Annotated in this window: 50 protein-coding genes, 1 tRNA gene and 1 pseudogene (2 of these 52 running past the window's edge); 23 read left to right on the forward strand and 29 right to left on the reverse strand. The window is 60.0% G+C overall.

The features are described from left to right. Positions 1-487 carry the end of an acyl-CoA dehydrogenase C-terminal domain-containing protein gene (locus tag AOA62_RS29235; protein ID WP_099550409.1) on the forward strand. Its footprint begins 1,292 nt before the window's first position, so the window shows 487 of its 1,779 coding nt (coding positions 1,293-1,779); its start codon lies beyond the left edge, outside the window; the stop codon is at positions 485-487. A 226-nt stretch (positions 488-713) separates the two neighbouring features. Here the strand turns inward: AOA62_RS29235 and AOA62_RS29240 are convergent, their stop codons facing one another. Beyond that, the gene (locus tag AOA62_RS29240; protein WP_099550410.1) at positions 714-1,613 is read right to left on the reverse strand and encodes a LysR family transcriptional regulator; all 900 of its coding nucleotides are present in this window, start codon (positions 1,611-1,613) and stop codon (positions 714-716) included. A 209-nt stretch (positions 1,614-1,822) separates the two neighbouring features. Between AOA62_RS29240 and AOA62_RS29245 the strand changes: the two genes are divergently transcribed. The 3 genes from AOA62_RS29245 to AOA62_RS29255 all read left to right on the forward strand — a co-directional run bounded on the left by AOA62_RS29245 (position 1,823) and on the right by AOA62_RS29255 (position 3,900). Next, on the forward strand, positions 1,823-3,082 hold the full coding sequence (locus tag AOA62_RS29245) for an aspartate aminotransferase family protein (protein ID WP_017138038.1): 1,260 nt from the start codon (positions 1,823-1,825) through the stop codon (positions 3,080-3,082). Positions 3,083-3,326: 244 nt separating this feature from the next. Then, entirely contained in the window at positions 3,327-3,647 is a 321-nt protein-coding gene (locus tag AOA62_RS29250; RefSeq protein WP_099550411.1) for a DNA-binding transcriptional regulator, read from the forward strand. Between the two features lie 94 nt (positions 3,648-3,741). Beyond that, a complete protein-coding gene (locus tag AOA62_RS29255) occupies positions 3,742-3,900 on the forward strand; it encodes a YqaE/Pmp3 family membrane protein (protein WP_003194776.1) in 159 nt (52 codons plus the stop codon). Between the two features lie 5 nt (positions 3,901-3,905). Here AOA62_RS29255 and pqqE read toward each other — a convergent pair whose 3' ends face one another. From pqqE to AOA62_RS29300, 9 genes are all read right to left on the reverse strand, one after another. Further along, a complete protein-coding gene (pqqE, locus tag AOA62_RS29260) occupies positions 3,906-5,057 on the reverse strand; it encodes a pyrroloquinoline quinone biosynthesis protein PqqE (protein WP_026013776.1) in 1,152 nt (383 codons plus the stop codon). After that, positions 5,029-5,304, reverse strand: coding sequence for a pyrroloquinoline quinone biosynthesis peptide chaperone PqqD (gene pqqD, locus AOA62_RS29265; RefSeq protein WP_099550412.1), 276 nt, complete (start codon positions 5,302-5,304; stop codon positions 5,029-5,031). The genes pqqE and pqqD overlap by 29 nt, the downstream gene beginning before the upstream one ends. After that, complete coding sequence (gene pqqC, locus AOA62_RS29270) at positions 5,301-6,053, reverse strand: pyrroloquinoline-quinone synthase PqqC (RefSeq protein ID WP_017138042.1); 753 nt, start codon at positions 6,051-6,053, stop codon at positions 5,301-5,303. The genes pqqD and pqqC overlap by 4 nt, the downstream gene beginning before the upstream one ends. An 11-nt stretch (positions 6,054-6,064) precedes the next feature. Then, a complete protein-coding gene (gene pqqB / locus AOA62_RS29275) occupies positions 6,065-6,976 on the reverse strand; it encodes a pyrroloquinoline quinone biosynthesis protein PqqB (protein ID WP_010207003.1) in 912 nt (303 codons plus the stop codon). Between the two features lie 71 nt (positions 6,977-7,047). Next, positions 7,048-7,122, reverse strand: coding sequence for a pyrroloquinoline quinone precursor peptide PqqA (gene pqqA, locus AOA62_RS29280; RefSeq protein ID WP_003194766.1), 75 nt, complete (start codon positions 7,120-7,122; stop codon positions 7,048-7,050). A 158-nt stretch (positions 7,123-7,280) separates the two neighbouring features. Then, positions 7,281-9,638: a pyrroloquinoline quinone biosynthesis protein PqqF gene (gene pqqF / locus AOA62_RS29285; RefSeq protein WP_099550413.1), complete on the reverse strand. Its 2,358-nt coding sequence runs from the start codon at positions 9,636-9,638 to the stop codon at positions 7,281-7,283. A 48-nt stretch (positions 9,639-9,686) separates the two neighbouring features. Next, positions 9,687-10,481 carry a carbon-nitrogen hydrolase family protein gene (locus tag AOA62_RS29290; RefSeq protein WP_017138045.1) on the reverse strand — a complete coding sequence of 265 codons (795 nt, stop codon included), beginning with the start codon at positions 10,479-10,481 and terminating at the stop codon, positions 9,687-9,689. A 10-nt stretch (positions 10,482-10,491) separates the two neighbouring features. Next, positions 10,492-12,174, reverse strand: coding sequence for an NAD(P)/FAD-dependent oxidoreductase (locus AOA62_RS29295; RefSeq protein ID WP_065929487.1), 1,683 nt, complete (start codon positions 12,172-12,174; stop codon positions 10,492-10,494). A gap of 167 nt (positions 12,175-12,341) precedes the next feature. Continuing rightward, entirely contained in the window at positions 12,342-12,788 is a 447-nt protein-coding gene (locus tag AOA62_RS29300) for an Lrp/AsnC family transcriptional regulator (RefSeq protein WP_058420501.1), read from the reverse strand. Between the two features lie 213 nt (positions 12,789-13,001). On the opposite strand from AOA62_RS29300, the pseudogene AOA62_RS29305 reads away from it, so the two are divergent. Further along, positions 13,002-13,115 (forward strand): annotated as a pseudogene (locus AOA62_RS29305) (type II toxin-antitoxin system HicA family toxin); the annotation flags it as partial. 46 nt (positions 13,116-13,161) lie between these two features. Beyond that, positions 13,162-13,563: a type II toxin-antitoxin system HicB family antitoxin gene (locus AOA62_RS29310; protein WP_099550415.1), complete on the forward strand. Its 402-nt coding sequence runs from the start codon at positions 13,162-13,164 to the stop codon at positions 13,561-13,563. A 48-nt stretch (positions 13,564-13,611) separates the two neighbouring features. Here AOA62_RS29310 and AOA62_RS29315 read toward each other — a convergent pair. The 5 genes from AOA62_RS29315 to rpsU form a co-directional block, all read right to left on the reverse strand. After that, positions 13,612-13,688, reverse strand: a tRNA-Ile gene (locus tag AOA62_RS29315). Positions 13,689-13,703: 15 nt separating this feature from the next. Further along, positions 13,704-17,447, reverse strand: coding sequence for an EAL domain-containing protein (locus AOA62_RS29320; protein WP_099550416.1), 3,744 nt, complete (start codon positions 17,445-17,447; stop codon positions 13,704-13,706). Positions 17,448-17,584: 137 nt separating this feature from the next. Further along, a complete protein-coding gene (gene rpoD / locus AOA62_RS29325; protein ID WP_017138049.1) occupies positions 17,585-19,435 on the reverse strand; it encodes an RNA polymerase sigma factor RpoD in 1,851 nt (616 codons plus the stop codon). A gap of 67 nt (positions 19,436-19,502) precedes the next feature. Further along, positions 19,503-21,473: a DNA primase gene (gene dnaG / locus AOA62_RS29330; protein ID WP_017138050.1), complete on the reverse strand. Its 1,971-nt coding sequence runs from the start codon at positions 21,471-21,473 to the stop codon at positions 19,503-19,505. A gap of 452 nt (positions 21,474-21,925) precedes the next feature. Beyond that, positions 21,926-22,141, reverse strand: coding sequence for a 30S ribosomal protein S21 (rpsU, locus tag AOA62_RS29335; protein WP_002551877.1), 216 nt, complete (start codon positions 22,139-22,141; stop codon positions 21,926-21,928). A gap of 203 nt (positions 22,142-22,344) precedes the next feature. Here rpsU and tsaD point away from each other — a divergent pair, with 203 nt between their 5' ends. Next, positions 22,345-23,370: a tRNA (adenosine(37)-N6)-threonylcarbamoyltransferase complex transferase subunit TsaD gene (gene tsaD, locus AOA62_RS29340; protein WP_017138051.1), complete on the forward strand. Its 1,026-nt coding sequence runs from the start codon at positions 22,345-22,347 to the stop codon at positions 23,368-23,370. 34 nt (positions 23,371-23,404) lie between these two features. Here tsaD and plsY read toward each other — a convergent pair whose 3' ends face one another. Then, positions 23,405-23,974, reverse strand: coding sequence for a glycerol-3-phosphate 1-O-acyltransferase PlsY (gene plsY / locus AOA62_RS29345; RefSeq protein WP_056857845.1), 570 nt, complete (start codon positions 23,972-23,974; stop codon positions 23,405-23,407). A 73-nt stretch (positions 23,975-24,047) separates the two neighbouring features. Here plsY and folB point away from each other — a divergent pair, with 73 nt between their 5' ends. Next, positions 24,048-24,401, forward strand: a complete 354-nt coding sequence (gene folB, locus AOA62_RS29350; RefSeq protein ID WP_017138053.1) for a dihydroneopterin aldolase — start codon at positions 24,048-24,050, stop codon at positions 24,399-24,401. Further along, positions 24,392-24,910, forward strand: a complete 519-nt coding sequence (gene folK, locus AOA62_RS29355; RefSeq protein WP_099550417.1) for a 2-amino-4-hydroxy-6-hydroxymethyldihydropteridine diphosphokinase — start codon at positions 24,392-24,394, stop codon at positions 24,908-24,910. The genes folB and folK overlap by 10 nt, the downstream gene beginning before the upstream one ends. A gap of 180 nt (positions 24,911-25,090) precedes the next feature. On the opposite strand, the gene AOA62_RS29360 is transcribed toward folK, so the two are convergent. From AOA62_RS29360 to AOA62_RS29410, 11 genes are all read right to left on the reverse strand, one after another. Further along, a complete protein-coding gene (locus AOA62_RS29360; RefSeq protein ID WP_099550418.1) occupies positions 25,091-26,320 on the reverse strand; it encodes a multifunctional CCA addition/repair protein in 1,230 nt (409 codons plus the stop codon). A 63-nt stretch (positions 26,321-26,383) separates the two neighbouring features. After that, entirely contained in the window at positions 26,384-27,949 is a 1,566-nt protein-coding gene (locus AOA62_RS29365) for a SpoVR family protein (RefSeq protein WP_017138056.1), read from the reverse strand. Next, positions 27,946-29,217, reverse strand: a complete 1,272-nt coding sequence (locus tag AOA62_RS29370; protein WP_017138057.1) for a YeaH/YhbH family protein — start codon at positions 29,215-29,217, stop codon at positions 27,946-27,948. The genes AOA62_RS29365 and AOA62_RS29370 overlap by 4 nt, the downstream gene beginning before the upstream one ends. Positions 29,218-29,330: 113 nt before the next feature. Beyond that, positions 29,331-31,253, reverse strand: a complete 1,923-nt coding sequence (locus AOA62_RS29375; RefSeq protein WP_026013778.1) for a PrkA family serine protein kinase — start codon at positions 31,251-31,253, stop codon at positions 29,331-29,333. Between the two features lie 285 nt (positions 31,254-31,538). Further along, positions 31,539-31,868: a thiosulfate sulfurtransferase GlpE gene (glpE, locus tag AOA62_RS29380; protein WP_017138059.1), complete on the reverse strand. Its 330-nt coding sequence runs from the start codon at positions 31,866-31,868 to the stop codon at positions 31,539-31,541. Positions 31,869-31,877: 9 nt separating this feature from the next. Then, positions 31,878-32,726 carry a symmetrical bis(5'-nucleosyl)-tetraphosphatase gene (locus AOA62_RS29385; protein ID WP_099550419.1) on the reverse strand — a complete coding sequence of 283 codons (849 nt, stop codon included), beginning with the start codon at positions 32,724-32,726 and terminating at the stop codon, positions 31,878-31,880. Then, positions 32,726-33,106, reverse strand: a complete 381-nt coding sequence (apaG, locus tag AOA62_RS29390) for a Co2+/Mg2+ efflux protein ApaG (protein WP_017138061.1) — start codon at positions 33,104-33,106, stop codon at positions 32,726-32,728. Before apaG ends, AOA62_RS29385 begins: the two co-directional genes overlap by 1 nt. A 231-nt stretch (positions 33,107-33,337) precedes the next feature. Beyond that, on the reverse strand, positions 33,338-34,150 hold the full coding sequence (gene rsmA / locus AOA62_RS29395) for a 16S rRNA (adenine(1518)-N(6)/adenine(1519)-N(6))-dimethyltransferase RsmA (RefSeq protein ID WP_056857851.1): 813 nt from the start codon (positions 34,148-34,150) through the stop codon (positions 33,338-33,340). Beyond that, positions 34,147-35,136 (reverse strand): 4-hydroxythreonine-4-phosphate dehydrogenase PdxA, encoded by a 990-nt coding sequence (gene pdxA, locus AOA62_RS29400; protein ID WP_099550420.1) that lies wholly within the window; start codon positions 35,134-35,136, stop codon positions 34,147-34,149. Before pdxA ends, rsmA begins: the two co-directional genes overlap by 4 nt. Next, positions 35,133-36,473 (reverse strand): peptidylprolyl isomerase, encoded by a 1,341-nt coding sequence (locus AOA62_RS29405; RefSeq protein ID WP_017138064.1) that lies wholly within the window; start codon positions 36,471-36,473, stop codon positions 35,133-35,135. Before AOA62_RS29405 ends, pdxA begins: the two co-directional genes overlap by 4 nt. After that, positions 36,448-39,258: an LPS-assembly protein LptD gene (locus AOA62_RS29410; RefSeq protein WP_099550421.1), complete on the reverse strand. Its 2,811-nt coding sequence runs from the start codon at positions 39,256-39,258 to the stop codon at positions 36,448-36,450. Before AOA62_RS29410 ends, AOA62_RS29405 begins: the two co-directional genes overlap by 26 nt. A gap of 130 nt (positions 39,259-39,388) precedes the next feature. On the opposite strand from AOA62_RS29410, the gene AOA62_RS29415 reads away from it, so the two are divergent. The 3 genes from AOA62_RS29415 to AOA62_RS29425 are packed head-to-tail and all read left to right on the forward strand — an operon-like array spanning position 39,389 to position 41,854. After that, positions 39,389-40,414, forward strand: coding sequence for an aminoglycoside phosphotransferase family protein (locus AOA62_RS29415; protein WP_099550422.1), 1,026 nt, complete (start codon positions 39,389-39,391; stop codon positions 40,412-40,414). Next, positions 40,411-41,085, forward strand: coding sequence for an N-acetylmuramate alpha-1-phosphate uridylyltransferase MurU (gene murU / locus AOA62_RS29420; protein ID WP_099550423.1), 675 nt, complete (start codon positions 40,411-40,413; stop codon positions 41,083-41,085). The genes AOA62_RS29415 and murU overlap by 4 nt, the downstream gene beginning before the upstream one ends. Before the next feature lies 1 nt (position 41,086). After that, the gene (locus tag AOA62_RS29425) at positions 41,087-41,854 is read left to right on the forward strand and encodes a TerB family tellurite resistance protein (RefSeq protein WP_017138068.1); all 768 of its coding nucleotides are present in this window, start codon (positions 41,087-41,089) and stop codon (positions 41,852-41,854) included. A gap of 143 nt (positions 41,855-41,997) precedes the next feature. Here AOA62_RS29425 and AOA62_RS29430 read toward each other — a convergent pair whose 3' ends face one another. Continuing rightward, positions 41,998-42,972: an alpha/beta hydrolase family protein gene (locus AOA62_RS29430; RefSeq protein ID WP_099550424.1), complete on the reverse strand. Its 975-nt coding sequence runs from the start codon at positions 42,970-42,972 to the stop codon at positions 41,998-42,000. Positions 42,973-43,049: 77 nt separating this feature from the next. On the opposite strand from AOA62_RS29430, the gene AOA62_RS29435 reads away from it, so the two are divergent. From AOA62_RS29435 to trpE, 10 genes are all read left to right on the forward strand, one after another. Continuing rightward, positions 43,050-45,044 (forward strand): transporter substrate-binding domain-containing protein, encoded by a 1,995-nt coding sequence (locus tag AOA62_RS29435; protein ID WP_099550425.1) that lies wholly within the window; start codon positions 43,050-43,052, stop codon positions 45,042-45,044. Between the two features lie 18 nt (positions 45,045-45,062). After that, positions 45,063-45,692, forward strand: coding sequence for a response regulator transcription factor (locus tag AOA62_RS29440; protein WP_017138071.1), 630 nt, complete (start codon positions 45,063-45,065; stop codon positions 45,690-45,692). Positions 45,693-46,029: 337 nt separating this feature from the next. Further along, on the forward strand, positions 46,030-47,142 hold the full coding sequence (locus AOA62_RS29445) for an ABC transporter ATP-binding protein (protein ID WP_017138072.1): 1,113 nt from the start codon (positions 46,030-46,032) through the stop codon (positions 47,140-47,142). A gap of 43 nt (positions 47,143-47,185) precedes the next feature. Further along, positions 47,186-48,226 (forward strand): ABC transporter substrate-binding protein, encoded by a 1,041-nt coding sequence (locus AOA62_RS29450; RefSeq protein ID WP_099550426.1) that lies wholly within the window; start codon positions 47,186-47,188, stop codon positions 48,224-48,226. 166 nt (positions 48,227-48,392) lie between these two features. Further along, positions 48,393-49,625 (forward strand): ABC transporter permease, encoded by a 1,233-nt coding sequence (locus AOA62_RS29460; RefSeq protein ID WP_017138074.1) that lies wholly within the window; start codon positions 48,393-48,395, stop codon positions 49,623-49,625. Positions 49,626-49,637: 12 nt separating this feature from the next. Then, positions 49,638-50,462, forward strand: a complete 825-nt coding sequence (locus tag AOA62_RS29465) for an ABC transporter permease (RefSeq protein WP_017138075.1) — start codon at positions 49,638-49,640, stop codon at positions 50,460-50,462. A gap of 196 nt (positions 50,463-50,658) precedes the next feature. Further along, positions 50,659-51,807, forward strand: coding sequence for an iron-containing alcohol dehydrogenase (locus tag AOA62_RS29470; RefSeq protein ID WP_017138076.1), 1,149 nt, complete (start codon positions 50,659-50,661; stop codon positions 51,805-51,807). 83 nt (positions 51,808-51,890) lie between these two features. After that, entirely contained in the window at positions 51,891-52,565 is a 675-nt protein-coding gene (gene rpe, locus AOA62_RS29475) for a ribulose-phosphate 3-epimerase (RefSeq protein WP_017138077.1), read from the forward strand. Beyond that, the gene (locus AOA62_RS29480) at positions 52,562-53,380 is read left to right on the forward strand and encodes a phosphoglycolate phosphatase (RefSeq protein ID WP_017138078.1); all 819 of its coding nucleotides are present in this window, start codon (positions 52,562-52,564) and stop codon (positions 53,378-53,380) included. The genes rpe and AOA62_RS29480 overlap by 4 nt, the downstream gene beginning before the upstream one ends. Before the next feature lie 68 nt (positions 53,381-53,448). Beyond that, positions 53,449-54,930, forward strand: a complete 1,482-nt coding sequence (gene trpE / locus AOA62_RS29485) for an anthranilate synthase component I (RefSeq protein ID WP_017138079.1) — start codon at positions 53,449-53,451, stop codon at positions 54,928-54,930. 134 nt (positions 54,931-55,064) lie between these two features. Here the strand turns inward: trpE and estP are convergent, their stop codons facing one another. Then, complete coding sequence (estP, locus tag AOA62_RS29490) at positions 55,065-56,987, reverse strand: esterase EstP (RefSeq protein ID WP_099550427.1); 1,923 nt, start codon at positions 56,985-56,987, stop codon at positions 55,065-55,067. Between the two features lie 421 nt (positions 56,988-57,408). On the opposite strand from estP, the gene AOA62_RS29495 reads away from it, so the two are divergent. Next, a protein-coding gene (locus tag AOA62_RS29495) for an aminodeoxychorismate/anthranilate synthase component II (protein WP_053258301.1) crosses the window boundary here: on the forward strand, positions 57,409-57,671 show its beginning. 331 nt of this gene lie beyond the right edge of the window; 263 of the gene's 594 nt are visible here — the first part of the coding sequence; it begins with the start codon at positions 57,409-57,411; the stop codon falls past the right edge of the window.

Below are 57,671 nucleotides of genomic sequence, written 5' to 3' on the forward strand. Positions count from 1 at the left end.
GGTGCGGGATGTGCGCATCACGCAGATCTACGAAGGCACCAACGGCATTCAAGCGCTGGACTTGATGGGGCGCAAGATCGTTGGCAGTGGCGGGGCGTTCTACACCTTGTTCGCTGACGAGATCCGCCAGTTCATCGCGGCTTCAGGCGCCGAGTTGAGCGAGTTCACCCAACCGCTCAGCGCTGCCGTGGATAACCTGGATGAGTTGACCGCCTGGGTGCTGGACCGCGCCAAGACCAACCCGAATGAAATCGGCGCGGCTTCGGTTGAGTACCTGCACGCCTTTGGCTACATGGCCTATGCCTATATGTGGGCGCGCATGGCCAAGGCCGCGCAGGGCAAAGAGGCTGAAGAAGACTTCTACGCCAGCAAGCTGGGTACCGCGCGCTTCTACTTTGCCCGCCTGCTGCCGCGCATTCATTCACTGAGTGCGTCGGTAAAAGCCGGTAGTGAATCATTGTTTTTGCTGGATGAAGCACTGTTTTAAGGGCTTGGAGGGCGTGTAAGCATTCTCTTACATGACGTGCTGCTATTCGTCCTCTATCGCCAAATTGGATCCACGGATAATCTACTTCACATGGACGTCGCGCAGGAAGCGCAAAGCAACAACACGGACACGTAGGATTCTGCCAGGATGGCGGAGTGAAATGGATGTCAGGGAAACAGTCTGCAAAGCCCCGCTTCGGCGGGGTTTTCTTTTGCCCGCGAAAAAGTCAGGCGCCTGCCTGTGGGGTATTCATTACGTCTTCGAGCAGGGTGCGCAACAACGCCACCGTCGCTTGTTGGCGCTGCACATCGCGGCACACCAACCCCACTTTCAGCGGCACCCTGGGTTCACTCAAGGGCTTCCACAGCAGTGCCTTGCTGTTGTGTTCATCCTGGGAGCGCCCCGGCAATACGGTGGCGAGCTGGGTATGAGGCAGGCTGTCGAGAATCCCTGCCATCGTATTCAACTCCGCCTGCACTTGTGGCCGTCGTCCTAAATTGGATAACTGGCCTTGCCAGATCTGGCGCACCTGAAACTCTTCCCCCAACAGCAGCATCGGCAACTCCGCCGCCTGTTTCAGCGAGACTTTCTTGAATTCCCGCAATGGATGGTCTTCGGGGATGACGACCTTCAGTTCATCTTCGTACAGCAACACGCCGGTTAACCCCGGCTGACGGGGAGGCAAGTAGCTGATGCCGATATCCAGCGAACCGTTGAGCAAACGCCGCTCAATTTCAATCCCGGTCAACTCATAGATCTGCACCACCAGATGCGGTTGGGCTTTGCGCACGCGCTCGAGCATCTGCGGGACCAGGCTGGTGTGCACGGTTTGCAGCACGCCAATGGCCAAGGTGCGCATCGCTTGGCCCTTGAAGTTGCGCAAGGCCTCGACGGCTTGCTGCATGCCGTCGATCAGCGGCAAGGCGTGGTTGTACAAGGTGTGTGCCGCCAGTGTCGGCAACAGGCGCTTGCTGCTGCGCTCGAACAGGCTGACATCCAGGTTCTGCTCCAGCTGGCGAATCTGTTGCGACAAGGCCGGTTGCGAGATCGACAAACGCTCGGCGGCACGGCCCACGTGGCCTTCCTCATACACCGCGACGAAATAACGCAGTTGCTTGAAATCCATAAGACTTACTTATCGAAAAAGCTGGAAAATCGAAATGGCCGATGGCCCCTCGGACGCCTAGTCTAGCGCCTATTCGCAGGGCTTACAGGGCCGGATCGGGCAATGAACAGCGTTTATGTTGATAGCATTTACATAGGCAAGGCAAAAAACCTCAAGGGTGTGTTTGTACGGGGCGTCGACCAAGGCCCGGTTGCTATTGGGGGTGAGCTGTGAATCTGTTTCGTCGCCCTGCGCCGAGCCTGGACGATTTGATCGTGAACGCGCGCCATGACGGCTTCAGTAAATCCCTGATGCCGACTGTGGCAAGGCCCGCGCAGGTGTTTGTGCGTGGCCAGGGCTCCTGGCTCTGGGACAGCGACGAGCGCGCCTATCTGGATTTCAGCCAGGGCAGCGCCGCCAACAGCCTCGGTCATAGCCCGCAGGTATTGATCAAAGCCCTGGCCGATCAGACTCATATGCTGATCAACCCTGGCAACGGCCTGCACAACCGCGCCCAACTGAACCTCGTCGATCGGCTGTGCGATCACACCGGCAGCGACCAGGGTTACCTGCTCAACAGCGGCTCGGAAGCCTGTGAAGCCGCGATCAAACTGGCGCGTAAATGGGGTCAGCTGCATCGCGGTGGTGCCTATCACATCATCAGCGCCAGCAGCGGTTGTCATGGTCGAAGCTTTGCGGCATTGGCAGCCTCGGCTAATGCTGGCGGCAACCGTTTTGAGCCGCAACTATCGGGCTTCAGCCATGTGCCCTTCAACGATTTGCCGGCGCTGCATGCAGCCGTCGATGCCCAAACAGTTGCCATCATGTTGGAGCCGATCCAGGGTGAAGCTGGCGTCATTCCCGCTACCGAGCACTATTTGAAGGGCGTCGAGCGCCTGTGCCGCGAACTGGGGATCCTGCTGATCCTCGATGAAGTGCAAACCGGCATTGGCCGTTGCGGCAGCCTGCTGGCTGAACAACAGTACGGCGTGCGTGCCGACATCATCACCCTCGGCAAAGGCTTGGGCGGCGGTGTGCCGTTGGCGGCGTTGCTGGCGCGCGGCAAGGCTTGTTGTTTCGAAGCGGGGGAACTGGAGGGTACGCATCACGGCAATGCTTTGATGGCGTCTGCCGGTACAGCCGTACTCGACGTCGTGTTGGAAAGCGGTTTTCTTGAACAGGTACGCGAATCCGGCCTGTACCTGGGAGAAGGCCTTGCCCGGCTGGCCTATCGATACGGCCATGGGCAACTACGCGGCAACGGACTCCTGTGGGGCCTGACGCTGTCAGATGATTCTGCGGATGCGGTGGTAAAGGCTGCATTGCACGAACACTTGCTCCTGACCGCGCCGAAACCCGACTGTTTGCGTTTTACTCCAGCCTTGAACATCAGCAAAAGCCACATCGACGAAATGCTCCTGCGCCTGGCGCGCGCGTTCTCCCGCGTGCGTACCGCCCAACTGCAATGTCGCAAGGGCATCGCCGTTTAACCTCTTATTCCTGAACCGTCTCGCGGCATACGCGGCGCCTCCAGCCTGATTCTTTTGGCTGGGGGCGTTTTTTTGTTCGTGAAATTTTTGGATTGAAAACGTTGATTGAGCATCCGTGAAAACAATGGCTTTATCAGTCAAAAAGATTTGATTCGGTTTCGGGCGATGGCAAAAACTTATGAAAGCTTAAACGACACACAAGTCCAGCAATTACTGGATTTAAGGGAGTTTGTGGAGATTCATCATGATCAAAAAATATGAAAGTGAAGCGCTGGAGTCGATTCATAAATCTGCCGTAGCACTTCATTCAATTGGAGCAATCAGCAAAACCACCCTCCGAGAATATGACGAAGCGTGCTTATCGACCGTCCCTGAACAAATTCCGGCCGAGCAGATCAAGCAGCTGCGTGAAAGCAGTCATGTCAGTCAGCCCGTTTTCGCTCGCTACCTCAACACCAGCGCCTCCACCGTGAAAAAGTGGGAGTCCGGCGAAAAACAACCCAGCGGCATGGCGCTCAAGTTACTGAGCATCGTACAGAAACACGGCCTGGAGATTCTGGCCTGAAGATGGCCCAATGCCAGATCCCACTGAACCCTCACGAACGCCCAAGGTCGATTAGCTACACGGCTCACACGAGCCGATTTTTTGGAGCTTACCCATGGACATCATTCGTATCATCATCGCTATCCTGCTGCCGCCACTGGGTGTGTTCCTGCAAGTGGGTTTCGGCGGGGCGTTCTGGCTGAATATCCTGCTGACCCTGTGCGGTTACTTCCCCGGCATCATCCACGCGGTGTACATCATCGCCAAGCGCTGAGGCCGTCAGCCTTTTGCAATGAGCCGTGAGTTGCGCTCGTTGCGAAAGGCCAACTGCTCGATGGTCTGGGTGGCATGCTCGGCTTCTTCCCGCGCCTTGAGGATGATGCCGTGCTGCTCGGACTTGCTGCACACCGGGTCGGCATTGCTCGCGTCGCCCGTGAGCATGAACGCCTGGCAACGGCAGCCGCCGAAGTCCTTTTCCTTTTCATCGCATGAACGGCACGGCTCGGGCATCCAGTCGTAGCCGCGAAAGCGGTTGAAGCCAAACGAGTCGTACCAGATGTGCTGCATGCTGTGGTCGCGCACATTGGGAAATTGCACCGGCATCTGTCGGGCGCCGTGGCAAGGCAGGGCGGTGCCGTCCGGAGTCACTGTCAGAAAGATGCTGCCCCAGCCGTTCATGCAGGCTTTCGGGCGTTCCTCGTAGTAATCCGGTGTCACGAATATCAGCTTGCACGGGTGGCCTTCGGCTTCGAGCTTGGCGCGGTATTCGTTGGTGATGCGTTCGGCGCGTACCAGTTGTTCCTGGGTCGGCAGCAAGCCCACACGGTTGAGTTGCGCCCAGCCGTAGAACTGGCAAGTGGCGAGTTCGACGAAGTCTGCCTCCAGTGCGATGCATAGTTCGATAATGCGGTCGATCTTGTCGATATTGTGCCGATGGGTAACGAAATTCAGCACCATCGGATAGCCGTGGGCCTTCACCGCGCGGGCCATTTCCAGCTTTTGCGCGAAGGCTTTTTTCGAGCCGGCGAGCAGGTTGTTCACCTGTTCATCGCTGGCCTGGAAGCTGATCTGGATGTGGTCCAGGCCCGCCTTCTTGAAGTCGCTGATCTTCTGCTCGGTGAGACCGATGCCCGAGGTGATCAGGTTAGTGTAGAAACCCAGCTTGCGCGCCTCGGCGATCAGTTCGGCAAGGTCCTGGCGCACCAGCGGTTCACCGCCGGAAAACCCCAGTTGCGCGGCGCCCATTTCCCGCGCTTCGCGAAACACCTTGATCCACTGCTCAGTGCTCAGCTCTTTACCCTGCTCGGCAAAATCCAGCGGGTTGGAGCAATACGGGCACTGCAACGGGCAGCGATAAGTCAGCTCGGCGAGCAGCCACAGTGGCAGGCCGATCGGTGGCTTTTCAGGCAAGTTCGATCCAGTGCTCAGCACGGGCGACCTCCATGAAATCCTCAATGTCTTTACCGAGTTCAGGCACGCCGGGGAATTGTTTATCCAGCTCGGCGATGATGGCGGCCACGTCGCGCTCGCCGTCGATCAGCCCGCCGATCAAGGCGGCGCTGTCGTTGAGCTTGATCATGCCTTCGGGGTAGAGCAACACGTGGCCTTTTTGCGCGGGCTCGTACTGGAAACGATAGCCCTGGCGCCAGGTTGGTGTTTTGCTGCGATCAAAGCTCATAGGGTGATCCCTTTATGCCAGACCCGCTGCTCGGTCACGCTGTGATACGGCGGGCGTTTGAGTTCGTAGGCCATGCTCATGGCATCCAGCATGCTCCACAGAATGTCGAGTTTGAACTGCAGGATTTCCAGCATGCGTTCCTGGCCTTCGCGAGTGGTGTAGTGCTGCAGCGTGATCGCCAAACCATGCTCTACGTCGCGACGGGCCTGGCCGAGGCGGGTGCGGAAATACTCATAACCGGCCGGATCGATCCACGGGTAGTGCTGCGGCCAGCTGTCGAGGCGCGACTGGTGGATCTGCGGCGCAAACAGTTCGGTCAGCGAGCTGCTGGCAGCTTCCTGCCAGCTGGCGCGGCGGGCAAAGTTGACGTAGGCATCCACCGCAAACCGTACGCCGGGCAGTACCAGCTCCTGGGAGCGCAACTGGTCGGGGTCGAGGCCGACGGCCTGGCCCAGGCGCAGCCAGGCTTCAATACCGCCGTCTTCACCGGGCGCGCCGTCGTGGTCGAGCAGACGCTGGATCCACTCACGGCGGATCTCACGGTCGGGGCAGTTGGCCAGGATCGCAGCGTCTTTGAGCGGGATGTTCACCTGATAGTAGAAACGGTTGGCGACCCAGCCCTGAATCTGCTCGCGGGTGGCGCGGCCTTCATACATCGCCACGTGGTACGGGTGATGGATATGGTAGAACGCGCCCTTGGCCCGCAGGGCGGCTTCGAACTCGGCGGTGGTCAACGGTGTGTCAGTCACTTCGTCTGCTCCTACAATTCAATGCTCATGCCGTCGTAAGCCACTTCGACATTGCGCCGCACCAGCTCGGCGCGCTCGGGGGAGTCTTCGTCGAGGATCGGGTTGGTGTTGTTGATGTGGATAAGCACCTTGCGCTGCTTGGGTAGCTGCTCCAGTACTTCGAGCATGCCGCCAGGGCCGTTCTGCGCCAGGTGGCCCATCTCGCGGCCGGTGCGGGTGCCGACGCCGCGGCGCTGCATTTCATCGTCGTCCCACATCGTGCCGTCTACCAGCAGGCAGTCGCTGCCCGCCATGATTTCCAGCAGCGGCGCGTCGACTTTGCCCAGGCCTGGGGCGTAGAACAATTTACCGCCAGTGCGCAGGTCCTCGACGATCAGGCCGATGTTATCGCCTGGGTGCGGGTCAAAGCGGTGTGGCGAGTAGGGCGGCGCGGCGCTGCGCAAGGGCAGCGGGGTGAAGCGCAGATTCGGGCAGGCCGGGATGGTGAAGCTGGCGTCCAGCTCGATACGGTTCCAGGCCAGGCCGCCGTTCCAGTGGGTCAACATGGTGAACAGCGGGAAACCGGTGCTGAGGTCTTCATGGACCATGTCGGTGCACCACACCTGATGCGGGCAACCTTCGCGCAAGCTCAACAGGCCGGTGGTGTGATCGATCTGGCTGTCCATCAGGATGATCGCGCTGATGCCGGTGTCGCGCAGCGCGCGGCCGGGTTGCATCGGCGCAAAGCCTTGCAGTTGCGCACGGATATCCGGCGAAGCATTGCACAGCACCCAGTTCACGCCATCGTCGGAAATCGCGATGGACGACTGGGTACGCGCTTGGGCGCGCAGGCTGCCGTCGCGAAAGCCTGCGCAGTTCACGCAGTTGCAGTTCCACTGCGGGAAGCCACCGCCGGCGGCGGAACCTAGAATCTGGACAAACATGATTGCTCCATCACGCAAAGCTCAAAACAAAAACGCCCCGGGCGAACCGAGGCGTTGTATTACTCAGCCAATCAACGGCTGGCGAAGTACATGGTGACTTCGAAACCGATACGCAGATCAGTGTAAGCGGGTTTGGACCAGGTCATATTCATACTCCTACCAAGGGATGGGACGTTCACTACCAAGTAATACATATAGTCCACCTCCTATTGGAGATGTTCAGATATTGCGTATGAATATTACGCAATTCTTTTCAAGTTAGCGCTGTCTTGACGGAAAAAGCCTGTTGCAGGGTTGGCAATGATCAGCCTGCCGGTTGCCAGGCGTCGTTGATTCGCGGGCCGTTGGCCACGCAACGCCAGCCGCCTGAGGCATCGTTGAGTTGCTGGGCGGCGCGCTGCAGATCCGTGCGTGTGCGGTTTTGTATCAACTGTTGTAGCAGGTCCAGGTAACCCGACGGATGGCCCGCCAAGTAAGCCTGCCACAGCAGTTCGGCGGCTTGGTTGAGCGGCAGTTGCTGGGCATTTAATTGCTGCGCCAGGGTCTGGTTGCCCAGGTCTGGGCTGCTGTCGATTAACGACGGTAATTGCTTCAGAAAGGTCTGCAGGTGATCGACGATCCCGCTCAGTGAAACGCTGGGAGACTGCACACCAAACAGCAGCCCGGTTTGCCCGTTGACCTGTCGGATGCCGCTGAAAACCGCGTAGCCGATTTGCAGATCAACCCGCAGGCGCTGGTAAAACGGCCCGTGCAGCAGATGCCCAAGCAGTCGCCAGGCGGCTTCGTCGGCCAAGGCTGGCGACGGTGCTGGGCAAAACAGCAGTAAAGCGGCTTCATTGGAGTCTGTATTTATCGCGTGCCAGAGCTTCCGGCCGTCGAGGGTTGGCAGTGTGTGTTCAATGCTTGCCGCCTGCCCAGGCAGCCGCGCTGCGGCGATTTTGATCGCGGCTTCACAAGCGGCCGGCAATCCAAAGCCGAGCCCATGCCATCGAGCCGTCGCCCATGAAGCTGGCCCGGAGTGAGTGTCGGTGCAGCAAACGGGCAGCGCCTTGAGCAACGCTCGGATGGCGATCATCGGTGTCGCGGCGGGTGCGGCGTCTTGTGGCAGGCTTAAGCTTTGCGCCAATACGTCCAGAACAGCCGGCATGGGCTGATGAAGACCGACCATTTTCACCAGGAAATCATTGCCGATCGTTTCGAAAGATAACTCCACTCCGGCCTGCCGGGCATTTTCGCGCAATGGCTGTAATGTATTTTCCAACCCCACGGGCGCGGCGTTATCAAACTGCCATTGCAGATACAGCGCGCCTTCATCGGTGTCATCCGCCAATGCCTGGCTGAATGTCAGCGCCGACACCTCCCGACGGCCCCGGGAGCGGTCTTGGGCGAAGGTGCGCAAACCACGATGGGCGCTGGTCTGGCCCCGGATCAGCCCGGCGCGTTGTTCTTTGGTGGGCGGGCGCAGGAATGGGTTGTTCGGCGGCAACTGCCAAGCCTGTCTGGCCGGTTTGAGGTGCAGTGAATCCAGCAGTTTTTTGAGTGCGACGACGCCCTGTTCCGACAGGTCTTCACTTTCGTTTCGCACCCATGCCAAGGCACTTTGGGTCTGTTGCTGGCGAGCGTTCAGCAAGGCGAACTCTTCGCGTAAAGGTGTCCAATCGCTGTGTGCGAAAAAGCTCAGCCAGTCGTGCAGCAACGCTTCGATTTGCGTAGCCGAATCGTCTTGAGTATCGAGGGTAAAGTCGATATCCAATACGGCTTGCCCGGCAAACGCATAAAGCACGGTCGCCTGCATGGCGTTGGCCAGTTTTCGCGCTTTCAGCTCAGCCAGTAAACCACCCGGCGCCGTAGCATTGAGCCAGGTGCAGAGAAATGCCAGCGCTTGGCGAGGCGCGTCACAGGTGATGACGTGATGCAGGTGGTTATCGGCGATGTGTTGAAAGCCTTGGGCGTGGCCGAGCATCAGCGCAGGCGGCGCAGCCTGTGGGTGCTGAGGGCCAGTGGCCAATTCGTCGCTGAAACGCTGGGCCAACGCTTGCAGTTCTTCCAATGGTTGCGGGCCGGCAAGGTGTAACGTCATCTGCCCGCTCTGATAGAACCTGGTATGGAATTCCTTCAATGCCTGCTGAAACGCCTCACGCTCAACCGGCAGGCTATCCCGATTACCGGCATGAAAACCGCGCAGCGGATGGTCCGCCGCCAAGCCTTCCAGCAGCGCAACCTGCTGCTGCGCCTTGGCATCCTGGGACCAGGCCACAAACTCCGCTTGCAGCACTTCGCGCTCACGCAGTTGGTCTTCAATCGTCAGGCGCGGATGGGTGAGCATATCCGCCAGCCGCTCCAGCCCATCGGCAAAGGTTGGCACCGGCAATTCAAAGAAAAAGTCCGTGGTGCGCTCGCGGGTGCTGGCGTTGACCTGCCCACCCTGGTGCTGCACGTAGGCCATCAAGCCTTCGCTTGTGGGAAAACGCGCAGTGCCGAGAAACAGCAAATGCTCAAGAAAATGCGCCAAGCCCGGCCACGCGAGTGGCACGTCATGGCTGCCGGCGGCCACGCGCAACATCGCGGCGCAACGCTTCAAGCGTGGCGCATGGCGCAAGGAAACCCGCAGGCCGTTGGCCAGGGTCAAGTCAAGGTGATGAGGGTGGGCCGGCGCAGGCATGGGCACTTCCGAAACGTAGGATGTGCCTATGCTAACAAACCGTCTGGCTCAGGGCTTGTGCAGCGCGCCGTACAGCTCTGGGCGACGGTCTTGCAGGTAGTGATTGGCAGCGCGGGCATCCAGGATCGACTGGCGATCCAGCGTACCGACGATCAACGATTCATCCAGCCCCGCCTGGGCGATTCGCTGGCCATTGGGCGCAGCAATACTGCTTTGCCCGCAGTACTGAATCTCGCCTTCGTGCCCGCAGTAGTTGGCGTAGGCCACATAGCACTGGTTTTCAAAGGCCCGCGCCCGCACGGTCACGTCGGCAACAAAGTCGAACGGCACCATATTGGCCGTCGGCACCAGGATTACCTCGGCGCCGGCCAGGGCCAGGCGTCGGGTGTTTTCCGGGAACTCCAGGTCGTAGCAGATCAAAAACCCGAGCTTCCAGCCGTTAAGCTCCACCAGCGGGAAATCATCTTCCCCGGCGCTGAACATCGAGTGGTCCAGGTCGCCAAACAGATGAGTCTTGCGGTAGTTGCACAGGCGCTGGCCGTGGGCATCGATCAACTGCACGGCGTTGTAGATCTGCCCGTCCTCAGCCCGCTCCGGGTAACCGTAGAGAATGGCCAGTCCGGCGCTTTTGGCCAACTCGGCAATCGCCTGAGCCGACGGCCCATCCTGGGCTTCGGCCAGCGCGCCCACCGCTTCGGCACCGATGTTGTAGCCGCTGAGGAACATCTCCGGCAGCACCAGCACGTCGGCACCGGTCGCCTCATGCGCCAATTGATGCAGGCGCTTGAGGTTGCCGGCCACATCCAGCGGCAGCGGTGGGCATTGGTACAGGGCGACACGCATGCTTAACTCCTTAATCGGCCAGGGCGATCGGGCCGATTTCGTCAAAGACATCACCTGGGCCCGGGTTTTCGGGGTGAGTGCTGCCGCCGAAGTGGGTCATGATGCCCCATACCGCATTCAGCGAGGTTTGCACCGCGCCCTCGACCCAAGCAGGCGTCCAGGATACGTCGTCACCGGCGATAAAAATCCCACGCTGTTCGGCGGGCATGTCCTTCTGCATAAAGTGCGCATACATGCGCTGGTTGTAGCGATAGTGGCCGGGCAATGCACCTTTGAAGGCGCCGAGGAAATGCGGGTCGGCTTCCCAGGACACGGTGATCGGGTCGCCGATGATGCGCGCCTTGATATCGACTTTCGGGTAGATCTTTTTCAGCGCGTCGAGTGCCAGTTTCACGCGCTTGTCGATGGGTTGCGGGAGCATTTTCAGCGCGTCGCTCATCCACGAGTACGACAGGCAAATCACGCCTGGCTTGTCGTCACCGTTGTCGAACAGATAGGTGCCACGGGTGAGGCGGTCGGTGAGGGTCATGCTCATCAGGTCGCGGCCGGTCTCCGGGTCCTTGTCTTTCCAGAACGGGCGGTCGACCATCACGAAGGTTTTCGACGATTGCATGTAGCGCGTGCGGTCCAGAGCCATCCACATTTTTTGCGAGAACAGGGTTTCGTCGCATTCGATCTGGGTGGTCAGCAGCCAGCTTTGACAGGTGGTCAACACGGCGGCGTATTCGCGGGTGTCACCGTAGTTGTCGGTGACCGCAAAGCGGCCATCGGCAGCGTGGGCAATGCGTTTTACCCCCGCCCGTGGCGCGCCGCGATGCAGCGAGCTGAGGCTGGTGCCGGCGGGCCAATGGGCGCAACGCTCCGGCACATGGCGCCAGATGCCCATGGGCACTTGCGCTACGCCGCCAACCACCAGGTGTTGGTGATCGTCGCAGTTGGTCATCACCACGCGGAAAATTTCCAGCATGGAGTTGGGGAAATCCGAGTCCCAGCCGCCAGTGCCGAAACCCACCTGGCCAAACACTTCACGGTGCGCGAACGACAGTTTGGCGAACGCCTTGGAAGTGGCGACGAAGTCATAGAAGGTGCGGTCGTCCCACAGCGGTACCAGCTTGTTCCACAGCGCCTTGAGGCGCGGCACGTCACGGTCGCGAATGGCTTGCTGGATATCACCGAACTGCGAGCCGGCCTCCAGCGCATCCGCCCAGGCATCGGCAACTTCCTGGAATAGCACCGGCAGGTCCGAGAGTTTTTGTGCGTAGTGGGTCTGGCCTTCGAGGTCGACCACGGTGCTGCCGGAAGCCGGTGTCAGTGGGTTAGGAAAAGGTTTGGTCTCCAGGCCCAGCTTGTCCACATAGTGGTAGAACGCGGTGGACGACACCGGAAAACGCATGCCGCCCAGCTCGGCGATGATGCCTTCGGCGCCTTCAAAGGCCTGGGAGCGCAAACGCCCGCCCATCTTCGAGGCCTCGTATACCACCGGCTTGAGGCCCAGCTTCATCAGCTCGTAAGCCGCCACCAGCCCTGCGATCCCGGCTCCCACAATCGCCACTTCCGCGCCATGGTTGGCCGCGGGAATACTGCCCAGGCCAGCCGGGTGTTCGATCCAGTCATCAAAGGCAAACGGAAAATCCGGGCCAAAGATGGTGATAGGTTTTTTACCGTCGGCGGGATGGCGATTGGTCTTGCTGATGGTGCTGGACGGAATGCTCATGGCTGACCTTACTGACGACTCGGCGGGATTCGGCCCGTTGAGTATAGGAAAAGATGGCAGCCAGTTTAGGGAGCGTAGCGTTCGTTATTAAGACGCAATGTGTCGTCGGATTGAATTGTTTTTAGTCAGAATGACGAAGTGGCTGGTCAAACTGGCTGACCACGGTCCAATTTGTTACTGAGGATGATCGACGTGGTGGTTTTTTCCACGCCCTCGACGCTGCCGATCTGGTCCAGCAACTGGTCCAGCTGTTCCGGCGAATCAGTGCGCAGCCAGGCCACGTAATCAAACTCGCCACTCACCGCACACAATTGCTGCACCTGCGCCATGGCGCTCAACCGGCGCAGCACTTCCTTGCCCGAGCGCGCTTGAACGGTGATGCCGACATACGCCTGCAAACCCCCGTCGACCACACGCTGCCCGAGGCGCACGCCATAACCGGTGATCACCTGGGTTTTCTCCAGGCGCGCCAGGCGCGAGGTCACCGTGGTGCGCGCAATGCCCAACTGCCGGGCAAGCATGGCCACGCTTTCGCGGGCGTTAATCTGCAAGGCGGCGATCAGTTGGCGATCGATTTCGTCGAGGGCGGGCAAGGGTGGGGCTCCGGTGTGTAGGGGCAGTGCGCGGATATATTACAGGCTTGTGTTGGCAAGGAGGTGAACGGTGCTGCGATGAGTGTGATTGGGAGTGGGCACAAAAACTGACAGAAGTTCGCTGGTTAAAAGGGCTAATACGTCGCCATCATCTCATCACACAGGTCTGCTTTAAGGGTGAGAAGACTTTTTTATAGGTGTGTCTTGTGTGTATACAAACACCCTGAGAAGCGAGGACGTGTAACCGTGCCTCATCCCAAGTCAGAGATTGCCAAGGGCACCTTGCACAGTATTTTCAAATCAGCAGGCCTCAACTGTAGAGCTTGACTGAGGAATTGGATGGGCTCGGTGGAGTTCGTTCAGAGGATGACCAATGAAATTCCCAGTGGTAGTACACAAAGACGCCGACTCGGACTACAGCGTGACCGTTCCGGACGTACCAGGCTGCTTCTCGGCAGGCGCTTCGTTTTCCGAGGCGTTGGATAATGTTCGGGAAGCGCTGGCGCTGCATCTCGAAGGGTTGGTCGCCGACGAAGAAAAGCTTCCTCAGGCCCAAGAGGTGGATGTTCATCTGGACAATCCGGATTACGCCGGTGGCGTATGGGCGATTGTCGACTTTGACCTGACTCCGTACTTGGGTAAGTCGGTGCGGTTCAACGCTTCTTTGCCGGAGCAGTTGTTGCACCGCATTGATGAGCGAGTGCAGAAGGATCATCGCTATGCATCGCGGTCAGGGTTTTTGGCGACAGCAGCGCTGCGTGAACTGGCCGTTTGAGTCGAATGCCAGACACGAAAAAGCCGCGCAATGCGCGGCTTTCTTGTTTGGTGGGCCCAGTAGGACTCGAACCTACGACCAAGGGATTATGAGTCCCCTGCTCTAACCAACTGAGCTATAGGCCCTCAGTAGGACGCGGATTATAGCGACGGTTTCCGTGCTGTGCCATCCGAAAAGTCTGAAACCCGCATATGAAGAAAAGTCTCGGCAAAAAGCTCCGGCGGCAGCGGCAGGCTGACGATGTAGCCTTGCATCTGTTCGCAGCCTTCGGCGGCCAGGAAGGCTTGTTGTGCGGGGTTTTCCACGCCTTCGGCAATGATGGTGAATTGCATGCTGTGGCCCAGGGCGATGATGGCGCGCACGATGGCGGCGTCGTGGGGGTCGTCGGGCAGGCCGCGCACGAAAGACTGGTCGATCTTGAGGAAGTCCAGTGGCAGGCGCTTGAGGTAACTGAGTGAAGAATAGCCGGTGCCGAAGTCATCGATGGCCAGTTGCACGCCCAGGTGCTTGAGTTGGTGCAGCACTTCGAGGGCTTCTTCGGCCTGGCTCATGATGAAGTTTTCGGTGATCTCCAGTTGCAGGCAACCGGGCTCCAGGTGGTAGTCGTGCAACAGTTGTTCGATGCGCGCGAGCAGGTTGGGGTGACGCAGTTGTGCGCCGGCGAGGTTGACTGACAGTGAGCCGAAATCGTTGAAGGCGCGTTTCCACGTGTGCATCTGACGGCAGGCCTGTTCCAGTACCCAGTCGCCAATCTGCAGGATCGTGCCGTTCTCCTCGGCCAGGGCGATGAAGTGTTCCGGCGGCACGTCGCCAAAGGTCGGGTGGTGCCAGCGAATCAATGCTTCGGCGCCGATCAGTTCCTGGGTGACCAGGCTGAGCTTCGGTTGGTAGTACAGAAACAGCTCTTCACGCTCGATGGCACGGCGCAGTTCGTGCTCGAGGGCCACGCGTTCGTTGGCCTGGGCGGTGAGGTCGCGAGTGTAGCTCTCGACACGGTTGCGGCCTTTGGCCTTGGAGCGGTACATCGCGGCATCGGCGTTTTTGACCAGGGTAGCGACGTCGGTACCGTCCTGTGGATAGAGGCTGGTACCGATGCTGGCGCTGATAAAGAACTCATGCTCGCCGGCCTGGAACGGCGGGGTGAAGCAGGCGAGCAGTTTATTGGCCAGGTGTTCGGCATCGCTGGCTTGTTGCAGACCGGGCAGCAGGATGATGAATTCGTCGCCGCCCAGGCGTGCCACGGTGTCGATGTCGCGCAGTTGCTCCTTGAGGCGCACGGCGATGTCCTTGAGCAGCAGGTCGCCGACGGGGTGGCCGAGGCTGTCGTTGATATGCTTGAACCGGTCCAGGTCGAGGAACAGCACGGCGCCTTGGTGACCGGTTTCTTCCTGGCTGGTGAGGGCGGCTTGCAGTCTGCTTTCAAACAGGGTGCGGTTGGGCAGGCCGGTCAGTGGGTCGTGGTGTGCCTGATAATCGAGGCGAGCCTGGGCGTGCTTGAGACTGGAGATGTCGGCAAACACGGCAACAAAGTGTGTGATCAACTGGTCGCGGTTACGCACGGCGCTGATGGTCAGCCAGCTGGGGTATAGCTCGCCGTTTTTGCGGCGGTTGGAAATCTCGCCCTGCCAGTGGCCGTGGGCGGTCAATTGATGCCACATCGCCGCATAGAACGCGCTGTCATGCAGGCCGGAAGCGAGCAGGCGCGGCGTGCTGCCAAGGGCTTCGGCTTCGCTGTAGCCGGTGATTTCGCTGAAAGCACGGTTGACGGCGCTGATGTTCTGCCGGGTGTCGGTGATCAATACTCCTTCGGCCGTGCTCTCGAACACCGTGGCGGCCTGTTGCAGTTTTTCCTGCATCACTTGGCGCTCGGTGATGTCACGGGCGATGGTCAGCATGCAGTCATCCTCGCCGATGGGCAGCGGCCGGCTGGACACTTCGCACAGGCGAATCAAGCCGTCGGCGCGGCGGATATGGCAGACGAAGTCACGCACAAAACCGTCGCGTTGCATCAGTTCCAGCATGTGCTTGCGTTCGTTGAGGTCGACCCAGATGCCCAGGTCCAGGGTCGACTGGTCGAGCGAGTTCGCACTGCTAAAGCCCGTCAGGCGGGTGAAGCCTTCGTTCACTTCAATCAAAAGCCCATCGCGTTGGCGGCTGAGCAGCAAACCGTCGGGTGAGGCGTGGAAGGCCTTGGCGAATTTCTCTTCGGAGGTTTGCAGCAGTTGCTGGGTTTCCTTGAGTTGGGTGATGTCACGCACCACCACCACCAGGGCTTCTGTGGTGTCGAGTTGGAAAGGCTCGGCGGAAATCAATCCGGTAAACGCCTGGCCATTGCTGCGCAGAAATGGCATTTCCAGGTTGCGGATGCTGGTGGTCTGCACACGTTGCAGCAGGTCGGGGCCGACGCCTTGAATGCCCCAGATGTTCAGTTCGGTGGCGGTTTTGCCCACGACTTGTTCGGCGCTCAGCCCAATCTGGTCCTCGAATGCCTTGTTCACCTCCAGCAGGCAGCCATCAGAGAGGCGGGCGATGACCAGGATGTCCGGGCATTGCTGAAACACCGAGGCAAACTTCTCTTCGGAAAGCTGCAAAGCCTCCTCTGTGCGCTTGGCTTCGCTGATATCGATCATCAAACCGCGCAACACCGGCTCATGGCCGTGCTCGATCAGGCTGACGATATCGCGCACCCACAAGCAACGGCCGTCGGCGGTAATCACTCGATAATCGAGGCTGTGATCGCGGTTGGCGCGGGTTTCCTGGAAGCAGAATGCCTCCGCTCGGGTCAGGTCGGCAGGGTGGATGATGTTGCGCCAGAAGCCTGGAATCAGCCAATGGGCGCGGGGATAGCCCAGCAGGTCTTCGGCGTGGGGCGAAACGTAGCTGTAGGTGAAGTCGGTGATGCTGGCTTCCCAGGCAATCGCGGACAGGCTCTCGACCAGGCCGCGATAGTGGTATTCGCTGCTGCGCAACTCTTGCTCAAGGGCGACTCGCCTGGCAATTTCCGAGCTGAGCCGACGGTTGATGCGAATCACGATGGCCAACACGGTGCTCAGCAGCAGCACCGCCGGCAGGCCGTACATCAGCAAGTCGGCCCAGAAGGTGCGGTGATCGGTGAAGCTGCCGACCCAGTGTTGCTGGATCGCGTCGGTTTCGTCGGAGCTGAGGTCAGCGAGGACTTTGTCCAGGATGCCCACCAGTATTTTCTGGTCGCGCGGCACGCCCATCGCCAACTGGTACCGATAGGGCGTTTCGCCGCTGACGTATAAACCATCCAGCTTGAGCTGGCGCAGGCTCCAGACGCTGGAGGCGAGGTCGCCGACAACCGCATCCACTTCATCGGTGGCCAGGGCTTGCAGCGTCGAGCTGACGTTCGGCATGGCCACCAGGTTGAGGTCGGGATGGTGGGTGCGCAGTAATTCGTGCGGCGCGTAGTTTTCCACCACGGCGATCTTCAGGCCGTACAGGTCTTTAAGGTTGCGCGGTTTCGCGCCGCCCTCATGGGCGAGGATGACGATCGGGAAATCCAGGTACGGACGTGTAAAGGCCAGGTAATTCTGGCGTTCGGGCGTCGACATGATGCCGGGCAACAGGTCGAGCTGGTTGTTTTTCGCCTGTTCGAGCACGGCGGTCCAGTTTTCCGGCTCGATGAGCTTGATCCGCACGCCCAGGCGGTCCTGGATCAGGCGTACATAGTCGGCTGCGAGGCCTTGATAACGGCCATTTTCATCACGGTATTCGAAGGGCGGCCAAGAAGCGTCCACCCCCAGGCGCAGCTCCTGATGGTCCGCCAGCCAGCCACGCTCATCATCAGTAAGAGTCAACGCGCCAGCCGTTGCGGTCCAGGCGAGCAGCGACAGCAGTATCACGGTCGGCAGTCTGGGCATAACGGTCTCGTTATGGCACGGGGAATGTTTCGAGTGTAGACGGGCATTGCGGGGGAGGGGGTGTTGCGGGGGAAGTTAATCCATAGAAAGTAATCTATGGAAAACAAAACCCCCGGCCTGGGCCGGGGGTTCTGGTATCACTCGTCGAGGAAGGAGCGCAGATGCTCGCTTCGCGTCGGGTGGCGCAACTTGCGCAGCGCCTTGGCTTCGATCTGACGGATCCGCTCGCGGGTCACGTCAAACTGCTTACCGACTTCCTCAAGGGTGTGGTCGGTATTCATGTCGATGCCGAAACGCATGCGCAGTACCTTGGCTTCACGGGCAGTGAGGCCGGACAGTACGTCGCGAGTCGCTTCTTTAAGGCTCTCAACAGTGGCGACATCGATTGGCGACTGCATGGTCGAGTCTTCGATGAAGTCACCCAGGTGGGAGTCTTCGTCATCACCAATCGGCGTTTCCATGGAGATCGGCTCTTTAGCGATCTTCAATACCTTGCGGATTTTATCCTCAGGCATTTCCATGCGTTCGCCCAGCTCTTCCGGGGTCGGTTCGCGACCCATTTCCTGCAACATCTGCCGGGAAATACGGTTGAGCTTGTTGATCGTCTCGATCATGTGCACCGGAATACGGATGGTGCGAGCCTGGTCGGCGATCGAGCGAGTGATCGCCTGACGGATCCACCAGGTGGCATAAGTCGAGAACTTGTAGCCGCGACGGTATTCGAACTTGTCCACCGCCTTCATCAAGCCGATGTTGCCTTCCTGGATCAGATCGAGGAATTGCAGACCACGGTTGGTGTACTTCTTGGCGATCGAGATCACCAGACGCAAGTTCGCTTCAACCATCTCTTTCTTCGCGCGGCGGGCCTTGGCCTCACCGATCGACATGCGACGGTTGATGTCTTTGATTTCAGCAATCGTCAGACCGGTTTCGGTCTCAAGCGCGGTCAGCTTCTGCTGGCAACGGATGATGTCCGGCTGCAGGCGACCAATGGCTTCGGCGTATTTCGCCTTACCTTTGGCCAGTGCGTCGGTCCAGCTTTCGTCTACTTCGTTGCCCGGGAACTGGCGCAGGAAGTCAGCCCGCGGCATACGTGCATCACGTACACACAGCTGCATGATTGCGCGTTCTTGCGCACGCAGACGTTCAAGGGCACTGCGAACACGCTCAACCAAGCCTTCGAATTGCTTCGGTACCAGCTTGATCGGCATGAACAGCTCAGCCAGGGCCACCAGCTCGGCAATCGCCAGCTTGTTGGAGCGACCGTGCTTTTTCAGGGCCTTGCGGGTGATTTCCATTTGATCGGAAACCGCACCGAAACGCTGGGCTGCGATGATCGGGTCCGGGCCGCTTTCAACTTCATCTTCGTCGTCGCTGCTGGCTTCAGCATCGTCGTCTTCGGTGTCGTCGTCAGCCTTCGCGGCTTTCGCATCGACGGGCGGCGGTACTTCGGCGGCAGGCGGCGCAATGCCGTCGTCCGGGTCGATGTAGCCGCTCAGAACGTCAGACAGGCGGCCACCTTCGGTGGTGACGCGAGTGTACTCGGAGAGAATGTGGTCAACCGTGCCAGGGAAGTGCGCGATTGCGCCCATCACTTCACGGATACCCTCTTCAATACGTTTGGCGATTTCGATTTCGCCTTCACGTGTCAGCAGCTCGACGGTACCCATTTCACGCATATACATGCGCACAGGGTCAGTCGTACGACCGATGTCGGTCTCCACCGCTGCCAGCGCAGCAGCCGCTTCTTCAGCAGCTGCCTCGTCGGTATCGGAGTCGGCCAACATAAGGGCGTCCGCATCCGGAGCACTCTCGTGTACGGGGATCCCCATGTCATTAATCATGCGGATGATGTCTTCCACCTGCTCAGGATCTGAAATATCCTCAGGCAGGTGATCGTTGACCTCTGCGTAAGTCAGATATTTCTGCTCACGACCAAGGGTGATCAACTCTTTAATACGAGACTGTTGTTGCGCTTTTCCGGACATAACACCCTATCCACTGAAGGTCTTGGCGGGCAAAAAACAAGCCGAGGATTATACCCGAGCTATGACCTCACACGCCAGCTGAGGTCGGGTTAGATGTACAAACATTCTGTTTTAAGAGGTCGCGCATCTGTTTTGCTATCTGAATTTGCTCTTCAGCCGACAATCCCGGCTGCCTTGCACGCTTGATCAGCTCATCCAGGGTCTGCGTGTGCTGACCTGCGGATAACCTAGTAATGGTGTCTAAAAACTGTTGTTCAAGGTTGTCGCCGTCAATTAGCCACTCCTTTTCCGCCAGTGCTTTAAGCAAGCGTCCTTGTTCGGTGCCGTGCCAACGAGCCATCAATTGAATTGAGTTTAGCTTAGGATTTTTCTGTACCGCCTCAATCAAGGCGATCAGTACCTGAGCATACGTGTTGCTCTCGTTGGCAAAGTGATCGGCGCTCTCAACTTTTTTTGCCAATTGCGGGTGGTGAATAAGTGTTCGCAGCGCAATGAGCGTTGGAGCTTCGACGGCGACAGGAGTTCGCGGCGCGTATGCCTCGTCGCGGTCACCGCGTTTGCCGTTCTTGTTCCAGGGTTTCTTGTCCCATTTTTTACCGCCGGCGCCGGGTTTCTTCGGTGTCCACTCCTGCTGGGGCGCATAGGCCTCCTGCGGTTGGTGGAAGTCGGAATAGTCCGGCATGGCGTCGTAATCCATGCCTGGGTCGTAGGCCGGTGGCGCTTCCTGCGGTGCGCTATGCACCAGCTGGCTGACGGCCTCGCCACTCAGGCCGGTGATTTCCAGCAGGCGCATGCGCATCAGTGACTTCAGGTTGGCGCCTGGCACTTTGTCGATCAGCGGCGCTGCGAGGGTGGCCATGTGGGCCTTGCCTTCGAGGGAGCGCGGGTCGGCTTCTTCGGTTAACTGCTGGAAGAAATAGTCCGCCAGCGGCTGTGCGTGTTGATTGATGCGGGCGCGGAAGGCGTCGGTGCCTTCGGAGCGCACCAGGGTGTCCGGGTCTTCGCCTTCGGGCAGGAACAGAAAGCGCGCGCGGCGCCCGTCCTGCAGGCTCGACAGCGTGGCTTCGAGCGCACGCCAGGCGGCGTTACGGCCGGCCTGGTCGCCGTCAAAACAGAACAGCACGCTGGGCACCACGCGAAAGAGACGCTTCATGTGTTCTTCGCTGGTGGCGGTGCCCAGGGTAGCGACGGCATTGCGCAGGCCTTGCTGCGCCAGGGCAATGACGTCCATGTAGCCTTCCACCACGATGATTTCATCGAGGTTGCGATTGTTTTTGCGCGCTTCAAACAGGCCGTAGAGTTCCTGGCCCTTGTGAAATACCGGCGTTTCCGGGGAGTTCAGGTATTTAGGCTTGTCGTCCCCGAGCACGCGGCCACCAAAAGCGATGATGCGGCCACGGCTGTCGCGGATCGGAAACATCACGCGGTCGCGGAAGCGGTCATAGCGCTTGCCGGTCTCGGCGTTTTCCACGAGTAGACCGGCATCGATCATGGCCTTCTGCTGCAGCGTATCGCTGCTCAGATGCTTGTACAGGTTGTCCCAGCCCGGCGGGGCGAAGCCCAGGCCAAAATCCCGGGCGATCTCACCGGTGAGGCCGCGACCCTTGAGGTACTCGACGGCGGCCTTGCGCTGCGGATGGCTTTTAAGCGCCTGACGGTAGAAGTCGGCAGCGGCCGTCAGCAGCGGGTACAGCGGCGAATCAGTGGGTTGACGCGGTTTGTGCGAGCGGCCACTTTCTTCGCGGGGGATTTCCATGCCGGCGGCTTTGGCCAGTTCCTCGACAGCCTGGGGGAAGTCCAGGTTGTCGTGGTCCATGATAAAGCCGAGGGCATTGCCGCCCGCGCCGCAACCGAAGCAGTAGTAGAACTGCTTGTCGGGGCTGACGCTGAATGACGGGGTTTTTTCTTTGTGGAACGGGCAGCAGGCGGTGTAGTTCTTGCCGGCCTTCTTCATTTGCACGCGCGAGCTGACAACATCGACGATGTCGGTGCGGTTAAGAAGGTCGTCAATAAAACTCTGGGGAATCAGCCCGGCCATGGCGTTCTCGTCATCACTGCGTGTAAATGAGGGCCCGTGAAGTGATCAAGCGCACGTATCGAGTGCTCGAACATCTATCGTTTGCATGGGGAGTGTATCTGCCGAGCATTCACTGACGTTAGTTTGTATCAGTCTTCGGCTTGGAAATGTTGCCCTGGCGTCCGGTGTTGGCCAATAGCAGCCTCGGAAAAGCCTTGATGGGCACAGCCGACACAGTTGATCGTCTGTTTGTAGAATCTGTGTTGCAAGAAAAAGGGGTGTGCTCGTCAGTAGCCTTGTTAGGCTCGTCAGAAGAGACGCGCACCGCTGGCAGAAGAGCCAGTCCTGACGTGTGAAGCAGTGTCTCGGTCGCGTGTGCGGCGTCGACGGTGAAGCATCAAGCGATATCCGCAAATGCCAACAGCCCGGCTGAGGGCCGGGCTTGGCAGAAGCTTGCTACGTAAGTCTGTGTATTAGTACAGACGAACGGCGCGGCGCTGTTCGCGCTGAACTTTCTTGGCGTGACGCTTAACAGCGGCTGCTGCTTTACGCTTACGCTCAGAAGTTGGCTTCTCATAAAATTCGCGGCTACGAACTTCAGCCAGAACACCGGCTTTTTCGCAGGAGCGCTTGAAACGACGCAGAGCTACGTCGAAGGGTTCGTTCTCTTTTACTTTGACGGCTGGCATCCAGAGCTACCTTCTTTCATTACCGGGAATCAACGTTCTCGTCGCAAAAAATTCGCGGCTGAGGTCGTCGGTTTTTAAGGGTTGCGGATGTTAACCCCTCATTGACCGGAATGCAAAGCCTCTGATCGAAAACCGCTAGTCGGGAGGGGGAGTGGCGACTATTATGCGCGCCTTCGAATTCAGCCTCTACAAGGCGCAAACCCATGCTAGTACTGGGACTTGAAACCTCCTGCGACGAAACCGGTGTCGCACTTTACGACAGTGAACGCGGGCTTTTGGCCGATGCACTGTTCAGTCAGATCGACCTGCACCGCGCCTATGGCGGGGTGGTGCCGGAGCTGGCCAGCCGAGATCACGTCAAGCGCATGCTGCCCTTGATTCGCCAGGTATTGGACGAGGCCGGCTGCGTGCCGACCGAGATCGACGCGATCGCCTATACCGCAGGCCCCGGATTGGTTGGAGCCCTTCTGGTTGGGGCCTCTTGCGCCCAGGCGCTGGCATTTGCCTGGGGTATTCCAGCCCTCGGCGTGCACCATATGGAAGGCCATTTACTGGCACCGATGCTGGAAAAAACACCGCCGCAGTTCCCGTTCGTCGCTTTGTTGGTTTCCGGTGGTCACACGCAGTTGGTTCAGGTGGATGGAATCGGCCAATACACGCTTTTGGGTGAGTCGCTGGACGACGCCGCCGGCGAAGCTTTCGACAAAACCGCGAAGATGATGGGCCTCAATTATCCCGGTGGCCCGGAAATCGCGCGGCTGGCCGAAAAAGGTGTGCCGGGCCGCTACACCTTCCCGCGCCCGATGTGCGACCGCCCAGGCCTGATGTTCAGTTTCAGCGGCTTGAAAACCTCCGCACTGAACACCTGGCAGCAAAGCGTCAGCGCCGGGGACGACAGTGAACAAGCCCGTTGCGACATCGCGCTGGCGTTCCAGCAGGCCGTGGTGGAGACTTTGACCATCAAGTGCAAGCGCGCCCTGAAACAGGCGGGCATGCAGCGTCTGGTGATCGCAGGCGGCGTCAGCGCCAACAAGGCGCTGCGTACCTCGCTGGAAAAAATGCTCGGCGACATGAAGGGTGACGTGTTCTACGCGCGCCCTGAGTTTTGCACCGACAACGGCGCAATGATTGCCTACGCCGGTTGCCAGCGCTTGCAGGCCGGGCAGCACGAAAGCCTGGCGATCAGCGTGCAGGCACGCTGGCCGATGGAGCAGCTTTCACCGCTTTAAGTGGCTTGGCTTGCGCGGGGCTCATCAACGGTATTTAAAAATGCCGTTCGCGCCCGGCAAACAGGTCGCGTAAATTGCCGCGGTGGCGCCACACGATCAGCAGTGTCAGTACGCTCATCGGCAGCAACGCCGCCGGTGCCTGCCAGGCGAGCAGCGGCAGGGTGAGTGGCGTGGCGATCAGTGCGGCCAGCGAGCTGGTGCGGGTCAGGTAGAACGTCAGCAGCCAGGCCAGCACGGCCAGCAGCGCTGCCGGAGGGTAAACCCCCAGCAGCATGCCGGCCGCGGTCGCGACGCCTTTGCCGCCGCGAAAACGGAAGTACAGCGGAAACAGATGGCCCAGGACGGCGCACACGCCCACCCAGGCCTGCTGTTGCAAGGTAAGACCGGCGAAGCTGGCGATCAGTACGGGCAACAAGCCCTTGCAGAGGTCGCCCAGCAGCGTCAGTACGGCGAGTTTCTTGCCGGCCAGGCGCAACATATTGGTGGCGCCGGCATTGCCTGAGCCACTCATTCGCGGGTCGGGATTTCCCGTCAGGCGGCTGAGCAAAATGGCGAAGGACAGCGAGCCGAGCAGGTAGGCGAGAATCGCCAGTAACCAAAACATGCTAACTATTCCGGGCGAGGACGCCCTGATTCTAACCGGGGCAATGCGCCCTTGTCGTGCTGCGGAGAAGAGCTTGGACAGAGTGTTTATCGAAGGCCTGGAAGTCGACACCGTAATCGGGGCCTACGACTGGGAGCGCGGCATCAAGCAATGCCTGCGCCTGGACCTTAGCTTCGCCTGGGACAATCGCCCGGCGGCCGCCGGTGACGACCTGACCCTGGCGCTGGATTACGCCAGTGTGTCCACGCGTATCCAGGCCTTTGCCGAGCAATCCCAATACCAGTTGGTGGAAACCTTTGCCGAGCGGTTGGCCGAAGTGCTGATGAACGAATTCCAGATTCCCTGGCTGCACCTCAAATTGACCAAGCCCGGCGCCGTACCGGCTGCCAAAGGCGTGGGCGTGGAGATCGAGCGCGGATGTCGCTAACTCAGGTTTACCTTGGCCTTGGCAGCAATATCGAGCGCGAGCCGCACCTGTGTGCCGGCTTGGACGCGTTGGCGAGTTTCTTGACCGATGTACGCTGCTCCGCGGTGTTTGAAAGCCAGCCGGTGGGCATCAAGAGCGGGCCATTCTTCAACCTTGTTGTGTCGGCGTATACCGACCTGCCGTTGATGGAGCTGGATCGTCGGTTGAAATTCATCGAGGCTGACAATGGTCGTTATGCCCCGGACCGCAAAGGGCTGCCGTTGGATATCGACGTGCTGCTGTACGGTGACCTGGTGGGGAATTTCGATGGCTTGATCCTGCCCCGCGCAGAGATCCTGAAGAATGCTTTTGTGTTGTGGCCGTTGTCGTTGATGGCGCCGGATCGCGTGCACCCTGAAGTCGACAAGACCATGGCCGAGTTATGGCGCGATACGCAGATCGACCAGGTGCTGGCGCCAGTTGCGTTTGAATGGAGGGGCCAGCAGTTGACCCCGGCGGATCTACTGTAGCCGCCGATGCGCCTGGCTTGACCGGATTCAACTGTGGGAGCGGGCTTGCCCGCGAAAGCGGTGGTTCAGTCAGCATCAATGTTTACTGTGCCGACGTCTTCGCGGGCAAGCCCGCTCCCACACGTTTTGCGCTTAACTGAACGGCATTGATGCAAGCCCGTCTGCCACAAAGAGTAACGACTACAGGTTGTATTGCTCTTTGTAGGCTTTGAGCACCTTGAGTCGCTCACGCTTGAGCGCCTCGCCCAGCTCCGGGCCTTTGAAACCTTTCTCCAGCAAGGGCGCCACCGGTACTTCGCGAGCGGCCTTGGCTGCGCCGCGTAAATAATCCGCCTGTGGATAACTTCTCTGCTCCAGGCCCTTGCGGCCCCGGGCGTCCATTTCGCAACTCACTACAAACTCTTCAAAGCGCTGCGGCCGGCGATACACGTCAAAACTTTGCAGCAACTCCAGCAGCGTCGAGGCTTTCAGCTCCAGCGCACGGTGGCCGTGGGTGTGGTATTGGCCGACCAGCAGGGCCAGTTCCTGGCAATCCTTCGGCACCTTGAAGCGTTCATTGACCGCCTTGATCAGCTTCAAGCCCGTGTGTTCGTGGGCAATATGCTGCGGCAACTTATCCACAGGCGTCAGGCCTTTGCCCAGGTCGTGCAGCAGGCAGGCCCAGCGCACGGTCAGCGGCTGCTGATGCAAGGCGGCTTGCTCGAGCACGCTAAGGGTATGGATGCCGGTGTCGATTTCCGGGTGATGAGCCTCGGGTTGTGGCACGCCAAACAGTGCATTCACTTCGGGCATCAGGGTTTTCAGCGCGTTGCAGTCGCGCAGTACCTGAATAAACACCTGCGGCTGATCCTCCATCAGCGCCCTGGAAATTTCTTTCCAGCTGCGCTCCGGGGTCAAGGCTTGCAGTTCGCCGGACTCGCTGAGTTGGCGCATCAGTTCCAGGGTTTGCGGGGCGACGGTAAAACTCAAGTGAGCGTAACGCGCAGCAAAGCGTGCAACACGCAGCACTCGCAGGGGATCTTCGGCGAACGCGGGAGAAACGTGACGCAGAATCCGTGCTTCTAGGTCGCTCTGGCCGCCATAGGGATCGGTCAGGTTGCCGTCATCATCCTCGGCCATGGCGTTGATGGTCAGGTCACGGCGAATCAGGTCTTCTTCCAGCGTGACCTCGGGGCTTGCGTGAAACACAAAGCCGCCATAACCCCGGCCACTCTTGCGTTCGGTGCGGGCGAGGGCGTATTCGTCGCCGTTCTTTGGGTCCAGGAATACCGGGAAGTCAGCACCGACTGGCTTGTAGCCTTTAGCGAGCATTTCTTCAGTGGTCGCACCGACCACGACGCGGTCGATATCGGTGACCTTGAGGCCGAGCAGGCGATCACGCACCGCACCGCCGACTGTGTAGATTTTCATGAAAAAGCCTCCATTAGCGGCACAGGATACCGCCTGAGCCGGACCAATGGAGGCTTTGCTGTTTCAGAGATGTACGACGGCCAGGTCCAGGCGGCCGTAGTCGTTATCGTTGTGGTCGGTGCGTGGCGGCACGTGGTGGGTTTTCATCACCTGATCGCCCTGCAGGGTTTCCAGGTGAATGTCGAAGCCCCACAGCCGGTGCAGGTGTTTGAGCACTTCCTCGGTGGACTCGCCCAAAGGTTTGCGGTCGTGCTGCTGGTGACGCAAGGTCAGCGAACGGTCGCCGCGCACATCAATGCTGTAGATCTGCACGTTTGGCTCACGGTTGCCCAGGTTGTACTGCGCTGCCAGGGTTTCACGGATGGTGCGGTAGCCGGGCTCATCGTGGATGGCAGGCACCACCAGATCATCCTTGAGGTCGTCATCGAGAATGCTGAACAGCTTGAGGTCGCGAATCACCTGGGGTGACAGGTACTGCAGGATGAAACTCTCATCCTTGAAGCTGCTCATGGCGAACTTGATGGTCGACAACCAGTCGCTGCCGGCGATTTCCGGGAACCAGCGGCGGTCTTCTTCGGTGGGGTGTTCACACATGCGCCGGATGTCCCGGTACATGGCAAAGCCCAGCGCGTAGGGGTTGATGCCGCTGTAATACGGGCTGTCAAAACCGGGCTGGAACACCACGCTGGTATGGGAGGTGAGGAACTCCATCATGAAACCGTCGGTGACCAGGCCTTCGTCGTACAGGTCATTCATCAAGGTGTAGTGCCAGAACGTTGCCCAGCCTTCGTTCATCACCTGAGTTTGGCGCTGTGGATAAAAATACTGGGCGATCTTGCGCACAATGCGCACGATTTCTCGCTGCCACGGCTCCAGCAACGGCGCGTGTTTTTCCAGGAAGTACAAGATGTTTTCCTGAGGTTCGGCGGGGAAGCGTGCATTGTCCTTGTCGCTGTTTTTGCCGGCCTTTTTAGGAATCGTGCGCCACAGGTCGTTGATCTGCTTTTGCAGGTGCTCCTCACGCTCCTTCTGGCGCAGGCGTTCTTCCTCGGCGGAAATCGGATACGGGCGTTTGTAACGGTCGACGCCGTAGTTCATCAGCGCGTGGCAAGAGTCGAGCAAGTCCTCTACCGCATCGATGCCATGGCGTTCCTCGCATTGCATGATGTACTGCTTGGCGAACACCAGGTAATCGATGATCGAGCTGGCATCGGTCCAGGTGCGGAACAGGTAGTTGCCCTTGAAAAAACTGTTATGCCCGTAGCACGCGTGGGCCACCACCAGTGCCTGCATGCAGATGGTGTTTTCTTCCATCAGGTAGGCGATACACGGGTCGGAGTTGATCACGATCTCGTAGGCCAGGCCCATCTGCCCACGGGTGTAGGACTTCTCGGTGCTGAGGAAGTGTTTGCCATAGGACCAATGGTGGTAGCCCAAGGGCATGCCGACCGAGGCGTAGGCATCCATCATCTGCTCGGCGGTGATCACTTCGATCTGGTTGGGGTAGGTGTCCAGGGCATAACCCGCCGCGATGCGGCTGATTTCCCGGTCATAGGCCTGGATCAGTTCAAAGGTCCACTCGGAGCCGGTGGAAATGGGTTGGCGCTTATGCTCTTTTTTGGCGGTCATGTCACTAACCTGCGCTGGAAGAGTTCACGGAAGACCGGGTAGATATCGCCGGCCGAGACCAGTTGCTGCTGGGCGAACGTATCGGCAAAGGCTTCGCCGATGCGCTCGTATTCGAACCACAGTGCCTGGTGCTCACGAGGGGTAATTTCAACGTAGGTGTAGTACTGCACGAACGGCATGATCTGGTTGATCAGGATATCGCGGCAGATCGGCGAGTCATCGTTCCAGTTATCGCCGTCGGAGGCTTGCGCGGCGTAGATGTTCCACTCATTGGCAGGGTAGCGCTCGGCCATGATCTCCTGCATCAGCTTCAAGGCGCTGGACACGATGGTGCCGCCGGTTTCCCGCGAGTAGAAGAACTCTTCTTCGTCCACTTCCCGGGCGCTGGTGTGATGGCGGATGAACACCACGTCGATCTTGTCGTAGTTACGCTTCAGGAACAGGTACAGCAGGATGAAAAAGCGCTTGGCAATGTCCTTGGTGGCCTGGGTCATGGAGCCGGAAACGTCCATCAGGCAGAACATCACCGCCTTGGAGCTGGGGTTGGGTTGTTTCACCAGCAAGTTGTATTTGAGGTCGAAGGTGTCGAGGAACGGCACGCGGTGAATACGCGCGCTGAGTTTCTCGATTTCGGCCTCTATTTGCTGGATATCACCGAAGTTATCCGGTTCTTCGCGCTTTAAGCGCGCCAGTTCTTCCTTGGCCTCCTTCAGTTTGGCGCGGCTGCTACCGGACAGTGCGATACGGCGTGCATGGGCCGAGCGCAGCGTGCGAATGATATTGATGCGGGACGGGTTGCCCTCGTTACTGATCCCTGCGCGCACGGTCTTGAAGGTGTCGGTGCCGGTCAGGTTGCGTTTGACCAGGTTGGGCAATTCCAGGTCTTCAAACATGAATTCCAGGAATTCTTCCTGGGTGATCTGGAACACGAACTCGTCCATGCCCTCGCCGGAGTTGCCGGCTTTGCCGGGGCCTTTACCGCCACCACCGCCTTGGGGGCGCTGGATATGCTCGCCGGTGGTGAATTCCTTGTTGCCGGGGTGCACGACGGTCTGTTTGCCGCCCCGGCCGTGGTGCAGCACCGGTTCGTCGATGTCGCGTCCGGGAATGCTGATTTGCTCGCCATGCTCCATGTCAGTAATGGAGCGGCGGCTGACGGCCTCTTCAACGGCCTTTTTGATGTGGTCACGGTAACGCCGCAGGAAACGCTGACGGTTTACCGTGCTCTTGTTCTTGCCATTGAGGCGTCGGTCGATCACATAGCTCATGGGGAGCCCTCCGGGCAGCTTCACGTTACAAGCTTCAAGCCGCGAGCTGGAAGCTTAGAGACAAGCGGTCGGCTGCCGGGCCAGAAGCCCGGCAGCACGCGCCTGTCGCTGCCTTACTGTGATTTACGCACCCGCAGGTACCACTCGGAAAGCAGGCGTACCTGTTTGTCGGTGTAGCCGCGTTCGACCATGCGCGTAACAAAGTCGTTGTGTTTTTGCTGGTCCTCCTTGCTGGCCTTGGCGTTGAAGCTGATAACCGGCAGCAGGTCCTCGGTGTTGGAGAACATTTTTTTCTCGATGACCACCCGCAGCTTCTCGTAGCTGAGCCAGGTAGGGTTCTTGCCGTTGTTGTTGGCACGGGCGCGCAGCACGAAGTTGACGATTTCGTTGCGGAAATCCTTCGGATTGCTGATGCCGGCCGGTTTTTCGATCTTCTCCAGTTCCTCGTTGAGGGCCACGCGGTTGAGGATCTCGCCGGTTTCCGGGTCGCGGTATTCCTGGTCCTGAATCCAGAAGTCGGCGTACAGCACGTAGCGGTCAAAGATGTTCTGGCCGTACTCGCTGTAGGACTCCAGGTATGCAGTCTGGATTTCCTTGCCGATGAACTCGATGTAGCGCGGCGCCAGGTATTCCTTGAGGAAGCGCAGGTAGCGTTCGCGGGTTTCGGCCTGGAATTGCTCCTGTTCGATCTGCTGTTCCAGCACATAGAGCAGATGCACCGGGTTGGCGGCGATCTCGTGCGGGTCGAAGTTAAAGACCTTGGAGAGGATCTTGAACGCGAAACGGGTGGAAAGGCCGTTCATGCCCTCATCCACGCCCGCCGTGTCGCGATATTCCTGGATCGACTTGGCTTTGGGGTCGGTGTCCTTGAGGTTTTCGCCGTCGTACACGCGCATTTTCGAGTAGATGTTCGAGTTTTCCGGCTCCTTGAGGCGCGAGAGCACGGTGAATTGCGCAAGCATCTTCAGGGTGTCAGGCGCGCAATGGGCCTTGGCCAGGGAGCTGTTGAACAGCAGCTTGTCGTAAATCTTGATTTCATCACTGACCCGCAGGCAGTACGGCACCTTGACGATGTAGATCCGGTCGATGAAGGCTTCGTTGTTCTTGTTGTTGCGGAAGGTATGCCATTCCGATTCGTTGGAGTGAGCCAGCAGGATCCCGGTGAACGGAATCGCGCCCAGGCCTTCGGTACTGTTGTAGTTGCCTTCCTGGGTGGCGGTAAGCAGTGGGTGCAGCACCTTGATCGGCGCTTTGAACATTTCCACGAACTCCATCAGGCCCTGGTTGGCCCGGCACAGTGCGCCCGAGTAGCTGTAGGCGTCGGCGTCGTTCTGTGGGAATTCCTCGAGTTTGCGGATATCGACCTTGCCCACCAGCGCCGAGATGTCCTGGTTGTTCTCGTCACCTGGCTCGGTCTTGGCCACGCCGATCTGGTTGAGGATCGACGGGTAGAGTTTCACCACGCGGAACTGGCTGATGTCGCCGCCAAACTCCGACAGCCGTTTGGTGGCCCACGGCGACATGATGGTATTGAGGTAGCGGCGTGGGATGCCGAAGTCTTCTTCGAGGATCGCGCCATCTTCCGTGGCGTTGAACAACCCCAAAGGCGACTCGAACACCGGCGAGCCCTTGATGGCGTAGAAGGGCACCTTCTCGATCAGTTGTTTGAGCTTTTCCGCCAGGGACGACTTACCGCCGCCGACCGGGCCGAGCAGGTAGAGGATCTGTTTCTTCTCTTCCAGGCCTTGGGCGGCGTGGCGGAAGTAGGAGACGATCTGGTCGATGCATTCTTCCATGCCGTGGAAGTCTTCAAAGGCCGGGTAGCGGCGGATCACCTTGTTGGAGAATATTCGCGACAGGCGCGAATTGTTCGAGGTGTCTACCAGCTCCGGCTCACCAATCGCCAGCAGCAGGCGTTCGGCGGCAGATGCGTAGGTGCTGCGGTCCTTTTTGCACAGCTCGAGATACTCCTGCAGGGTGAGTTCTTCCTGCTGGGTGGACTCGAAGCGTTGTTGGAAGTGGCTAAAGATACTCATGACGTCGTCACCTCGCTCGATACGTGGAGCCGACGCCGGATCAATCAGTCGATGCTGGCAGCCATTGGCGATCGCCACTGGCTGTTTTCCCCCCAGAACACCCTGAAACGCTACCGATGACCCGCACGCCGGTGTACCGGCTCTCCCCTGATTCGGATGGCCTGCGCTTAAGGATAGTTCGGAATCCGGGAGGTCAAGGCGCGATGCGCAATTAGTTTGGCTGCGCCGTTCGTCAGAAACGGCGCAAGCCCAAGCGTCACGCGGGGTGGCGGGGTGTGAAAAAAATTATTGCGAATTGTCGGAGGCAATTTCTGCAGGATAGGTCGTACGCCACAGCTCGAAGCCACCGTCCAGGCTATAGACGTCGGAGAAGCCCTGGCTGATCAGATAGGCCGCTGCGCTCTGGCTGGAGTTGCCGTGGTAGCAGGCCACGATCACCGGTGCATCGAGGTCGGCGGCACGGATGAAGTCTTGGATGTTGTGGTTGTCCAGATGCTGCGCGCCGCTGATGTGGCCTGCTGCATAGGTCGGCTGGTCGCGGATGTCGACCACCACGGCGCCTTGCTCGCGCAGGGCCTGGGCTTGTTCGGGAGGGATACGTTTGAATTCGCTCATGGCGGGCTCCTAGGGCTTGGCGCCCGGCAGTGTTACAGATGGGGGAGGTTCACACTGGCAGCTCAGGCGCTCGCCGGTGTCGATGTTCATCAGGGTCATGGCGCCGCCCCACACGCAACCGGTGTCGAGGGCGAACACGCCAGGTTCTTCGCATTTGCCTTCCAGGGCCGCCCAGTGACCGAAGATGATCTTCATGTCACGGGTCTTGCGTTCCTTGTGGGCAAACCATGGCTTATAACCGGGCAGCGCAGTGTCGGCGCCTTCCTTGCTCTTGAGGTCCAGCTTGCCTTCGGCGGTGCAGAAGCGCATGCGTGTGAAGTAGTTGGTGATCACGCGCAGGCGGGCCACGCCGGTGAGGTCATTGTCCCACTTGACCGGCTCGTTGCCGTACATGCCGTCGAGGTAGGCGGTGTACAGGTTGTCATCGGCCAGGGCGCTTTCGACTTCGGCGGCGCCCTTGAGGGCTTTCTTCAGCGTCCATTGGGGCGGGATGCCGGCATGCACCAAGGCCATGTTGCGGCCTTCGTCGTAATGCATGAGCTTTTGGCGGCGCAGCCAGTCCAGTAATTCAGTCCTGTCCGGCGCTTCCAGGATCTCGCGCAGGGTGTCGCCTTTTTTCAGGCGTTCGATGTTATTGCCGGCCGCCAGCAGGTGCAGGTCATGGTTGCCCAGCACGCACACCAATGAATCGCGCATCTTATAAAGAAAGCGCAGGGTCTCCAGGGACTCGGGGCCGCGATTGACCAGGTCGCCGACCAGCCACAAGCGGTCGCTCGCCGGGTTGAAGGCTACGCGCTCCAGCAGGCATTTGAGGGGTTCCAGGCAGCCTTGCAGGTCACCGACTGCGTACGTCGTCATCAGTGCAGGGCTCCGGGCACTGCGAGGCGAAACGGCGCGATGATGGCGTCGAACAGTTTTCCGTCGGTGGCTTTCATCTGATACGAGCCCTGCATGGTGCCGACTTTGGAGGTCATCACCGTGCCGCTGCTGTAAGTATGGCTGGCGCCGATGTCGATCAACGGCTGCTGACCAACCACGCCGGCACCACGCACTTCCTCGACCTGGCCGTCGCCATCGGTAATTACCCAGTGGCGCGACAGCAGTTTGGCCGGCACCTGCCCGTTGTTCTTCACCGTGATGGTGTAGGCGAAGGCATAACGGTCGTGTTCAGGTTGCGATTGGTCCGCGAGGAAGCGGGTGACGACGCTGACGTCGATCTGGTAGCGAGGATCGGACATGCAAGAGGCCTTAAGAGCAAAAGCGGAGGACAGCAGATGCGGATCAGTCTAGGCCATGAGCGGGGCACTAGGCCAGACATGTGTCGGGCAGGCGGCAAGCGCTATCGGTATAACGCGGAGCAACTGTGGGGGCGGGCTTACTCGCGAATGCAGTGTGTCAGTCACTGAATGTGTCACTGATGCACTGCATTCGCGGGCAAGCCCGCTCCCACAGTTGTATCGAGTTACAGCTTATTCCACGGTCGGCGCAGGCTGGATCGCAAGCTGATCAGCCAGACGCACAAACGCGGCCAGGTCCAGTTGCTCGGGGCGCAGGCCACCGTCGACACCGGCGGCTTCGATCTCGGCGTTGCTCAGCAGCGCCTTGAGCGTGTTGCGCAGGGTCTTGCGGCGTTGGTTGAACGCTTCGCGTACCACGCGCTCCAGCAACTTGTGGTCCTTGGCCGGATGCGGCAGCACCGCGTGCGGCACCAGGCGCACGATGGCCGAGTCGACCTTCGGCGGCGGGTTGAAGGCGCCAGGGCCGACGTTGAACAGGTGCTCTACGCGGCAATGGTACTGAACCATGATCGACAGACGGCCCCAATCACCACCGCCTGGGCCTGCGGCCAAACGCTCAACCACTTCTTTTTGCAGCATGAAGTGCATGTCGCGGATGATCCCGGCATTGTTCAGCAGGTGAAAAATCAGCGGCGTAGAGATGTTGTACGGCAGGTTGCCGACCACCCGCAGGCTGTTGGGCGCGGCGTTGAGGCTGTTGAAGTCAAACTTCAGCGCATCGCCCTGGTGCAGGTTGAAGTTGGGCATACCGGCGAATTGCTGGTTGAGGATCGGGATCAGGTCCTTGTCCAACTCCACCACGTCCAACTGGCCGCCACTGTTGAGCAGGCCTTGGGTCAATGCGCCCTGGCCCGGGCCGATTTCCAGCAAGCGGTCTTCTGGCTTGGCATGGATGGAACGCAGAATACGGTCGATCACGCCAGCGTCGTGCAGGAAGTTTTGCCCGAAGCGCTTGCGCGCCCGGTGTTGGTAATGCTCAGTCATATACGGGTCTCGGCCATCTGATAGGCGGTTTCCAGGGCCACGTGCAGGCTGCCGGTATCGATCTTGCCGCTGCCCGCCAGGTCCAGGGCAGTGCCATGGTCGACGGAGGTGCGGATGATCGGCAGGCCCAGTGTCACGTTGACTGCGGCGCCGAAGCCTTTGTACTTCAGCACGGGCAGCCCTTGGTCGTGGTACATCGCCAGCACTGCGTCGCAGTGCTCCAGATATTTGGGGGTAAACAGAGTGTCTGCAGGCAATGGGCCGCGCAGGTCCATGCCTTCTTGGCGCAGACGCTCTAATGTCGGTTCAATGATGTCGATTTCTTCATGGCCCAAATGACCGCCTTCACCGGCATGCGGGTTGAGCCCACAAACCAGGATGCGTGGTTGGGCAATGCCGAATTTCTGTTGCAGGTCGGCGTGCAGGATGCGTGTAACGCGCTCCACGCGCTCGGCAGTGATGGCGTCGGCGATATCGCGCAACGGCAAGTGCGTGGTCACCAGCGCTACCCGAAGGCCGCGAGTGGCCAGCATCATCACCACTTGTTCGGTATGGGTCAGTTCGGCGAGGAATTCGGTATGGCCGGAAAAGGCAATGCCGGACTCGTTGATCACGCCCTTGTGCACCGGGGCGGTGATCATACCGGCGAAGTCGCCGTCGATGCAGCCTTGGCCTGCGCGTGTCAGGGTTTCCAGCACAAACGCGGCATTGGCCTTGTTCAGTCGCCCGGCAACCACCTTGGCTGCCAGCGGGGTGTCCCACACATACAGGCTGCCGGCCGGGGCGGGTAGGTCGGGCCAGTTGCCCGGCGCCACGTCCAGCAAGGTGACAGCCACACCCAGCTGCGCGGCCCGCTCAAGGAGCAGGTCGCGACTGGTAATGGCAATCAGGGGGTGTGGCTGAGGGTGCGAGGCGAGCAGCAGGCACAGGTCTGGACCAATGCCGGCCGGCTCGCCGGGTGTTACCGCGAAACGCTGGGGTTTCACTGTGCTGCCTGGTCGGTGCCTGTTTGCTCGGCGCCTGGCAGCTTGTTCTCTACGTAGGCTTCGTCACGGATCTGACGCAACCAGGTTTGCAGCTCTTCGTCGTACTTGCGGTTACGCAGCACGGTCAGGGCTTGTTGCTCGCGGGCCTGGGTGGTGTTGTCGGTGGCGCGGCGGCCAAGGACTTCCAGGACATGCCAGCCATATTGGGTCTTGAACGGCTTGGACAGAACGCCTTGCGGGGTCTTGGCCATGACGTCCTGGAACTCCGGCACCAGCGCTTTCGGGTCGATCCAGTTCAGGTCGCCGCCGTTGAGGGCGGAACCCGGGTCTTCCGAGAAGCTCTTGGCCAGGGTGGCGAAGTCTTCACCGCCTTCGATGCGGTCATAGATCTTCTGGGCCAGCTCCTTGGTTTGCGCCTCGGTACGGATTTCGCTTGGTTTGACCAGGATGTGACGAACATGCACTTCGTCTTTCAGCGAGGTCTCGCCGCCGCGTTTGCCGAGCAACTTGAGGATGATGAAGCCGCCTGGCGTACGCGCTGGCTGGGTGATTTCACCCACATTCATGGCGCTCAGCTCACGGTCGAACGGAGGTGGCAATTGCGCGGCTTTACGCCAGCCCATGTCACCGCCGTCCAGGGCGTTGTCGCTGCCGGACATGGCGATGGCCGTCTGGGCAAAGTCAGCACCGGCTTTCAGGCGATCATAGATAGCCTGGGTTTTCGCCGCAGCGGCATTGAGCTGCTCGGAGCTGGCGCTGTCTGGGGTTGGAACCAGGATATTGGCCAGGTGCAGTTCTTCGGAGAGCTGCATCTTGCCGAGGTCCGAGGCCAGGAAGTTCTTCACTTCCTGCTCAGACACCTGAACGCGCTCCGCTACACGGCGCTGACGCACACGGCTGATGATCATTTCACGCTTGATCTGGTCACGGGCGTCTTCATAAGACAAACCATCGTGGGCCAGGGCAGCCTTGAACTGGTCAATGCTCATGTTATTGCGCTGAGCGATGGTGCCGACGGCCTGGTTCAGTTCTTCGTCCGAAATACGGATGCCGGAGCGCTCGCCGATCTGCAGTTGCAGGTTTTCGACGATCAGGCGCTCAAGTACCTGTGGGTCCAGCACGCTGGTAGGCGGTACGCCGCCGCCACGCTTGGCGATGGTTTGCTGAACTTCCTTGACCCGTTGGTCGAGTTGGCTCTGCATGATCACGTCGTTATCGACGATGGCCACTACCTTGTCCAGCTGTTGAACCGCAGCGTGTGCCGATGCGGCCCCCAGGAACAGCGCGCCCAGCACTAGCGGGCGCAAGCAATCAGAAAGCTTGGTCTTCACGTTCACGATAACCTTCAATGCCTTTGTCGAGGAAGCTCTCTACCTTGGCGCCGGTCAGGCCGCCGAGTCCTTTGAGGACGATCTGGAAGAAGAGCCCGTGGTCACCCTTTTCGTTAAGCGGGGCGATCTGGCTGTATTCGTCGTTGGAAACCCAGTAACGGTTGATGACGCGCAGTTTCCAGCAGCAGTTGTCGTACTCGAAACCACCGAAGGCTTCCAGGGTACGGTTGCGGGCATAGTCATACTGCCAGCGGGTGATCAGGTTCCACTGCGGAATGATCGGCCACATCATCGAGAAGTCGTGTTGCTGGATTTTGTAGTAATCCTTCACGAAACCAGGTTGGCCTTCGGTGCCGAAGTCACCACCGAACTGCCATTTGCCGGTCAGCTGGTTGTAGACCACCTGGTCGTTACGATAGCGGTAGCCGACGTTGATGATCTTGTTCGGGTTATCTTCTGGCTGATAGTGAAGCATCGCGCTGCCGGAACGAGGGCTGTGGCTTTCGGTGTCCCAGTTGTAGTCGGCAGTGGCGCGCCAGTCGCGGTTGTAGCGGTATTCGTATTCAAGGGCGACGGGCGAAACGTTGGATTGTGCATCGGCACGGTCGGACGCAAGAATACCCGGCAATTGAACCTGGCGATCTTTGAAGTACACCGCCTGGCCGACGGAAACGCGCTGACGCTCGAAACCGTTGTCTTCAATCCAGCGGCTGGTTACACCCAGGGACAGCTTGTTCTCATCGCCAATCCGGTCAGTGCCGCTGAAGCGGTTGTCGCGGAACAGCGAGGAGTAGCTGAACGTGTATTCACTGGTGTCGAATACGGGGATATCGCTCTGGTCCTTGTTAGGCACATAGAGATAGTAGGCACGCGGCTCCAGAGTCTGGCGGTAGTCCTTGCCGAACCAGTTAGTATTGCGGTCGAAATACAAACCGCTGTCGATACTGGCGATTGGAATAGCGCGGTCCTGGGAACTCTTGAAGTTGCCACCAGCATAGGGATTAGCTGCAGTCGCTGCCGCCTGTTGCGCGATGATCTGGTTCTTGCCAGTGCTGTCCAGGTCAAGATCGTACTTGGTGTAGACGTACTTGAGCTTCGGCGTAATAAAACCGTAGGTCCAGTTCATCGGGTAATCAACAGCCGGCGCGACGTTCAGGCGAGTACCGTTTGCACGGGTCAGACCCGTAACAAACGTGTCGAGGCGAGGCGAAACCAAGTTGTTCTCATCGGTAAAGGTGCCGTTTTGCAGATTTCGCTCAAACCGAACAGCTTCAGTCTCGTAGGTAAAGTTCACGCCACCCGGATGGTACGGCAGCATCCCGTTGAAGGTGATCTGCGGCAACCGGTCATACGGAGTGATCTGCGAAATCGTCGCCAGTTGATAGGATTGCAGGTTCAATCGTGCCTGGTAGGAGTCGCCGCGATAGGTCACGGAGCCCTGCTGGTTGACGAAATCTCGAGGCTGGATGCCTTCCTGATAAGTTTTCAGATCCTGGAAGAAGTAAGGGTCGCTGATGTTGGTGTAGTCAACCTGAGTTGAAACACGCGAATCCAACCCGCCCTTATGCTGCCAATTGAGCATGTAACGGGTTTTTTCGTAATCAGTCTGATTCTTGCGCTCGTCGCTGTCGTCGTTCAGGTACGCGCCGCCGAACTGACCTTCGCTGGACTTGGTGAGGTAGCGGAATTCGCCTTCCACCATCATGCCGCGCTTGGTCATGTATTGCGGGTACAACGTGGCGTCGTAGTTTGGCGCCAGGTTGAAGTAGTACGGCGTGACCAGTGTGAAGCCGGTTTCGCTGCCGGTGCTGAAGCTTGGCGGCAGGAAGCCGGATTGACGACGGTCGTCGATCGGGAAGTAGATGTACGGGGTGTAGAGGATCGGGATGTTCTTGATCCGCAGCGTCGCGTTGGTGGCCGTACCGAAACCGGTGGCCGGGTTCAACGTGATGTTGTTGCCCTTGAGCTGCCAGGCGTTGCTGTCCGGCTCGCAGGTGGTGTACGTACCGTCCTTGAGACGGATGATCGCGTTTTCGGCACGCTTGGCGTACAGGGCGTTACCGCGAATGCGCGACTTGTGCAGCACGTATTCGGCATTGTCGATCTGGGCCGCGCCGGTATCGAGCTGGACCTCGGCGTGGTCGCCGACGATCAGGGCGCCGTTGTCGCGCAGACGCACATCGCCGTTCAGCTCGCCACGGTTCTCGGCCTGGTACAGGCTGGCTTCCTGAGCCTCCATCTGCATGCTGCCCTGGCGCATGACGACGTCACCGGCCAGGGTCGCAACCTGCTGTTCCTGCTCGTAACGAGACACCTTGGCACCGATGAAGGTCGGCGAATCGCTTTTGTCCGTCTTGTCGTTCATGCCAGGACGGGTCGGCTCGATGTACGCGCCGGAGCAATACGGGCCGGTCTCAGCCAGTTGGGCTGCGGTCAGCTTGTCGCGAGGCACCCAGTCCAGGTGGCTGTAGTCGGCACTGCGCGAACGCAGGCCACGGCCCTTGGACTCGGTGACCAGGGTGGTCTTCGGCTCGGCCGCAGCGGTGCCGCCAGCATCGGCTTGCGCCGTGCTGCCAGCGGCGCTGACGGCTGCACCGTCGTGCACCGGGCGCGGTGGTAACGGGGCTGCGGCGGTTTTTGGCGCGCAATCCCAGGCACCCGAAGCAGAGACTGAGCAGTCATACTGTTCCGCGGCGACCACGAATGAGGTGGCGAAAGGTTGCATGGCCAGCAGACTGCCGGTTACCAGCAACGGAAATTTTCTACGAAACGCGGGGGATTTCAATGCCATCTTATTAGTCCGGGCTTCCTGCGTGCCATCTGCCCGCGGTTTGGGCCGCACGCCTCTCGATGGTCTGAAAAAGATGCGTGATAATAAAGCATGACCCGCTTGACGGCTAGCGCCGTCGGAGACCCTTGTAATGCCCGAGCAAGATCTACGTTTACAACAGCTGAAAGTTTGGCTGGATGAGCAGTTGCCGATCCTTTTCAACGCTCAGGACTGGGGTGTCGTACCTCCGGCCACATTGACCGCGGCCAGCAGCGACGCGAGTTTCAGGCGTTATTTCCGGTGGGAGGGCGGCGGTCGCACGTTCGTCGTCATGGACGCTCCACCGCCCCAGGAAAACTGCAAACCTTTCGTCGATATCGCTGATTTACTCGCGAAATCGGGAATAAATGTGCCAAAAATTTATGCAGAAGATTTGCCGCGCGGGTTTCTTTTGCTCAATGACCTGGGCAGAAAAACCTATCTGGACGTGATTGACGCGCAAAACGCCGATCAATTGTTTGCCGATGCCATCGACGCGTTGCTGGCTTTTCAGCAATTGCCGATGGACGCGCCGCTGCCCAGCTATGACGTGGCCTTGTTGCGCCGTGAGCTGGAATTGTTTCCGGAGTGGTACGTGCGCCGGCATTTGGGTATCGAATTCGACACCCGGCAGCAGGCCTTATGGCAACGCGTCAGCGATCACCTGATCGACAGTGCCCTGGCCCAGCCCAAAGTGCTGGTGCATCGCGACTATATGCCGCGCAACCTGATGATCAGCGCGCCGAACCCCGGCGTGCTGGACTTCCAGGACGCGGTCTACGGCCCGGTCACCTATGACATCACCTGCCTGTTCAAGGATGCGTTTCTCAGCTGGCCCAAGGCGCGTGTGCAGGCGTGGCAACGCGGCTACTGGGAACGTGCTGGCGCTTTGGGCATCCCGGTGCAGGCGGATTTCAACGAGTTCCTGCGGGCCAGTGACCTGATGGGCGTGCAGCGTCACCTCAAGGTCATCGGCATTTTTGCACGCATCTGCCATCGCGATGGCAAGCCACGCTACCTGGCCGATGTGCCGCGTTTCTTTGCTTATATAGAAGCGGTACTGGCCGACCGGCCGGAGCTGGACGAGTTGGGCGAGCTGCTCGCCAGCCTGCGTGAACCAACCGAGGCGCGCGTATGAAGGCGATGATCCTGGCAGCAGGCAAAGGTGAGCGGATGCGCCCGCTCACGTTGCACACGCCCAAACCACTGGTGCAGGCGGGTGGCAAGCGTTTGATCGAGTATCACCTTGAAGCGCTGGCCAAGGCCGGCTTCACCGATATCGTGATCAACCATGCCTGGCTCGGCCAGCAGATTGAAAGCTACCTGGGTGATGGTGCGCAGTTTGGCTTGCGCATTCAGTACTCGCCCGAGGGCGAGCCGCTGGAAACCGGTGGCGGAATTTTCCAGGCGCTGCCGTTGTTGGGCGAGGAGCCTTTTCTGGTGGTCAATGGTGATATCTGGACCGACTACGACTTCAATCTCCTCAAGCAACCGCTCAAGGGCCTGGCTCACCTGGTGATGGTCGATAACCCGGCGCATCACCCTTCTGGCGGCGATTTCTACCTGGACGAAGGTCTGCTTCATGATGCCGCGAGCGGTGCCGATAACCTGACCTTCAGTGGCATTTCAGTACTCGACCCGAAGTTGTTCGCGGGTTGCAGCGCCGGTGCCTTCAAACTGGCGCCGCTGTTGCGGGAGGCCATGGCCAAAGGTCTGGTAACGGGAGAGCACATGACAGGACGCTGGATTGATGTCGGCACGCTGGAGCGTCTGGCGCAGGTTGAAACCTTGCTGACTGCGGGGCAATAAGATGTTGTGGCCAGGGACACTGATCGGTGCCGGGGCTGGCTTTGCCATTGCCAGTATTCCGGGGGCCTTGTTGGGCGCATTGCTGGGGCAGGCACTGGATCGCCGCCTGCAGTTGCACAGCTGGGCGCAATTGCGCGAGCGCCTGGGCGGGCGCCCGGCGTTGCGCAACGACGAATTGCTGTTTGTTTTGTTGGGGCGCCTGGCCAAGAGTAATGGCCGGGTGGTGGAGGGGCATATTCAGCAGGCGCGCCAGGAGATGCGCTCGCTGGACATGAGCGAGCCGGCCCAGCGTCGGGCGATTACCGCGTTCAATCGTGGCAAGTCGGGATCCGACCGAGTGCGCAATTACCTGCGCGTACTCAAAGCCCAACCCCATGCGGCAGAAGGTGTATTGCGTGCATGCTGGCGCATGGCCTGGGCGGACGGCAGGGCCGATGACGCCGAGCGCGACCTGATTGACCTATGGGGTAAGTGGTTGGGGTGGACGCCGCAACAGCTGCAGGCGCTGGCGTCTGATTACGCCCCCGAACGCAAGCCATTGGCCAGTCGTGGCGGGGCGTATCAGGAGGCGTTGCGGATTCTGGGGGTGACGTCCACCAGCGAACCGGCGGCGATCAAACGTGCTTATCGCCGCCTGCTCAGCCGCCATCACCCGGACAAGATCGCCGGCAGTGGCGCGAGCCTGGCGCAAGTGCGTGAGGCCACCGAGCGCACCCGCGAGTTGCACAATGCCTATGCGTTGATTCGTGAGCGGCGGGATTTCAGGTAGCCACCACCATTTGGAAGTGACAACCCAATCAGTGTGGGAGCTGGCTTGCCTGCGATAGCGATGTGTCAGTAACACAGATGTCACTGACAGTCCGCTATCGCAGGCAAGCCAGCTCCCACAGTTGATCGGGTTGCCAGGCTGGATTAGTTGGAGGCCGGCTCCGGGCTCAACCACCCGCGAACCCGTCGATACAGCTGCTCTTGCTCAGCCGCACTGTTGCCCGGCAAGGTCTTGAGTGACACCTGTTTATAGCTGTCATTCTTCGCCCGCTTGGCGGCCTGCATGCGTTCCCGGGCGTTTTTGCGCTCTTGGGCGCCGTCCTGGTAATACACATCCGCCGTCGGCACCTTCAGCGCCGGTGCCAGTTTTTGCAGGTCCGGTTGCCTGGCCGCTGGCGTCTTGCCATCCACCATCACCAACTTCTGCACTTGGGACGGCTGTTTCTCGCTCAGGTAGCGCGCAGCCCACCAGGCGCCGGTGCCGTGGCCGAGCAGTACCACACTGCGGGCGCTCTGGGTTTGGGCAAAGGCAACGGCGGCGTCAATGCGATCAAAGATGCGCTTGGCGTCGGTCTTGTCTTGTTCATCAGCACCAGGCACCACCGCCGGGTCAGTGCCTTCGGCTTCGGCGCTGGCGGCTTGTTCGATCGGTTTGGCGGCCGTGCTGCCGTCTTTGCTGCTGGTGTCGACGGCGGCTTTAGGTGGCTCCATGACCCGTGGCGGCAAGGTGTCGAGGTTCACATCCGGCAGCGACAGACTGAGGGTGCCCCAATTGGCATCGGGCAGCTTGCGCCGTAAGGGCGCGATTGCTTGCGGCCAGTCAGCACTTTCCCCTGCGCCCGGTACGATAATCACCACCCCTTCGGGCTCGGCGCTGTTGGCAGGTTTCCACAGAGCCAGAAATGAGTCGGTGCCGGCCTGCAACTGTTGTTGTTCCTGGCGTGGAAGTTGTCGCTCAAGGGCGTTGGCCTCTTCCTGGCTGCGCTCGGGCAGGGCTTGGCGTTCAACCGGTTTTTCGGCGGTGGGCGCAGGCGCGTCCGCGGCGTGAACAGAAAAGGCGCTGGTAAATAGCAGCGATAGGCACAATGCTGGCAGTGCCGAACGGTGGGTAAAGGGCATCGTTAATTCCCGGCCAGAAGTGATTCCAGCAGCCTAATGGGTTGGTCAGTGTTTGTCAGTGATGTGAGACGTGGATCATGGGTTTTCGCTGTCTGCTGGTTATCGGCTGTGTGTGCTTTGCCTTGATGGCGAATGCCGCGCCTGCGCCTATCGCGCCGCAGGCGCAGCTCAATGCTCAGCAGCGTGAATGGCTGGCGCAGCACCCGCAGTTGCGCGTGGGCCTGGTATTGCAGGCACCGTACGCCCAATACGATCGGCGCCTGCAGCGCTTGTCCGGGGCGAATGTCGAGTTGATGCAATGGCTGGCCAAAGCGCTGAATATCGACCTGACCTGGCGCAATTTCCCCAGCCAGGAGCAATTGGAAGCCGCCGTGCGCGATGGCGAGGTGGATATCGCCCCGGGCCTGCAGCAAACCCCGGCGGGTTTGCGTCTGTGGTTATTCAGCGACCCTTACATGCGCGTGCCTCAGCATATCGTCGGCATTCGCGAGGGCGGCGGCGCGGTGGAGCTGGAAAAGCTTGACGAGCTGTCCCGCGTCGCCGTGCGCATGCCCAGCGCTGTCGCCGATTACCTGCGTAGCAATTATCCCAACCTCAACCTGCAAGGCGTCCCTTTGGAGCGTCAGGCCTTGCAATTGTTGGTGAGCCAGCAGGCGCGTTATGCCGTGGTGGATGAGACGCAATTGAGCCGATTGTCCGGCGAGGCGGAGTTTGCCGGGCTGGCGGTGGTTGGCGATATCGGCCTGCCGCAATTGCTGCGTGTGGCCACGCGCCGTGAGTGGCCGGAGCTGGCGAGCATCATGCAAAGTGCCTTGCGCGCGATACCCGCCCGCGACCTCGACCAATTGCACAGCCGCTGGCTGCAACCCAAATACCCACGGCTGACGGAATCGCCGGGCCTGTGGCAAAACCTCAGCCTGCTCTTGGCGATGTTCCTGCTCGCCAGCCTCGCCGTGGTGGTTTGGCAGCGCCGCCACCAGCGAGTGCTGGAACACAGCTTACTGGCCGCCCGAGAAGAAAGCGCCGCGCGTGCGGCGGGTGCCGAAGCGTTGCGGCTGACGCAGTTCTCCATCGATCAAAGTACGGTCGGCATTCTTTGGGTCAATTGGGACAGCCATGTGCGTTACGCCAACCGCGCCGCCGAAACCATGCTGGGCTACGCCGCGGGCGCGCTGATCGAGCGACCGCTGATCGATTTTGACCCGACCTTGAACATGGACCGCTGGCTCGACGTATGGAAGCGTGCGCGTGCCAGCGAAGAAGGCCCGCAGACCTTCGCCGCCGATTGCGTGCGCGCTGACGGCAGCATCCTGCCGGCGGATGTGTCGTTGAGCTTCCTGCGCTTTGCCGAGGGCGAATACCTGGTGGTTTATCTCAACGACGTCACCGAGCGCCGTCGTTACGTGGCCGCCTTGCAGCAAAGCGAAACACAGCTGCGCGAGCTTTCTGCCCACCTCGAAACCGTGCGCGAAGAGGAAAAGGCGCGTATCGCCCGTGAAGTGCATGACGAGTTGGGTCAAATGCTCACGGTGCTCAAGCTGGAGACCTCGATGTGCGAGCTGGCCTATGCGCAATTGGACCCGGGCTTGACCGAGCGCCTGAACAGCATGAAACGCCTGATCGCCCAGCTGTTCCAGCTTGTCCGGGATGTGGCGACCGCGCTACGCCCGCCGATTCTCGACGCTGGCATCGCCTCGGCGATTGAATGGCAAGCCCGCCGCTTCGAAGCGCGCACGCACATTCCCTGTCTGGTACAAGTCCCGGATAACCTGCCGGCCCTCAGCGATGCCAAGGCAATTGGCCTGTTCCGCATCCTGCAGGAGGCGCTGACCAATGTGATGCGTCATGCCCAGGCGCATACTGTTGAACTGACCCTGACAGTGGAAAACGCCGACTTGCGGCTGACCATCAGCGATGACGGCGTCGGTTTCGTCGAGAACCTCGGCCGCCCGGTATCCTTTGGCGTAGTCGGCATGCGTGAGCGGGTGCTGATGATGGGCGGGCAATTGAGCCTGCACAGCGAACTGGGGGAGGGCACCACCTTGAGTGTCACGGTGCCGTTGGATGCATAACGATAGGAGCAAGCCCCTGTGATTCGCGTATTGGTAGCCGAAGACCACACCATTGTTCGTGAAGGCATCAAGCAATTGATTGGTCTGGCCAAAGACCTGCTGGTGGTCGGCGAGGCCAGCAATGGCGAGCAGTTGCTGGAGACCTTGCGCCATATCGCCTGTGAGGTGGTGTTGCTGGATATCTCGATGCCGGGCGTAAATGGCCTGGAAGCGATTGCGCGCATCCGTGCATTGAGTAACCCGCCCGCGATTCTGGTGCTGTCGATGCACGATGAAGCGCAAATGGCTGCCCGCGCCCTGAAAGTCGGGGCGGCGGGGTATGCCACCAAGGACAGTGACCCGGCGCTGTTGCTGACGGCGATTCGCAAGGTGGCGGCGGGCGGGCGTTACATCGACCCGGACCTGGCGGACCGCATGGTCTTTGAGGTCGGCCTCACCGATACGCGGCCGTTGCACTCGTTACTGTCGGAGCGCGAGTTCTCAGTGTTCGAGCGCCTGGCCCAGGGCGCCAACGTCAATGACATCGCCCAGCAACTGGCGCTGAGCAGCAAGACCATCAGCACCCACAAGGCGCGGTTGATGCAAAAGCTCCATATCACCTCCCTGGCCGAATTGGTGAAGTACGCCATGGAACACAAACTCTTGTAACCCCCTCGATCGTTCCCACGCTCCGCGTGGTAACGCCTCTTGTGACGCTCTGCGTCACGCTTTAGGACGCAGAGCGTCCTGGGCTGCATTCCCACGCGGAGCGAGGGAACGATCAAGCCGGGCTCCTCCAGGTGCGCGTATCTGTTTACGACATAGGCTTTGCCGGCAGACGCTGACGATTGCCGCCGCACTGTTCTCTGCCCGCCATCCGTGTAGGGCAATCCCTACCCCCAATCTTCCATCCTGCTGATGTGATTCTCTCCTCGCCCCCGATTTCCGGGGGCTCGCGCCTGGACTACGCTTTGTGCCACAGCAGTCCAAAACAAAAGGTGCGGGTATGAGCGAGGTGGATTCAAATGATGTGCTGGTCAGCTTTCGTGGCGTGCAGAAGAGCTACGACGGCGAGAACCTGATCGTCAAAGACCTCAACCTGGAGATTCGCAAGGGCGAGTTCCTCACCCTGCTCGGGCCGTCCGGTTCGGGCAAGACCACCAGCCTGATGATGCTCGCCGGTTTCGAGACGCCGACCGCCGGGGAAATTTTGCTCGCCGGGCGCGCTATCAACAACGTGCCGCCGCACAAGCGCGACATCGGCATGGTGTTCCAGAACTACGCGCTGTTCCCGCACATGACGGTGGCAGAGAACCTGGCCTTCCCGTTGTCGGTGCGCGGCTTGAGCAAGACCGATATCAGCGAGCGGGTCAAACGGGTGCTGAGCATGGTCCAGCTGGATGCCTTCGCCCAGCGTTACCCGGCGCAACTCTCCGGCGGTCAGCAACAGCGCGTGGCCTTGGCCCGCGCGCTGGTGTTCGAACCGCAGCTGGTGTTGATGGACGAACCCCTCGGCGCCCTCGATAAACAACTGCGCGAACACATGCAGATGGAGATCAAGCACCTGCACCAGCGCCTCGGCGTGACCGTGGTGTACGTGACCCACGACCAGGGCGAAGCCTTGACCATGTCCGACCGCGTGGCGGTGTTCCACCAGGGCGAGATCCAGCAGATCGCCGCGCCGCGCACGCTGTACGAAGAGCCAAAAAACACGTTCGTCGCCAACTTCATCGGCGAGAACAACCGACTCAATGGCCGCTTGCACAGCCACACCGGCGAACGCTGTGTGGTGGAGTTGGCGCGCGGTGAAAAGGTCGAGGCGCTGGCAGTGAATGTCGGCCAACTCGGCGGCCCGGTGACCCTGTCAGTACGCCCGGAGCGCGTCAGCCTCAATGGCTCCAGTGAGTCCTGCGTCAACCGCTTCTCTGGGCGGGTGGCGGAATTTATCTACCTGGGCGACCACGTGCGTGTGCGCCTGGAAGTCTGCGGCAAGGCCGATTTTTTTGTGAAACAACCGATCGCTGAGCTGGACCCAGCGCTTGCGGTCGGCGACGTGGTACCGATTGGCTGGCAAGTCGAGCACGTTCGCGCACTCGACCCACTTCTAGAGGCGAATTAATCGCCCCATGGCTTCACCAACCCTGCACGTGGAGAGAACAACAATGTTGAGATCCCTTAAATATTCCGCCTTGGCCATCGGCTTGATGGGCGCGACACAGGCCATGGCAGGCCCGGACCTGACGGTCGTATCCTTCGGTGGCGCGAACAAGGCGGCTCAGGTCAAAGCCTTTTACACTCCGTGGGAAAGCGCGGGCAATGGCAAGATCGTCGCCGGTGAGTACAACGGTGAAATGGCCAAGGTCAAAGCCATGGTCGATACCAAGAGCGTGTCGTGGGACTTGGTGGAAGTGGAGTCGCCGGAACTGTCCCGTGGCTGTGACGAAGACATGTTCGAACCGCTCGACCCGAAACTGTTCGGCAATAGCGCCGATTACGTGAAAGGCGCGATTCAGCCCTGCGGCGTGGGCTTCTTTGTGTGGTCCACCGTGCTGGCGTACAACGCCGAAAAGCTTGCCACTGCACCGACCAGTTGGGCGGATTTTTGGGATACCAAGAAATTCCCAGGCAAGCGCGGCCTGCGCAAAGGCGCCAAGTACACCCTGGAATTCGCCTTGATGGCGGACGGCGTGGCCCCCAAAGACGTGTACAAAGTGCTGGCTGGCAAAGACGGCCAGGATCGCGCGTTCAAGAAACTCGACGAACTCAAACCGTCGATCCAGTGGTGGGAAGCCGGCGCACAACCGCCGCAGTACCTGGCCTCGGGTGATGTGGTCATGAGCTCGGCCTACAACGGCCGCATCGCTGCCGTGCAAAAAGAAAGCAACCTGAAAGTGGTGTGGAACGGCGGCATCTACGACTTTGACGCCTGGGCCATCCCTAAAGGCCTGGCCAAGGACCGTGCCGAAGCGGCGAAGAAATTCATCGCCTTCTCGGTGCAGCCGCAACAGCAGAAGACCTACTCGGAAAACATCGCCTACGGCCCGGCCAATACCCAGGCTGTGCCGTTGCTGGCCAAGGATGTGCTGAAAGACATGCCGACCACGCCGGAGAATATCGCCAACCAGGTGCAGATCGATGTGAGCTTCTGGGCGGATAACGGCGAGCAGCTCGAGCAGCGCTTCAATTCCTGGGCGGCCAAGTAACACCGCATATTCCTCTGTGAAAGCAGGCTGGTGTGGGAGCTGGCTTGCCTGCGATGGGATCGACTCGGTCTTTGAGTGACACCGAGGCGATGCCATCGCAGGCAAGCCAGCTCCCACAAAAAAGCACCGCTCACAGGGAACTCTTAGAAGATTTCCGGAGTTTGCCATGGTTATCGCCATTCCCAGCCCCACCCTCAAGCAGCGCCTGGCGCGTGCCGAGCGGCTCAACCGCTGGAAGGCCCAGGCCTTGATTGCGCCGCTGGTGCTGTTTTTGCTGCTGGTGTTCCTGGTGCCGATTGTTGCGCTGCTTTACAAAAGCGTCGGCAACCCGGAAGTGGTGGGCGGTTTGCCGCGTACCGTGGTGGCGGTCAAGACCTGGGACGGTCGCGGCCTGCCGGGTGAGCCGGTGTATCAGGCGCTCAGCGAAGACCTGGGTGAAGCGCGTAAAAACCAGACGCTGGGCGACTTGTCCAAACGCTTGAACATGGAACTGGCCGGCTACCGCAGTCTGTTGACCAAAACCGCGCGGGCGCTGCCGTTTACCGAAGCGCCCGCCTCTTATAAGGAAGCGTTGGAAAACCTCGACGAACGCTGGGGCGACCCGGCGTACTGGCAGGCGATCCGGCGTAATACCAGCAGCCTCACGCCGTACTACCTGCTGGCGGCTGTCGATCACCGTATCAATGACCTTGGCGAAGTCGCCCCGGCCACGCCTGACCAGGCCATCTACCTGGACATCTTCGCCCGCACGTTCTGGATGGGCTTGGTAATAACCTTCATCTGCCTGCTGCTGGCCTACCCGTTGGCCTATTTGCTGGCCAACCTGCCGGCACGCAAAAGTAACCTGCTGATGATTCTGGTATTGCTGCCGTTCTGGACCTCAATCCTGGTAAGGGTGGCGGCGTGGATTGTATTGCTGCAGTCCGGTGGGCTGATCAACAGCGCATTGATGGGCATGGGGCTGATCGATAAACCCATGGAGCTGGTGTTTAACCGCACCGGGGTTTACATCTCGATGGTGCACATCCTGTTGCCCTTCATGATTTTGCCGATTTACAGCGTGATGAAAGGCATCTCGCCCACGTATATGCGTGCAGCGATTTCCCTGGGTTGCCACCCGTTTGCCAGTTTCTGGCGTGTGTACTTCCCGCAGACTTATGCCGGTGTCGGCGCCGGTTGCCTGCTGGTGTTTATCCTGGCGATTGGTTACTACATCACCCCGGCGCTGCTCGGCAGCCCGAACGACCAGATGGTCAGCTATTTCGTCGCGTTCTACACCAACACCAGCATCAATTGGGGTATGGCCACGGCGCTGGGCGGCTTGCTGCTGCTGGCGACCGTCGTGCTGTACCTGATCTACAACCGTCTGGTCGGCGCCAGTCGCCTGCGCCTGAGCTGAGGAGAGTTGGCGATGCTGAGCCCTTATATGTCACCCGTGGAGCGGGTGTGGTTCTACAGCTTGCGGATCCTGTGTGGCTTGATCCTGCTGTTCCTGATCTTGCCGGTGCTGGTGATTATCCCGCTGTCGTTCAACAGCGGCAGTTTCCTGGTGTACCCGCTGCAAGGCTTCTCGTTGCACTGGTATCAGGACTTCTTCGCCTCGGCCGAGTGGATGCGTGCATTGAAGAACAGCATCATTGTGGCCCCGGCGGCCACGGTGCTGGCGATGGTGTTCGGTACGCTGGCGGCGATTGGCCTGACGCGCGGCAACTTCCCCGGCAAGGCGTTGGTCATGGCCTTGGTGATTTCGCCGATGGTGGTGCCTGTGGTGATCATTGGCGTGGCCAGCTATCTGTTCTTTGCTCCACTGGGGCTGGGCAACAGCTTCCTCTCGCTGATTGTGGTACATGCCGTGCTGGGTGTGCCGTTTGTGATCATCACCGTGTCGGCGACGTTGCAGGGCTTCAACCACAACCTGGTGCGGGCGGCGGCCAGCCTGGGCGCCTCGCCGCTGACCGCGTTTCGCCGTGTGACCTTGCCGTTGATCGCGCCTGGGGTGATTTCCGGGGCATTGTTTGCCTTCTCGACGTCCTTTGATGAAGTGGTAGTGACGCTGTTTCTCGCCGGCCCCGAGCAAGCGACTTTGCCGCGCCAGATGTTCAGCGGCATCCGCGAAAATTTAAGCCCGACGATTGCCGCAGCGGCAACTTTGCTGATTGCGTTCTCGGTGCTGCTGTTGCTGACCCTTGAGTGGCTGCGAGGCCGCAGCGAGAAACTGCGCACCGCGCAAGTCTAAAGGTCGAAACCGGATCAAATGTGGGAGCTGGCTTGCCTGCGATAGCATCAACTCGGTATGTCAGGAAAACCGAGGCGGTCGCATCGCAGGCAAGCCAGCTCCCACACCGACCGAGCCATTCAGTGCGTGAATGCTGGGCAACCTGAAATACCCGGCTATTCTTGTGCCAGCCCATCATTAATAAGAGGCCGCGCACATGAGTACTTCCTCATTCAAGATCGCCCACAAACTGCTGACCGGCGCTGGCGCCATCGAACAACTGGCCGCCGAGCTCACGCGTCTTGATGTGGATAACCCGTTGATCGTTACCGATGCCGCGCTGGTCAAGTCCGGCACCGTGGCGCTGGCGCTCGAGCACCTGGGCGAGCGCACTTATGAGATTTTCGACCGTGTGCTGCCCGACCCGGAAATCGCGATCGTCGAGGACTGCATGCGCGTGTACCGCGAGGGCGGGCATGACGGCCTGATCGGCGTGGGCGGTGGCAGTGCCATCGACATCGCCAAGAGTGTCGCGGCCTATGCCGGTTACCACGGCGCGCTGGCGGACTTGTTCGGCGTCGACCAGGTGCCGCGCAAAGGCCCGCCGCTGATCGCCATCCCGACCACGGCCGGCACCGGTTCGGAGGTGACCAATGTGGCGATTCTCTCCGACAAGGCCGCACAACTGAAAAAAGGCATCGTCAGCGATTACTTATTGCCGGATGTTGCGCTGATCAGCCCGCAAATGACCCTCACGTGCCCGCGCAGTGTCACCGCCGCCAGTGGCGTGGATGCGCTGGTGCATGCCATCGAGTCCTACCTGTCGCTGAATGCCTCGCCGATCACTGACGCGCTGGCCATCGGCGCGATCAAGCTGATCGCCAATGCGCTGCCCAAGGCCTACGCCAACCCTGCCAACCTGCAGGCCCGCGATGATATGGCCACCGCCAGCCTGATGGCCGGCATGGCGTTCGGCAATGCTGGCGTCGGCGCAGTGCATGCCTTGGCGTACCCGCTGGGCGGGCGATTCAATATTGCTCACGGCGTGAGCAATGCGCTGTTGCTGCCTTACGTGATGCACTGGAACAAACTGGCCTGCGTGGAGCGCATGCAGGACATTGCCCAAGCCATGGGCGTGAATACCGCCGGGCTCAGCGTCAACGACGCCGCCGATCAGGCGGTCGAGGCGATGACGCGGCTATGTGCCGCCGTGGAAATCCCGGCAGGGCTGCGCAGCTTTGGTGTGCCGGAAGACGCGATCCCCGCCATGGCGACGGAAGCGGCGGGTATCGAGCGCCTGATGCGCAACAACCCGCGCAAGCTCAGCGCGGCGGATATCGAGAAAATCTACCGGGCGGCATACTGACCATTGAGTTAGGTCACGGTGTGCTGGGTAAAGCATGAGGTATACAATGCGCGCCATCGTGATTTAGCTCAAAAAGGTGCGTCATGCAGCCCTTCGTTATCGCTCCATCGATTCTCTCCGCCGACTTCGCCCGCCTGGGTGAGGAAGTGGACAAGGTATTGGCCGCCGGTGCCGACTTCGTGCACTTCGATGTCATGGACAACCACTATGTGCCCAACCTGACCATCGGCCCGATGGTCTGCGCGGCACTGCGCAAGTACGGCATTACTGCGCCGATCGATGCGCACCTGATGGTCAGCCCGGTGGACCGCATCGTCGGTGACTTCATCGAGGCCGGCGCCACCTACATTACCTTCCATCCGGAAGCCACGCTGCACGTCGACCGCACCCTGCAACTGATCCGCGAAGGCGGTTGCAAGGCCGGCCTGGTGTTCAACCCGGCCACGCCGTTGAGCGTGCTGGAGTACGTGATGGACAAGGTCGACATGGTCTTGCTGATGAGCGTCAACCCGGGCTTCGGCGGGCAGAAGTTCATCCCCGGCACACTGAACAAGCTGCGCGAAGCGCGCGCGCTGATCGATGCGTCGGGCCGTGATATCCGCCTGGAAATCGACGGTGGGGTCAACGTCAACAATATTCGCGAAATCGCCGCCGCTGGCGCTGACACCTTTGTGGCTGGCTCGGCGATCTTCAACGCCCCCAACTACCAGGAAGTCATCGACAAGATGCGGGCCGAACTGGCGCTGGCGCGTCCATGAGCGGTTTTGAGCAGTTGTTCCCCGGCAAACTGCCACGGCTGGTGATGTTCGATCTGGACGGTACGTTGATCGATTCGGTGCCAGACCTGGCGGCGGCGGTGGACGAGATGCTGCTCAAGCTGGGGCGTAAGCCGGCGGGCATCGAGGCGGTGCGTGAGTGGGTCGGCAACGGCGCGCAGATGCTGGTGCGTCGGGCCTTGGCCAACCATATTGATGCCGAAGGTGTGGATGAGGTTGAGGCCGAGCACGCCCTGGAACTCTTCAATGTTGCCTATGAAAGCAGCCATGAGCTCACCGTGGTTTACCCCGGCGTGCGCGACACGCTCAAGTGGCTGCACAAGCAAGGCGTGGAGATGGCGCTGATCACCAACAAGCCGGAGCGCTTTGTCGCGCCGCTGTTGGACCAGATGAAAATCGGCCGGTATTTCCGCTGGATCATCGGCGGCGACACCTTGCCGCAGAAAAAGCCTGACCCGGCGGCGCTGTTCTTTGTGATGAAAATGGCCAATATTCCGGCCTCGCAATCGTTGTTTGTCGGCGATTCGCGCAGTGATGTGCAAGCCGCCAAAGCCGCTGGCGTGCAGTGTGTGGCGCTGAGCTACGGCTACAACCACGGCCGACCGATCGCCGAGGAGTCGCCGGCGCTGGTGATTGATGATCTGCGACTGCTAATCCCCGGTTGCTTGGGAGCGGGCGCTGAGATAACGTTGCCCGACATCGAATCAACCCCTTCTGGAAATTCCATCGTGGTGGTCACTCGCAAACTCTGGATGAAAGTCATCAAGGCCCTGGCCCGCTGGCGTTGGCGCGCCTGACTGATCCTGGCCGCGTTGCGGCACGTTTGCACACCTGACCGTTTGACCCTCAAGCCACGAGGCACCTCATGATCCGCGAAGAATTCCTGCGTTTGGCCACTGCCGGCTATAACCGTATCCCCATGGCCTGCGAAACCCTGGCTGACTTCGATACGCCGCTGTCGATCTACCTCAAACTGGCCGACAAGCCCAATTCCTACCTGCTTGAATCGGTGCAGGGCGGCGAGAAGTGGGGCCGTTACTCGATCATCGGCCTGCCGTGCCGCACCGTGCTGCGTGTGCATGACCACCATGTGAGCATCACCCATGATGGCGTCGAGATCGAAAGCCATGACGTGGAAGACCCGCTGGCGTTCGTCGAAACCTTCAAGGCGCGCTACAACGTGCCGACCATTCCCGGTCTGCCGCGTTTCAACGGTGGCCTGGTGGGGTATTTCGGCTACGACTGCGTGCGCTACGTAGAAAAACGCCTGGGCAAATGCCCGAACCCGGACCCGCTGGGCGTGCCGGACATTCTGCTGATGGTCTCCGACGCGGTGGTGGTGTTCGACAACCTCGCCGGCAAGATGCACGCGATTGTCCTCGCCGACCCGTCCCAGGCCGATGCCTTCGAGCAAGGCCAGGCTAGCCTTGAGGCATTGCTGGAGAAACTGCGTCAGCCGATCACCCCACGCCGTGGCCTGGACCTCAGCCGTCCGCCGGCCGCCGACCCGATCTTTCGTTCAAGCTTTACCCAGGATGACTACGAGCGCGCGGTCGACACCATCAAGGAATACATCCTTGCCGGTGACTGCATGCAGGTGGTGCCGTCGCAACGCATGTCCATCGACTTCAAGGCGGCGCCAATTGATCTGTACCGCGCGCTGCGGTGCTTCAACCCGACGCCGTACATGTACTTCTTCAACTTCGGAGACTTCCACGTGGTGGGCAGTTCGCCGGAAGTGCTGGTGCGGGTCGAAGACAACCTCATCACCGTGCGCCCGATAGCCGGCACACGCCCGCGTGGCGCGACCGAAGAGGCCGACCTGGCGCTGGAAGAAGACCTGCTGAGTGACGACAAGGAAATTGCCGAACACTTGATGCTGATCGACCTGGGCCGCAACGACACCGGTCGGGTTTCGGAAATCGGTTCGGTGAAGCTCACCGAGAAGATGGTCATCGAGCGGTATTCCAACGTGATGCACATTGTGTCCAACGTCACCGGCGAGCTGAAAGCCGGGTTGACCGCGATGGACGCACTGCGGGCGATTCTGCCGGCGGGCACTTTGTCGGGCGCGCCGAAGATTCGCGCGATGGAGATCATCGACGAACTGGAGCCGGTCAAGCGTGGTGTGTATGGCGGCGCCGTGGGATATTTCGCCTGGAACGGCAATATGGACACTGCGATTGCGATCCGCACCGCCGTGATCAAGGACGGCGAGCTGCATGTGCAGGCGGGTGGCGGGATTGTGGCTGACTCGGTGCCGGCCCTGGAATGGGAAGAAACCCTGAACAAACGCCGCGCGATGTTCCGGGCTGTGGCGTTGGCAGAGCAAACGCCGCAAAGCTAAAGTCAGACATTGGATAACCTGTGGGAGCTGGCTTGCCTGCGATAGCATCACCTCGGTGTACCTGACACACCGAGGTGATGCTATCGCAGGCAAGCCAGCTCCCACAGTTGTTTTGTGGGGCGTTTAAGATCCGCTTAGAAATCCAGACTCACCCCCACACTGACGCCTTGCTGGGTAAAACTGTCATCCTTCCTCACGTTATACGCCGCCCGTAGCGCCAGCTCCTGAGTCAGCTTGTGGCTGACCCCCAGACTCAATCGGTCCGAATTGCTGCGCGGCGTGTAGCCGTCCAGCTTGAAGTCGATCCCGGGCACGCTGTTGAGCGACATCTTTACCTTCTGGGTGTCGTTTTCGAACTCATGCTCGTGGGCCACTTCGCCAAACACTTGGGTTTGCGGCGTAATCCGGTAGCTGCCCTGCAGGCCGACGCCCAGGCGTTTGGAATCGCGTTGCTGGTCATCGAAGGTCAGCGCGGTGGAGCGGTTGCCCTTTTCCGAATAACCATCGACTTCGACCCGCGAATAGTCCGCGCTGATGAACGGTGACAAATGCCAATCGCTGCCGACGCCGGCAATGTCATAGCCCAAGCGGCCGCTCAAGGCCCAGAGCCAGCCGTCGGTGTCGCCTTTTTCGGCGCCTTCGCTGACGCCCAGGGCGAACTTGCGCTTGAGGCTGTCGAAGTCCAGCTTGCCGCCGGTCAGCGCCGCATCGGCCCACCAGTGGTTTTGCTGATATTGCGCGAAGGCGGTGCCCATGTAGCTGTTGAGCTTGTAGTCCGAATCGCGGGCGCCGGCTTCGAGTGTCTGGCGATACAAGCCGGCGGCCACGCCGACGCGCCAGTTTTCGTCGAGGCGATAGCTGCCGCCGACGTTCACGTTGTAGCCACTGCCGTCGCCGCTGGCCGAACTGCGTTGATCATCAAAGTCCAAATGCTGGCCACCACCGGCGACAATCGCGCGCCATTGGCCGACGGCCTGCCAGTTGCCATTGTCGGCTTGCCACTGGTTGCGCAGTTCATCCTGGTGGGCGCGCAAGGTGCCCTGGGCCATCTCTGGCAGCAAAGTCACTTCCCACGGCGCGGCGAGCAGTGAGTAGGCGTAGTCGGCGATCAACTGTTGCCCGGCGATGGTGGGGTGCACCGAGTCGTTATAGATCAGCTTGGTCGGGTCCGGGGTGGCGCCGCCAATGCCATACACCGGGTTGGCGGTGCAGCCGTTGCCGCTGAAGCAGGTGCCGGTTAGGTTTTGCCCGGTGGCCAGGCCAAAGCGCGCAGGGTTGGCGAAGGTTTCATTGAGCAGTAACGGGATGTTCAGCGGGATGACCTGGGCGTCGATCTGCGACAGGCGCTGCACCAGCGCCTGGTTGAAAATGCTGCTCAGGGCCGAGCTGGCGCCTTGCGCGGGCGTGCCGTTGATGGCGGGTGTCAAGCCCAGGTCGGGCAGCATCCACACCATGATGTAGCGCGCGCCGGCCTGTTGCAGGGCTTGGGCGCTGTCGGCCAGGCGCCCGCCGGCGGCCACGGCCTGGCCCGGGCTGAGGACGCGCCCTTGCAGAAAGTCATTGCCGCCACCGGATAGGAAATACAACGCGTTCGGGTCAGCCCGCCCGCCGTTGGCCGGCAGATAACCCTGACGGCTGCGCAGTACGGTGCCACCACCGGCGTTGCCGGGCGGGATCGCCGCATTGGAGACCGAGGTGATGGAATCGAGGATATTGTCGGTACGGTAGCCGCCGACCGCCCAGTTATTACCATCCGGCAAACCTTGGGCGGCACGTACCGGCGAGGTGGAGGCATTCAGGTCGTTGGGTGCCACGCCCAGCTTGCCCCCCAAAAGCGTAGATGACACCAGGCCATAATCGCCCTGGAATGTCGGCCCGGTGCGGTTGGTAAAGCGCAAGGTGGCGCCGGCCGAGCCATCGGGGAACTGGCCGGCGTCGGCCAGGCTGTCGCCGAACACGACCATGGTTGAGTAAGGTGAAGGTGCTGCAAACGCCTGCGCGCAGGCCAGTGACAGGAGGCAGCCGGCAAGGGGCGCAAAAAACGGTGGTCTGAGCATGCGAAATTCCATTTAGTTGTTTTTGTGTCGGAAGCGAAACACTAGCAATGTAGTGAGGGTTTTATTCGAAGAAAACAGTTTTTTCTTACAAATACTCGGTGGTGACCCCCGGAATCGCTGCTCCATATTGCACCGCTGGCGAGGCTACGTTACTGTGCCTGAACGTATGAATGAGACCCTCCCCGTGTTGATCATCAGCAAACTCTTGATGCGAGTAGTCAAGGCACACGCCCGTTGGCGTTGGCGCGCCTGACATTTTTCTCTGCCGGCTCGGCCGGACCTGTACCGATTTGCCTTCTTCACCCTTTGTTTGACGCCCCTTGCCGGCTCACCCCGGCAACCGGAACGTGCGTCTGGCAGCGGGACACTCTCTTGGAAGGCGGTCATTCGAAATCAGTGAATTCAAGAGGTTTGAACCCACATGTTGCTGATGATTGATAACTACGATTCCTTTACCTACAACGTTGTGCAGTACCTGGGCGAGCTGGGTGCCGAGGTTAAGGTGGTGCGCAACGACGAACTGACGGTCGCCGAAATCGCCGCCCTGAACCCGGAGCGCATCGTGGTTTCGCCTGGCCCGTGCACGCCGACCGAAGCGGGCATCTCCCTCGAAGCCATCCAGTATTTCGCCGGTAAATTGCCGATCCTGGGCGTGTGTCTGGGCCATCAGTCCATCGGCCAGGC

The sequence above is a fragment of the Pseudomonas sp. 2995-3 genome (assembly GCF_002742565.1).
Lineage (GTDB): Bacteria > Pseudomonadota > Gammaproteobacteria > Pseudomonadales > Pseudomonadaceae > Aquipseudomonas > Aquipseudomonas edaphica.

Excerpts from the sequence above, each read along its gene's own strand:
- AOA62_RS29320 (WP_099550416.1), bottom strand. The coding sequence starts at position 17,447 with ATGCCCAGACTGCCGACCGTGATACTGCTGTCGCTGCTCGCCTGGACC.
- AOA62_RS29385 (WP_099550419.1), bottom strand. The coding sequence starts at position 32,726 with ATGACGACGTACGCAGTCGGTGACCTGCAAGGCTGCCTGGAACCCCTC.
- AOA62_RS29425 (WP_017138068.1), top strand. The coding sequence starts at position 41,087 with ATGTTGTGGCCAGGGACACTGATCGGTGCCGGGGCTGGCTTTGCCATT.
- pqqF (WP_099550413.1), bottom strand. The coding sequence starts at position 9,638 with ATGCCTGCGCCGGCCCACCCTCATCACCTTGACTTGACCCTGGCCAAC.
- AOA62_RS29470 (WP_017138076.1), top strand. The coding sequence starts at position 50,659 with ATGAGTACTTCCTCATTCAAGATCGCCCACAAACTGCTGACCGGCGCT.
- rpsU (WP_002551877.1), bottom strand. The coding sequence starts at position 22,141 with ATGCCAGCCGTCAAAGTAAAAGAGAACGAACCCTTCGACGTAGCTCTG.
- AOA62_RS29255 (WP_003194776.1), top strand. The coding sequence starts at position 3,742 with ATGGACATCATTCGTATCATCATCGCTATCCTGCTGCCGCCACTGGGT.
- AOA62_RS29240 (WP_099550410.1), bottom strand. The coding sequence starts at position 1,613 with ATGGATTTCAAGCAACTGCGTTATTTCGTCGCGGTGTATGAGGAAGGC.
- tsaD (WP_017138051.1), top strand. The coding sequence starts at position 22,345 with ATGCTAGTACTGGGACTTGAAACCTCCTGCGACGAAACCGGTGTCGCA.
- AOA62_RS29310 (WP_099550415.1), top strand. The coding sequence starts at position 13,162 with ATGAAATTCCCAGTGGTAGTACACAAAGACGCCGACTCGGACTACAGC.
- AOA62_RS29370 (WP_017138057.1), bottom strand. The coding sequence starts at position 29,217 with ATGAGCTATGTGATCGACCGACGCCTCAATGGCAAGAACAAGAGCACG.
- murU (WP_099550423.1), top strand. The coding sequence starts at position 40,411 with ATGAAGGCGATGATCCTGGCAGCAGGCAAAGGTGAGCGGATGCGCCCG.
- trpE (WP_017138079.1), top strand. The coding sequence starts at position 53,449 with ATGATCCGCGAAGAATTCCTGCGTTTGGCCACTGCCGGCTATAACCGT.
- apaG (WP_017138061.1), bottom strand. The coding sequence starts at position 33,106 with ATGTCCGATCCTCGCTACCAGATCGACGTCAGCGTCGTCACCCGCTTC.
- AOA62_RS29415 (WP_099550422.1), top strand. The coding sequence starts at position 39,389 with ATGCCCGAGCAAGATCTACGTTTACAACAGCTGAAAGTTTGGCTGGAT.
- rpe (WP_017138077.1), top strand. The coding sequence starts at position 51,891 with ATGCAGCCCTTCGTTATCGCTCCATCGATTCTCTCCGCCGACTTCGCC.
- dnaG (WP_017138050.1), bottom strand. The coding sequence starts at position 21,473 with ATGGCCGGGCTGATTCCCCAGAGTTTTATTGACGACCTTCTTAACCGC.
- AOA62_RS29430 (WP_099550424.1), bottom strand. The coding sequence starts at position 42,972 with ATGCCCTTTACCCACCGTTCGGCACTGCCAGCATTGTGCCTATCGCTG.
- AOA62_RS29460 (WP_017138074.1), top strand. The coding sequence starts at position 48,393 with ATGGTTATCGCCATTCCCAGCCCCACCCTCAAGCAGCGCCTGGCGCGT.
- rsmA (WP_056857851.1), bottom strand. The coding sequence starts at position 34,150 with ATGACTGAGCATTACCAACACCGGGCGCGCAAGCGCTTCGGGCAAAAC.
- glpE (WP_017138059.1), bottom strand. The coding sequence starts at position 31,868 with ATGAGCGAATTCAAACGTATCCCTCCCGAACAAGCCCAGGCCCTGCGC.
- AOA62_RS29250 (WP_099550411.1), top strand. The coding sequence starts at position 3,327 with ATGATCAAAAAATATGAAAGTGAAGCGCTGGAGTCGATTCATAAATCT.
- AOA62_RS29365 (WP_017138056.1), bottom strand. The coding sequence starts at position 27,949 with ATGACCGCCAAAAAAGAGCATAAGCGCCAACCCATTTCCACCGGCTCC.
- pqqB (WP_010207003.1), bottom strand. The coding sequence starts at position 6,976 with ATGTTTGTCCAGATTCTAGGTTCCGCCGCCGGCGGTGGCTTCCCGCAG.
- pqqD (WP_099550412.1), bottom strand. The coding sequence starts at position 5,304 with ATGAGCTTTGATCGCAGCAAAACACCAACCTGGCGCCAGGGCTATCGT.
- AOA62_RS29410 (WP_099550421.1), bottom strand. The coding sequence starts at position 39,258 with ATGGCATTGAAATCCCCCGCGTTTCGTAGAAAATTTCCGTTGCTGGTA.
- folK (WP_099550417.1), top strand. The coding sequence starts at position 24,392 with ATGTCGCTAACTCAGGTTTACCTTGGCCTTGGCAGCAATATCGAGCGC.
- rpoD (WP_017138049.1), bottom strand. The coding sequence starts at position 19,435 with ATGTCCGGAAAAGCGCAACAACAGTCTCGTATTAAAGAGTTGATCACC.
- plsY (WP_056857845.1), bottom strand. The coding sequence starts at position 23,974 with ATGTTTTGGTTACTGGCGATTCTCGCCTACCTGCTCGGCTCGCTGTCC.
- AOA62_RS29450 (WP_099550426.1), top strand. The coding sequence starts at position 47,186 with ATGTTGAGATCCCTTAAATATTCCGCCTTGGCCATCGGCTTGATGGGC.
- AOA62_RS29435 (WP_099550425.1), top strand. The coding sequence starts at position 43,050 with ATGGGTTTTCGCTGTCTGCTGGTTATCGGCTGTGTGTGCTTTGCCTTG.
- AOA62_RS29465 (WP_017138075.1), top strand. The coding sequence starts at position 49,638 with ATGCTGAGCCCTTATATGTCACCCGTGGAGCGGGTGTGGTTCTACAGC.
- AOA62_RS29445 (WP_017138072.1), top strand. The coding sequence starts at position 46,030 with ATGAGCGAGGTGGATTCAAATGATGTGCTGGTCAGCTTTCGTGGCGTG.
- estP (WP_099550427.1), bottom strand. The coding sequence starts at position 56,987 with ATGCTCAGACCACCGTTTTTTGCGCCCCTTGCCGGCTGCCTCCTGTCA.
- AOA62_RS29480 (WP_017138078.1), top strand. The coding sequence starts at position 52,562 with ATGAGCGGTTTTGAGCAGTTGTTCCCCGGCAAACTGCCACGGCTGGTG.
- AOA62_RS29360 (WP_099550418.1), bottom strand. The coding sequence starts at position 26,320 with ATGAAAATCTACACAGTCGGCGGTGCGGTGCGTGATCGCCTGCTCGGC.
- AOA62_RS29375 (WP_026013778.1), bottom strand. The coding sequence starts at position 31,253 with ATGAGTATCTTTAGCCACTTCCAACAACGCTTCGAGTCCACCCAGCAG.
- AOA62_RS29290 (WP_017138045.1), bottom strand. The coding sequence starts at position 10,481 with ATGCGTGTCGCCCTGTACCAATGCCCACCGCTGCCGCTGGATGTGGCC.